The following is a 57,671-nucleotide window of genomic DNA, read 5'->3' on the forward strand; positions in this document are numbered from 1 at the left end:
GTCAGTGGAGGCGCATTATAGGGAGTTATTTCAGGCTGACAAGGGGAAATTTAAAATAATCTTCCGAGTGCGTATTTTTTATTCTTTGCGTTTATTTTAACAACGCTTTGTTGGTTAATTGGGCTATTTCTCGCGCGAATCTCGCAACCTGTTCCCAATCGGTATACACCACTTCTTTATTCGTATCCGTTTCACCGCCTGACATCTTCATTATCAGTTGGATCATAACGCGGTCATACCAGCGATAGCGTGGATACAGCAAAGCACCCGCAATGACTGCGCTGTGGTCTGGTCGCCACGGCGAACTCATCAGGAACTTACGCGCATAGCTGTTGGTTTGCGGCGTACGTTTCTCCGGTTTACGGGCAACCAGGTTTACGGAGTAGAACGCGCTCGGCATCGAATTCAGCCGTGTGGCATGCTTTTTCACAAACTCCTGAAAAGCAGCATGGTAATGACCGTAGCGAATCGAGGCGCCAATTACCACGCTGTCATAATTTTGCCAGTCCGGCTCCGCGGTACGATGCAAATTAACAACATCTGCCCAAACGCCCAGCTCTTTGAGTTCAGAAGCCAGATACTCAGCGATTTCACGCGTTTGTCCGTCCCGGGAAGAAAAAAGAATCAGTGTTTTCACGTGTTACTCCATTATTCACGCCAGAAGGTAGGGGTAAAGAGCACCAGCAGAGTAAAGACCTCCAGACGACCAAACAGCATATTGGCAATCAGGATCCACTTCGCCACAGGGTTCATACTGGCAAAGTTGTCGGCGACAACCCCCAGTCCAGGCCCCAGGTTATTCAACGTTGCCACAACAGAGGCAAACGCGGAGAAGTCATCAACACCGGTCGCAATAATCGCCAGCATACTGATAATAAAGACCAGCGCATAGGCAGAGAAGAATCCCCATACGGCTTCAAGAATTCGCTCCGGCAACGCACGGTTACCCAGTTTGATACTGTAAACCGCATTCGGATGGACCAGTCGTTTCAATTCGCGGTTACCCTGCTTAAACAGCAGCAGGATACGAATCACCTTCAAGCCACCGCCCGTCGACCCGGCACAACCGCCGATAAAAGCAGAACACAGCAACAGCACTGGCAGGAACAGGGGCCAGCGGGCAATACTGTCCGTGGTAAATCCGGCGGTCGTCGCCATCGATACCACCTGGAAAAAGGCCTGGTTGATCGTTGTGAGCGCCGAGCCATAGGTATTGTGTATCCATAGCACTAGCGTACAGACTGCCACCAGCGTCAACTGCACGCCGATAAACATGCGGAATTCCGGATCCCGCCAGTAGACCTTCAGACTACGCCCACTTAATAAAGAGAAGTGCAGACCATAGTTACAACCGGAGATCAGCAAGAAGATAGCAATGATGGTGTTAATCGTGGGACTGTCGAAATACCCCACGCTGGCATCGTGTGTGGAAAAACCACCGATGGCGATTGTGGCAAAACTGTGCCCAATGGCGTCAAACGCGGGCATCCCGGCAAACCATAGCGCCAGCGCGCACGCCACCGTCAGTAATACATAGATTAGCCACAGCGTTTTCGCCGTTTCGGCAATACGCGGGCGCATTTTATTATCTTTCAGCGGCCCCGGCATTTCTGCACGATAGAGCTGCATCCCACCAACACCAAGAATAGGCAGGATAGCCACCGCCAGCACGATGATCCCCATCCCACCGAACCATTGCAGCATCTGGCGATAAAAGAGAATCGCGTGTGGCAATGAATCCAGCCCCACCAGCGTCGTCGCACCTGTAGTGGTTAATCCGGAAAAGGATTCAAAAAAAGCGTCGGTTATCGTCAGGTTAGGGCTTTCAGCAAAGATGAACGGTAGCGCACCCACACTGCCCAGAACGGTCCAGAACAAAACGACAATCAGAAATCCTTCACGCGATTTCAGCTCACCCTTCTCTTTACGGTTTGGCCACCACAGCATGGAGCCGATCGCCAGAGCAACGAAGAAAGTTTGGGTGAATGCACGCCCAGCCCCATCGCGGTAGATGAGCGCTACCAGTCCGGGGATAATCATTGTCCCCGAGAATAAGATGACCAGTAGTCCAACGATTCGGGTGATGGCGCGAAAATGCATCTCTGCCGCTTCCTTAGTTCTTTAAAATGAGGTGGGGATTATTCTTCAATCGCTAACAATTGCAATGAACCACGACTAAAATCCGCCAGTTTTGCCGAAAACTCATCCACTTTGGCAAAAGGAAGCGCCACCCTGAGCCGAACAAAAGCCTGGTAATCACTGGCAACGACTTTACCGTCAAACTGCCCCAGCAAGGCTTCAATGCCTGCCAGCTGACCGTACTCACACTGCAAAGTATATTCGGTTAATGGCGTCTTGCGCTGTGTCGTTAACTGGCGCAACGCCTGATTCACACCGCCACCGTAGGCTTTTACCAACCCTCCAGTACCGAGAAGGATACCGCCGTAGTAGCGCACGACTACAGCGGTAATCTCACCGACGCCGCTCCCCATCAGCTGCGCGAGCATCGGTTTACCTGCCGTACCCGCCGGTTCGCCATCGTCTGAAAATCCCAGCTGCTGCGAGTCATTGGGCGCACCCGCCACCCACGCCACACAATGGTGTCGGGCGTCCGGGTGTTCCGCTTTGACTGACTCAACAAACGCTTTTGCCGCTTCTACGCCGTCCGTATGGGCGAGCAGCGTAATGAAGCGGCTTTTTTTGATCTCTTCGACGACGCTAACCGGCGCCGCAGGGATTAACCAACTGTCCATTACGCCAGTTTCAAATCCCGCGTCATGTTTTCGATATTGTTTTCGTGGACCACCACGTTGTCTTCAATACGAATACCGCCGAACGGTTTCAGTGCTTCAATTTTCTGCCAGTTGAAGTGCTTGCTGAACTGTCCTTCACGCCATGGTGCCAACAGAGATTCAATGAAGTAAATGCCCGGTTCGATGGTCAGAACCATGCCTGGTTGCAGTACGCGGGTGCAACGCAGGTAAGGATACTTCGACGGCGCGGCCAGATGAGTACCGCTGTCGTCCTGCATAAAGCCAGCGACATCATGTACCTGCAGACCCAGCGGGTGACCGATACCGTGCGGCATAAACGGCCCGGTAAGATCGTTTTCCACCATCGCCTCTTCACTCATATCGGTGATGATTTGATGCTTACGCAGCAGCTTCGCGATGCGCTGATGGAACTGAATGTGATAATCCACGTAGCTGGTGCCTGCTTTCATGGTGGCAATCAGCGCCAGCTCTTCGTCGTTAACGTCTTTCACCAGATGCGCATAGTCATTGTCGCTTTTCGCCGACCAGGTACGCGTCAGATCTGCCGCATAACCGTTGTATTCCGCACCAGCATCGAGCAGGAAGCTGCGGATTTCAGACGGTGCCTGATGATCCAGCTTGGTGTAATGAAGAACCGAAGCATGCTCGTTAAGCGCCACGATGTTGCTATATGGCACGTCTGTGTCGCGGTGACCGGTGGCAGTCAGGTAAGCGAGGTTGATGTCAAACTCGCTCATTCCGGAACGGAACGCTTCTTCTGCGGCACGGTGTCCATTTACCGCCATTTTCTGCGCTTCGCGCATACAGGCCAGTTCGTAATCCGTTTTATAGGCGCGGTAATAATGCAGGTAGTCGATCACCCCTTTCGGGTTGATGTTGCTGGCCGCGATGTCCAGTTGCAGCGCACGTTCCGGAACCGGGCCGATGTAACCGATATTGCCGCGAGCAGCAGGCAGTTGGCTACCGATACCATCCGCTTTTGGCAGCGCGATGATCTCAATTTCTTCCGTCCAGAAGGAGGTCGGCAGCGGCTCAACGTTGTGCCAGTAATCGACCGGCAGGTAGAACCACAGTTTCGGCTTGTTCACGCCATCCACCAGCAACCAGCAGTTAGGAACCTGCGTTACAGGCACCCAGGCTTTAAATTGTGGATTGACCTTAAACGGATATGGATGATCGTCGAGAAAGACGTTAACAAGTTCGCCAGAGTGAATAAGTAACGCATCCAGTTTGAAGCGTTCCAGCGCGTCGCGCGTCCGTTCCTGTAAGGTAACGATATGATTTTTATAGAGTGCGGCCAGCGATTCCATTTTCTATCCTTCTGTTTTTTGACCTCAAGTCTCCGCATCTTAGCACATCGCTTTGTGAGTGCGTGATTTCTGCCGAGCGTGATCGAATCGTCATTTCTTTAATCATTTGTTTGCATTTTATTAACATAAAACACACACTTCGATTCATCTGGTATGACCAGATCACCTTGCGGATTCAGGAGACTGACATGCTTTACAAAGGCGACACCCTGTACCTCGACTGGCTGGAAGATGGCATCGCCGAACTGGTGTTCGATGCCCCTGGTTCGGTCAATAAACTCGACACGGCCACCGTTGCCAGCCTGGGCCATGCGCTTGATGTGCTGGAAAAACAACCGAATTTAAAAGGACTGCTGCTGCGTTCTAACAAAGCAGCCTTTATTGTTGGTGCCGATATCACCGAATTCCTTTCACTGTTCCTCGTGCCTGAAGAACAACTGAGCCAGTGGCTGCATTTTGCCAACAGCGTCTTTAATCGCCTCGAAGATCTGCCTGTTCCGACCCTTTCAGCGGTAAACGGCTACGCGCTGGGTGGCGGCTGCGAGTGTGTTCTGGCAACCGATTATCGTCTGGCAACGCCGGACCTGCGCATTGGCCTGCCGGAAACCAAGCTGGGCATTATGCCGGGCTTTGGCGGCTCTGTGCGTATGCCACGTATGCTGGGTGCGGACAGCGCGCTGGAAATTATTGCGGCAGGTAAGGATGTTGGTGCCGAGCAGGCGCTAAAAATCGGCCTGGTCGATGGCGTAGTGAAGCAAGACAAACTGCTTGATGGCGCGATAGCGGTATTACGTCAGGCGATTAACGGCGACCTCGACTGGAAGGCCAAACGTCAGCCGAAGCTGGAGCCGTTGAAACTCAGCAAAATTGAAGCGGCTATGAGCTTTACCATCGCTAAAGGCATGGTGGCACAGACGGCAGGGAAGCATTATCCCGCGCCGATTACCGCGGTAAAAACCATTGAAGCAGCGGCCCGTTTTGGCCGTGAAGAAGCGCTGAATCTGGAAAATAAAAGCTTTGTTCCACTGGCGCACACCAGTGAAGCTCGCGCGCTGGTTGGGATCTTCCTTAACGATCAGTTCGTCAAAGCCAAAGCCAAAAAACTCACCAAAAATATTGAAGCACCGAAGCAAGCTGCGGTGCTGGGCGCGGGCATTATGGGCGGCGGCATCGCTTACCAGTCAGCCTGGAAAGGCGTGCCGGTTGTCATGAAAGATATCAATGACAAATCATTAACGCTGGGCATGACCGAAGCGGCCAAGCTGCTGAACAAACAGCTTGAGCGCGGCAAAATTGACGGTCTGAAAATGGCGGGCGTGATTTCCACTATTCATCCAACCCTCGACTATAGCGGTTTTGAGCGTGTGGACGTGGTGGTTGAAGCTGTCGTGGAAAACCCGAAAGTGAAAAAAGCGGTACTGGCAGAAACCGAAGATCAGGTACGCCCGGACACCGTACTGGCTTCAAATACCTCCACCATCCCAATCAACGAGCTGGCCAGCGCGCTCAAGCGCCCGGAAAACTTCTGTGGGATGCACTTCTTTAACCCAGTACACCGCATGCCACTGGTTGAGATCATTCGCGGCGAGAAAAGCTCGGATGAAACCATCGCCAAAGTTGTCGCCTGGGCAAGCCAGATGGGCAAAACCCCAATTGTGGTCAACGACTGCCCTGGTTTCTTCGTGAACCGCGTGCTGTTCCCGTATTTTGCCGGTTTCAGCCAGCTGCTGCGCGATGGGGCGGATTTCCGCAAAATCGACAAAGTCATGGAAAAACAGTTTGGCTGGCCGATGGGCCCGGCTTATCTGCTGGACGTGGTGGGAATTGATACCGCACATCACGCGCAGGCAGTGATGTCCGCAGGCTTCCCTCAGCGTATGCAGAAAGATTATCGCGACGCGATAGACGCCCTGTTTGATGCGAACCGTTTCGGACAGAAAAACGGTCTTGGATTCTGGCGTTATAAAGAAGACAACAAGGGCAAGCCGAAGAAAGAAGAGGATGCCACCGTTGACGATCTACTGGCAGAAGTCAGCCAGCCGAAACGCGACTTCAGTGATGAAGAGATTATTGCTCGCATGATGATCCCAATGGTCAACGAAGTGGTGCGTTGTCTGGAAGAAGGCATTATCGCCAGCCCGGCAGAAGCCGATATGGCGCTGGTTTATGGCCTGGGCTTCCCTCCGTTCCATGGTGGCGCGTTCCGCTGGTTGGATACGCTCGGCAGCGCGAAGTATCTCGATATGGCCCAGCAGTATCAGCACCTCGGAGCACTGTATGAAGTTCCGGCTGGCCTGCGTGATAAGGCGCGCCATAACGAACCGTATTATCCCCAGGTTGAGCCTGCCCGCCCGGTTGGCAGCCTGAAAACGGCTTAAGGAGTCACAATGGAACAGGTTGTAATTGTTGATGCGATCCGTACCCCGATGGGCCGTTCGAAAGGGGGCGCGTTTCGTAACGTGCGGGCAGAAGATCTCTCCGCACACTTAATGCGTAGCCTGCTGGCGCGAAATCCTGCGCTGGAGCCATCCGCGCTTGATGATATTTACTGGGGCTGTGTGCAGCAAACGCTGGAGCAGGGTTTCAACATCGCCCGTAACGCCGCGCTGCTGGCGGAAGTTCCGCACTCCGTTCCAGCCGTCACGGTCAACCGCCTGTGCGGTTCGTCCATGCAGGCGCTGCACGATGCGGCACGCATGATCATGACCGGCGATGCTCAGGCGTGCCTGATTGGCGGCGTGGAGCATATGGGCCATGTGCCAATGAGTCACGGCGTTGATTTCCACCCGGGCATGAGCCGCAACGTGGCAAAAGCCGCGGGAATGATGGGTCTGACCGCGGAAATGCTCTCTCGTATGCACGGCATCAGCCGTGAAATGCAGGACGCCTTCGCCGCGCGTTCACATGCTCGCGCCTGGGCTGCAACACAGTCTGGCGCATTTAAAAACGAAATCATCCCGACCGGCGGCCATGATGCCGACGGCGTACTGAAGCAGTTTAACTACGATGAGGTTATCCGTCCTGAGACAACCGTTGAAGCGCTCTCCACCCTGCGCCCGGCGTTCGATCCGGTTAGCGGAACGGTTACTGCCGGTACCTCCTCCGCGCTCTCCGACGGCGCAGCGGCGATGCTGGTCATGAGCGAAAGCCGCGCCCGTGAGCTGGGTCTGACGCCGCGTGCCCGTATTCGTTCGATGGCTGTTGTTGGTTGCGACCCTTCAATTATGGGTTATGGTCCGGTTCCGGCCTCAAAACTGGCGCTGAAAAAAGCGGGACTCTCCACCAGCGATATCGGTTTGTTTGAGATGAACGAAGCCTTTGCCGCTCAGATCCTGCCGTGCATTAAAGATCTGGGGCTGATGGAGCAGATCGATGAGAAGATCAACCTCAACGGCGGGGCGATCGCTTTGGGCCATCCGTTGGGTTGCTCTGGGGCGCGTATCAGCACCACCCTGCTCAATCTGATGGAACGCAAAGACGTACAGTTTGGCCTGGCGACGATGTGTATCGGGTTAGGCCAGGGCATCGCGACGGTATTTGAGCGAGTTTAATCAAAGCATGTGACTTATTGTAGGCCGGGCAAGCGAAGCGCCCCCGGCGACTATGCCGGATGGCGACGCTGATACGTCTTATCCGGCCTACAACACAAATGCCATTGTATAACAATTTAGTTGCCGTTCTTCCCGCCTGTCAGGGGCGGGTTTTTTATTTCTCTGAACTACCACGTACCACTAACTGCACCGGCAACAGCAGATTCTCTTCCTGATTTTCTTCCAGCAATAAACGCAGCGCTTCACGCCCCAATTGTTGTTTATCAACCGCAATGGTGGTGAGTGGTGGATGTGACCAGGCCGCAGCATCGATATCATCAAACCCAACCAGCGCAAGATCTTCCGGGATACGTATACCCTGCTGCACACACACCCGTTGAACAACCAGCGCTGCCGCATCGTTATAGGCAAAAATAGCGTCGGGCGGCTCTGGCAGACTGAGCAATTCATTCACCGCCTCCACCAAAGATTGCTCGGTATCCAGCAGCGGCGGCGCAATGGCTTCATACTCTGGCGGCATCAGCAAACGGGCCTCATACAATGCCTGACGGTAACCCTTCTCGCGCTGACGGATGCTGTAGTGCGCAAGCGTGCTGGCAAGAAAAGCAATACGGCTGCGACCTTGTGCAATCAAATGTTGTGTAGCCAGATAACCGCCCTGGGTGTTGTCCGGATTCACGCAAGGCAGGCCCGGCGCCCAGAGATCCACCAGCACCAACGGCAGTTTCATCTGTTGCAGCAAGCCAAGTAATTCAGGCTCAAAAAATCCGGCACAGATCAGCGCATCAGGCTGGTGCAGCAGCACCTGCTCACTCACTGCATCGCCTGGACCAATGGAGAGAAAGCTCAGCGCAATACCATGGTCACGACAGTTATCTTCTATGCCCAGCAGCAGTTGAGAGTAAAACGGCAATGCCCGGCTGATATTGTGCTGGCGGTGAAGTAAAAACAGGACGCGTTTGATCTTGTCAGTGCGCAGACGGGAAAAATCATAACCCTGCTGCTGCGCCACAGAAATAATGCGCAGCCGGGTGTCTTCACGCAGCCCCGGCTGCCCTTTTAGGGCGCGGGAAACTGCACCAACTGAAACACCACAAGCTTCGGCAATATCTCTGATACGTACAGGTTTCGTCATTTCACTCTCATTGATTCTACTATGGCTTGTTGCGCCCCCAGCCAGGCCGCACCGCGTACGCCGCTGCTGTCGCCGTGGCGGGCCCGAACGATCGGTGTGCGGCACTGCTTACCAAATACGTACTGCGCCACTCGCGCCTGTAAACCAGAATACAGTAAATCGATATTAGATACCCCGCCCCCCAACACAATGACATCGGGATCGAGCGTATTCACCACGCTTGCCAACGCACGCGCCAGTTGATCGCAATAGCGTTCCCATAACAAACAGGCATCTGCATCACCCGATTCTACCTGTTGCATAATTTGTGGCACACCCACATGCTGCGCGGTGTGATTCATATACTGACGTTCCAGACCGCTACCGGAAATAAAACTTTCAATACAGTTCAACTGTCCGCAATAGCATGTCACTCCAGTCCCGTCCTGAGATTCGTGGTAGCGCGGCAATGCATTATGCCCCCACTCTCCTGCGCAGGCGTTAGGTCCAGAGATCAAGCGGTAATCGATGCATAGTCCACCGCCGCAACCGGTACCGAGGATCACGCCAAATACCACGCTATGCCCGTGTCCGCTACCGTCCATCGCTTCCGACAGCGTAAAGCAGTTAGCATCGTTGGTGACGGGCACAGCCATCCCTAACGCTTGCTCAAGATCTTGCGCAAAGGCCTGCTGATTCAGCACCAGAATGTTGGAGTTTTTGATTAACCTTTCGCTATCCACCGCACCGGGCACCCCAACGCCAACCGAGAAAGGCTGATTAACGGCCAGTCTGGCCTTAGCAATCATCTCCGTCACGGCCTGGAAAAAATCACCGTAACTCTGCTTTGGTGTCGCGCATCGCTCGCGGTAAACAATTTCACCCGCGTTATCAATCACCACCGCTTCGATTTTAGTCCCGCCAATATCCAGTCCGAGTCTCATGGTCTTCCTCGTTTGCGCCTCGCAATTTGATTGTGTCTAGTTTGCCAATTTTGTTTACTAAACAAAAAGAGACCTGTCACAAAAGCTAAGTTTTGTGATTAATAGATAGGAAAAACATGTTTACTAAAAAACGTGGTGAAAAAGAGAAACAACGAGACCGGGCTTGCACCCTGTTAGAAGAAGTAAGGTTGGTGATGAATGCGCCGGAAGGACTCCGGCGCACAGCGCTTAAATGAACGCGAAAGCGTCGCCAAACAGGCGATCTTCACGCGCACTGCGCTCATTACAGAAGAGATCGCGCGCGATTTTGGCCATTTCAAAACGCCCGGCAATGTAGATATCATGCTCCGCCAGGGTACCGTAATCCTGCAATACTGCCGTTAACACGGTTCCCGTACGACCACGCCAGCCGTCTTCAGGCTGTTCCACCACTGGCTCAACGCGCAGATTCGGGTGGTTCACAGACAGCGCTTCCAGCTCGGAGAGATCGTAGAGATGCTTCTCCTCGCGACCGCCCCAGTAAATGGTGATATCGCGGTTTGGGTTGCGCGCGAGCGCGGTAAGCAGAATAGAACGCACGTAAGAGAACCCTGTACCACCGGCAATCAGGATCAGCGGGCGCTCGTCTTCGTCACGCAGCCAGGCTTCGCCATGCGGAATGTCGACCTTGATTTCCCGGTCTTTCAGAATACGGTCCATCACGGCCATGGCGTAAAGATTTAGCTCAGAGGCGCCAACGTGCAGCTCAATGAATCCTTGCTCGTCCGGCGTTGATGCCATGGAGAACGGACGCTTATCCCTTTCATCCATCACGACCATTAAATACTGGCCAGCACGAAAGGAAAACGCCGCGTCTGGCACTAAACGAACGCGATATACGGTGTCAGTGATAGCTTCTACCGAGGTCACTTTACAGCTTAAGGTTGTCATGCGCTCTCTCTGTCGGATCAATAGGCAAAACGATCGCGCCTCAGGCGCTTTTGCCGTCATTAAAGATGGCCAGTTCATCCCAAATTGCGTCAATGCGCGCAGTCACTTCAGGATCTTTTTTAATCGGACGTCCCCATTCACGTTGGGTTTCGCCCGGCCATTTATTTGTGGCATCCAGCCCCATTTTTGAACCAAGGCCGGAAACCGGCGAGGCAAAGTCCAGGTAATCAATTGGCGTATTCTCTACCAGTACCGTATCCCGGGCCGGGTCCATACGGGTAGTAATTGCCCAAATCACATCATTCCAGTCGCGTGCGTTGACGTCATCATCGCAAACAATAACAAATTTGGTGTACATAAACTGACGCAAAAACGACCAAACGCCCATCATGACGCGTTTGGCATGACCAGCGTACTGTTTTTTCATCGTCACGACGGCCAGGCGATAAGAACAGCCTTCCGGAGGTAGATAAAAATCGACGATTTCCGGGAACTGCTTTTGCAGAATAGGCACGAAGACTTCGTTCAGCGCCACGCCGAGCACCGCGGGTTCATCTGGCGGGCGTCCGGTATAGGTAGAGTGATAAATTGCATCTTCACGCTGGGTAATGTGCGTGACGGTAAAGACCGGGAAGCTATCTACTTCGTTGTAGTAGCCGGTATGATCGCCATACGGCCCTTCCGGAGCCAGCTCGCCCGGTTCAATGTACCCTTCCAGCACGATTTCTGCGCTGGCAGGCACTTCCAGATCGTTGGAAATACATTTAACCACTTCGGTCTTGGTTCCGCGCAACAGCCCGGCAAATGCGTACTCGGATAATGTATCAGGGACCGGCGTCACGGCCCCCAGAATGGTCGCAGGATCTGCTCCTAACGCCACAGAAACCGGGAAGCGTTCGCCCGGATGCGCTGCGCACCACTCCTGGTAATCAAGCGCGCCGCCGCGATGGGACAGCCAGCGCATAATGAGCTTGTTTTTGCCAATCAGCTGCTGACGATAGATGCCCAGATTCTGCCGCTCTTTATGCGGACCACGCGTCACGGTGAGCCCCCAGGTAATCAGCGGCGCGGCATCTTCCGGCCAGCAGGTCATAATCGGAATGCGGTTTAAATCAACGTCATCGCCCGAGTAGATTTTTTGCTGACAAGGTGCACCGCGCAACCGCTTAGTCGGCATGTTCAACACCTGCTTAAACTGCGGCAGCTTATCAAACAGATCGCGGAATCCTTTCGGTGGCTCTGGCTCTTTCAAAAACGCCAACAGTTTACCGACTTCTCGTAGCGCCGAGACATCTTCTTGTCCCATCCCCATCGCAACACGCTTTGGTGTGCCAAACAGGTTACACAGCACCGGCATTGAATAGCCTTTCGGATTCTCAAACAGTAACGCAGGCCCACCGGCACGCAGAGTGCGATCGGCAATTTCAGTAATTTCCAGATGGGGATCCACCTCAAGCGAAATGCGTTTGAGCTCGCCCTGCTGTTCAAGCAGCGTCAGGAAGTCGCGTAAATCGTGATATTTCATGGCGTCCATTGTGGCCTCTTCGTAAGCGCTTCATTATACGGCGTTCATCATTGTGATGCTGTATTTTTGTTAAATTAGCGTGAACTCTGGCGATACATATAAGCCCCGGGCGTATATACCCATTGGGTTTCAGCCTGCGTTGAGGTGGGTATAATTAACTTAACGCATGGCTTTTGCTATGCTTGCGCTCAGAACAAGCGGATAAGAGTTATTATGCAATCCTGGTATTTACTGTACTGCAAACGTGGGCAACTTCAGAGAGCCCTGGAACACCTGGAAAGACAGGCGGTGAACTGCCTGACGCCTATGATCACCCTGGAAAAAATAGTGCGCGGTAAACGTACCACAGTCAGTGAACCACTATTCCCTAATTACATGTTTGTCGAGTTCGACCCGGAAGTGATCCACACCACCACTATCAATGCCACGCGTGGTGTCAGCCATTTCGTCCGTTTTGGCGCGACGCCTGCGACCGTCCCTTCTCCCGTTATTCACCAGCTTTCTATCTACAAGCCTGAAGGTATTGTGGACCCGCAAACTCCTCAGCCAGGGGACAGCGTGATTATTACTGAAGGGGCATTTGAGGGGCTAAAAGCGATCTTCACCGAACCGGATGGCGAAGCGCGTTCCATGCTACTGCTTAACCTGTTGAATAAAGAAGTTAAGCAGAGCGTGAAAAATACCGGTTTTCGAAAAATTTAAGCCGTTTAGAAGGTCACTTCGAACAACGTTCGGACGTTAGCATCAATGGTTGCTGACAGCCATTGAGGATCTTCTCCGCGCCAGTGGGCAATACGCTCAAGAATATGTGGCAGGTGCGCCGGTTCATTGCGCCGTGACGTCGGTTTAGGCGTTAAGTCGCGAGGAAGTAGGTAAGGCGCATCGGTTTCGATCAGTAGTCTTTCTACCGGAATAAACGGCAGCAGTTCCCGCAGTTCCATCCCACGGCGCTCATCACAGACCCAGCCGGTAATACCAATATAAAGCCCTCGGTCCACACAATCCTGCATCTCCTGCCGCGTTCCGGTAAAACAGTGCAGCACCGCGCCCGGGAGACTATCCAGCCACGGCTCCAGCAACGTCAGAAAACGCTCATGGGCATCCCGACAATGCATGAAAACCGGCATCTGCAGTTCAGCGGCAATGCGCAGTTGTGCCTCAAAAGCACGTTCCTGCTCCTGTGGCGTGGAGAAATTGCGATTGAAATCCAGACCGCACTCGCCAATAGCGACCACCTCAGACTGGTTTGCCAGCGCGATAATCTCGTCTTCCGTTGAGGATTGCCATTGGCTACTGTCATGCGGGTGCACGCCAGCCGTGGACCAGCAATGCGGATAATGTTGCGCCAACTTCAGCGCCTGCTGGCTTTCGTGCAGGTTTGTTCCGGTCAGAAGCATACCGTTTACGCCCGCAGCAAAGGCGCGCGCCACAACATCATCCCTGTCTTTCGCAAATTGTGAACTGGTTAAATTAACGCCAATATCAAACATGCTACCTCCCATATGACAACCGCCCTGACGGGCGGTTGAATTTACTCTTCTGTTTTCTCGGTGGCTTCGGCTTCTTTTGCTTCTTCAGCCTCGTTGTCCTCATCTCGCGTACGTCGCTTACCGACATAGAAACGAGAGAAGAAAACGCCCACTTCAAACAGGCAGTACATCGGTATCGCCAACAACGTTTGCGAGAAGACATCTGGCGGGGTCAGTAACATCCCGACGACGAATGCTCCCACCACAACGTAAGGTCGTTTCTTACGTAAATCTTCAGGTGTCGTAATGCCCATCCAGCATAGCAGCACAATGGCGACAGGGACCTCAAAAGAGACACCGAAAGCCATAAATAGCGCCATGACGAAGCTGAGATAGCTGGCAATGTCCGTCGATACCTGCACGCCTTGCGGAGCCGTGTTAGCCAGAAAACCAAACGCCAACGGGAAGACGACAAAATAGGCGAATGCCATGCCGATGTAGAACAACAACGAGCTGGAGACCAGCAGCGGCACAACCAGGCGACGTTCATGTTTGTACAAAGCAGGCGCAATAAATGCCCATACCTGGTAGAGGATCACTGGCGCTGACAGGATCAGCGACACCATGAAGGTTAACTTTATAGGGGTAAAGAACGGTGAGGCCACATCGGTGGCGATCATCGTTGCACCCTGCGGCATCTGTTTAATCAGCGGTGCCGCAACCATATGGTAAATGTCGTTGGCAAAGTAAACCAACGCCAGAAAGATCACGATAACCGCAATAATGCAGTTCAGGAGTCGCTTACGCAGCTCGATAAGATGCGTAATGAGCGGTTGGGTATCTTCTACAGCCATGTTTACGGTTTATCACTCGACGAGGGGGAGGATTCGACAACAGGTGCGGCAGCTTTCTTTTCTGCATCCATCAACGTGGCGGAAGTGTTTTCCGTCTGCTCTGGCGTTTTAGCACCCGTGGATTCCGGTCTTTGCTCCGGCGAACTGGCCTGGTTTTCAGCGGCGGCAGGGGTTACCCCTTCTCGCTGCGCTTCACCTTCTTTCACCACCGGATTATGGATAGTGTGCGCTTCATCGCTCGCTTTCTCAGGATCGTGCACGCTGTAAGAACGCTTCATCGATTCCGCCGCTTCACGCAGCTCATCCATTGACGCTTTCAGCTCCGGGGTCAGATTTGTCAGGCTCGCTTTCTCTACTTTCTTCAGGCTGTCCTGAAACTCCTGAAGCTTAAGCTCCTGGGTCAGTTCATTCTGAACAGTAGTTGCAAGGGAACGCAAAGCGCGAACCCAGCCAGCAACCGTTTTTACCGCTACAGGTAATCGTTGCGGCCCCAGAACAATGAGGCCGATCACGAACACCAATAACAGTTCGCTAAAACCGATATCAAACACGGATTATACCTGCTCTTTATCTTGGCTTTTGGCGTCTTCCTTTTTCACTTCACCCTGCTTATCGGTGATGGATTTAGCAGTAAAATCAGCGTCCTGGCTGGTTTTATCTTGCTTAGGCTCATCATCACCCATCGCTTTTTTGAAGCCTTTGATCGACGCGCCAAGATCGGAACCGATGGAGCCGAGTTTCTTGGTGCCAAATAGCAGTACAACGATGACGGCAATGATCAACAACTGCCAAATACTGATACCACCCATACATGTTCCTCTGTCATAGATGATGAATTAATAAGGCCGTAGTATACGTTACACGACCTGCCTTGGGCGATGAAAAATTCAGCGCATTTTGCGCCAGCCGATCAACCAGGCTATGACGCCTCCCGCCATTAACCAGCCCGGCATAAGCCCCCACTCAGGGCGGCTTACCAGCAGGAATGTTCCACTTAGCAACAATGTTGCGCCAATGCCCAATAAATAACGGGATTGTCCCTGGCGTACATGATTCGCGTGAAGCTCGCGGGCAATCTTATCAACACTGTGCTGTAAATATTTGCCCTGGCGCAAACTGTCATACACCAGTTCAGGTATTTCTGGCATTTTTTCGACCCAGAACGGTGCTTTTTCTTTAAATGCCCTAACGAGCGCCGGAATACCGACCTGATCTTTAATCCAGGATTCGAGGAATGGCTTAGCCGTTTTCCACAAATCTAACTGAGGGTAGAGTTGTCGTCCGACACCTTCAACGTACAGTAGCGTCTTCTGGAGCAATACCAGTTGAGGCTGAACTTCCATATTGAAGCGGCGCGCAGTGTTGAACAGATTCAACAGCACGTGACCAAAGGAAATCTCCGCCAGCGGCTTTTCAAAAATCGGCTCGCACACGGTACGAATGGCAAATTCAAACTCTTCTACGTTGGTATCCGGCGGAACCCAACCAGAATCCACGTGCAGTTCAGCAACTTTGCGGTAATCGCGGTTAAAGAACGCAATGAAGTTTTCAGCCAGGTAGCGCTTATCTTCTTTGTTTAAAGAGCCCACAATCCCACAATCAATACCAATGTATTTCGGGTTTTCAGGGTGCTCATAACTGACAAAAATGTTCCCGGGGTGCATATCCGCATGGAAAAAGCTGTCGCGGAATACCTGAGTAAAGAAGACCTGAACACCACGCTCGGCCAACAGTTTCATATTGGTGCCGTTCTTCTCAAGCGTGGTGACATCTGAAACCGGGATACCGTAAATGCGCTCCATCACCATCATGTTCTGACTGCAATAGTCGGAATACACTTCCGGGATGTACAGCATCGGACTATCTTCAAAATTACGTCGTAGCTGAATGGCGTTCGCCGATTCGCGCAGCAGATTCAGTTCATCGATCAACGTTTTTTCATATTCACGGACGACTTCTGTTGGTCGCAGGCGACGTCCATCTGGCAGCAGACGAGGAACCCAACGAGCCAGGCGGTAGATCAGTTTTAAATCCGCTTTGATGACCGGGAGTATGTCCGGGCGAATAACTTTGATCACCACCTCTTTGCCATTCGATTTCAATCGCGCAGTGTGGACCTGAGCAACAGACGCAGATGCCAATGGCGTGATTTCAAAATCATCAAACCATTCCTCAACGGGCAGCCCGCCCATGGCCTCTTCGATTTGTTTTTTCGCTCTAAGCCCATCGAACGGGGCAACCCGATCCTGCAATAACGCAAGCTGATCGGCGATGTGCGGAGGGAAAAGGTCACGACGGGTAGAGAGCATTTGCCCAAACTTGATCCACACCGGGCCGAGTTCCTGTAAAGCCAGTCTCAGCCTTTCTCCCAGCGGTTTGTCTTTATGTCGGTTGGGCATCCAGAACAACGAGTAACGCCACAACCGAAGCGGCAGCGTGATTCGCATTTTGGGGATGAGTTCATCAAGACCGTAGCTTAAAAAAGTGCGAATGATGAAATAAAGGCGCCGTACTTCACCTGGCGTCATTTGGCCTCCAGTTTTTCCAGCCGTTTGGCCAGAGATTCAACCGCGCGCTCAACGGCTGCCGTTTCTTCAGCAAACCATGCAACCTCTAGTGGACCAGGAGCCATGCGCCACTCTTCAGTGATCGCTTCGGCGACATAGCGCTGCTGGCGCTGAAAGTTATGGCACAGGAACTTCGCTCCACCACGCAAGACTTTGCTGACCCCTTCCGCGACGATATCGCCGGTATAGGGTGCTAACAGTTCTGCAGGATCCAACTCCGCCAGATCGGCCAGCGCAACAAAGTTCTGTACTACCTGGATATCGCCCTGGACTTCCAGCTCACCGCTGCGGATAAGCGTGGTGAGTTGCTGTCGATCACGCAATTTCGGTAACACACTGGCATATGTGATTACAGTGCAATCGGCTTCGCCTTCCCATGCCCCCAGCACATCGACCTGGCGCTCGCTAAATACCAGGACTAACGGTGTTGAAAATCCTTTGAGATCAACACGCAGCACCTTACCCTGTAAACGCGTTCGGGCTGACTTCAGCGCAGGAGAACGGTACAGAAAGGTGTTGAGCAGATTTTCAACGCCTGCGGTTACTAAGGGTTTTAAAGGCATCCCCACTCTCCTGTCAGAACTTGTAACCACGATGCAGCGCAACGACACCTGCTGTCAGGTTGTAGTAATCAACGCTTTCGAACCCGGCCTCTTGCATCATTGCTTTTAAGGTGTCCTGATCGGGATGCATACGGATTGACTCCGCCAAATAACGGTAGCTGTCCGCATCGCTTGCTACCATTGAACCTATGCGCGGCAGAACATGGAAAGAGTATGCGTCGTAGGCTTTGCTCAACGGTTCGATGATGGGTTTGGAGAATTCTAGCACCAGTAGACGTCCGCCTGGCTTCAATACGCGGTACATGGAGCGTAATGCTTTGTCTTTATCCGTTACGTTGCGCAGACCGAAAGAGATGGTGATGCAGTCAAACGTGTTGTCAGGGAAAGGTAATGCTTCCGCATTCGCCTGAACGTACTCAACGTTACCTACCACGCCAATATTACGCAGCTTTTCGCGACCCATTTTGAGCATTGAGTCATTGATATCCGCCAGCACAACTTTGCCGGTTTCACCAACCATGCGAGAGAATTTCGCCGTCAGATCGCCGGTACCGCCTGCTAAATCGAGAACGGTTTGCCCGCGACGCACGCCACTGCAATCAATGGTGAAGCGCTTCCACAAACGATGAATGCCAAATGACATTAAGTCATTCATAACGTCATATTTAGACGCCACAGAATGAAAAACGTGGGCCACCATGTCAGCTTTCTGCTCTTTAGCGACGGTCTGAAAGCCAAAGTGCGTCGTTTCTTGTGAATTATCCACCATCTCAGTGCCTGCTCATCCAAAAAATGTTCGAGAAGTGTAACAGATTGGGCCAATTTGCCCTACCCTTCTGCCGGGTTCAACTACCCCAAATGGACTAGTTTGATTGCTGATTTACCGCTTCATCCTCGGGGTAAGGCGCATCTTGTTGCGTCTCAGGGACCGAGCGCAAGCGGTATTCCTCATCCTGTGTAGTCGCTTGTTCAGCCAGCTCAGGATTAATCTCGCGCTTAATTTCCACGCCTAAACTACGAAAAGCTTCTGCCTGCGACAGGACATTTCCACGACCGGAAGAGAGTTTTTTCATCGCCTGTCGGTAGTTGTCCTGGGCCTTGTCCAGGCTTTGACCTATTGCCGACATATCATCCACAAACAACCGCATCTTGTCATAAAGTTTGCTGGCCCGATCGGCAATTTGTTGCGCATTACGACTCTGATGCTCGTAGCGCCACAGGTTGGCGATCGTGCGCAATGCCACCAACAGCGTGGTAGGGCTCACCAGCATAATGTTATTTCTAAGCGCTTCGGTAATCAGTTCGGGCTGTCTGTCGAGCGCCAGCAAAAAAGCGGGCTCAACGGGGATAAACATCAACACATAGTCAAGCGTACGCAGCCCAGGAAGCTGCTGATAATCTTTGCGCCCCAGTAGTCGAATATGGTTGCGCACCGAGGCGATGTGCTCCTGCAATGCACTTTCGCGGGTGTATTCATCTTCTGCGTTAAAATAGCGCTCATAGGCGACCAGCGTCATTTTCGCATCGATCACCACATCTTTACCCTGCGGTAGCCGAACGATGACATCAGGCTGCATTCGCGAACGGGCGTCGTTTTCGATGCTGACCTGGGTTTCATATTCATAACCCTCACGCAGACCAGAGGCTTCGAGTACCCGCGTGAGTACGACCTCTCCCCAATTACCCTGCGTTTTGTTATCGCCTTTTAATGCCCGCGTCAGGTTTACCGCTTCCTGTGCCATCTGCGCATTCAGTTGTTGGAGATTACGAATTTCGTGTGCCAGGGTATGGCGTTCTTGTGCCTCTTTACCAAAGCTATCCTGAACCTGGCGACGAAAACCGTCCAGTTGTTCACGAAGCGGCGCAAGCAGGCTGTTCAGACTTTGGCGATTTTGCTCATCAACACGGCGGTTGCTGTGCTCAAAAATACGATTCGCCAGATTTTCAAACTGTTCGCTCAGACGCTGTTCGCTGTTGATCATCTGGCGGATTTTATCTTCCGCATGCTGTTGCGTTGCTTCCAGCCGGGTAGTGACTTCACGGAGATCGGCTTCCAGAGAGGTGTTGATACTGTGCAGACTGCGTAATTCGTTATTGAGTAGTTCGCACTCATCACGCCAGTGAGCTTCCTGCGAGAGCTGCTGGCGAGCGGCGCTTAGCGCAATATCCAGTTCACGTCGCTCTTCGATGAGGTCGGCACGGATTTGATCGGCGCGTGCTTTTGTCGCCAGCCACCCTACCAGTAGCCCTGCGGCTAACGCCAACACGGCACTCATCATAATTGAAATATCCACAACGCCCCCTTACAGCAACGACTTGCCCGCACAAAATAGAATTGTGCTGTATAAACGTCCAGTTTAAAAGGAATTTCCTGCGAGGCACTACGCAAAATAAAAAGGCCGAACGCGTCGGCCTTTTTGAATAGAAGGGAGAATTACAGTAAACGACGCGCGGCTTCTACCACGATTTTCACCGCGTGGCTTTCCGTTTGTTTCATCGTTTCCGCATTAGGGATCTCTTGCTGAGTACGGTTCACGATAACACCTGCGACCATACCGGCACGCAGACCCTGGCTTGCGCACATGGTCAGCAGCGTAGCAGATTCCATTTCGTAGTTCATGACGCCCATAGACTGCCACTCTTCCATTGAGCCTTTGAAACGGCTCACGACGCGACCAGAGAAGGTGTCATAACGCTCCTGGCCTGGGTAGAAGGTGTCAGAAGACGCAGTAACACCCACGTGAGTGGTGGCGCCGATAGATTTCGCCGCTTCCACCAGCGCGGTGGTGCACTCGAAGTCCGCAACGGCCGGGAATTCCATTGGTGCGAAGTGTAGGCTTGCACCGTCCAGACGAACAGATGCAGTGGTAACCAGTACATCACCCACGTTGATATGCGGCTGGATAGCGCCAGTCGTACCGATACGCAGGAAGGTACGAATGCCCAGCTGTGCCAATTCTTCTACGGCAATAGAGGTGGACGGGCCGCCGATACCGGTAGAGCAAACGATCACGGCTTTACCATCCAGCTCAGCACGCCAGGTGGTGAACTCGCGATGAGATGCCAGCTTAACCGGCTTATCCATCAGCGCGGCGATCTTTTCCACACGCTCCGGGTCGCCAGGGACGATAGCAAGCGTAGCCCCTTGTAAATCGTTCTTAGTGAGGCCGAGATGAAAAACATCAGACTTAGACATAAAAACTCCTCTGTGAATCGGTTTTGTCAGAAGAAGCAAAAACACACTTTACCGAAGGCATAAACATATTTTCGTGACAGTCATCACTATGATGTAAATCAATTGCATTCGATTACCATTAAATGGTGATCTTTATCACATAAATGATGCGATATAAGTAAGCCCTGCACAAAAGATAGACCGTTTAAGGCAATGTGGTTCGTTGCATGTGTCTATAGTTAACAATGCGCTTTTTTGCTGAATATTTAAGGGTACGGAGAATACCATGACAACACGACAATCTGGCTTTGCACCTACTGTATCTCCACCGACGTCTACCACGGTTCACACCCCGGATAATGCAATTATCGCCGGTGTAACGTCCATACCTTCACAAGGCGATGATATGCCAGCGTATCACGCACGACCAAAACAGACTGATGGCCTGCTGCCCGTAGTCATTGTCGTGCAGGAGATTTTTGGTATTCATGAGCACATTCGTGACGTTTGCCGTCGTCTGGCTCTGGAAGGGTATCTGGCTATCGCACCAGAACTCTATTTTCGCGAAGGCGATCCCAATGACTTTGCCGATATCCCTACGCTGCTTAGTGGCCTTGTCGCCAAAGTGCCTGACTCTCAGGTACTGGCCGATCTGGACCACGTCGCTAGCTGGGCCTCCCGCAACGGAGGAGATGCGCACCAGTTGATGATCACCGGATTTTGCTGGGGTGGACGCATCACCTGGCTGTATGCCGCACATAATCCGCAGTTAAAAGCGGCCGTGGCGTGGTATGGCAAACTGGTGGGTGACAAAACCCTCAACTCGCCAAAACATCCCGTTGATATCGCAACCGATCTTAACGCCCCCGTTTTGGGGCTTTATGGCGGCCAGGACACCAGCATTCCGCAAGATACCGTTGAAACAATGCGCCAGGCGCTACGCGCCGCCAATGCTAAAGCGGAAATCGTGGTCTATCCCGATGCCGGACATGCGTTCAACGCCGATTATCGCCCGAGCTATCACGAAGAGTCCGCGAAAGACGGTTGGCAGAGAATGCTGGAGTGGTTCGTGCAATACGGTGGGAAGAAATAAACGTTAATTGCCCGGTGGCAGCGACGCCTGACCGGGCCTACAACTATTGCGATTTCCTGTAACCCGGGTAAGCACCAGCGCTTCCCGGGCACCGAATTACGCCTGACGCAGATTCTGCGCCGCTTTGACCATGTTCGCCAGCGCGGCACGGGTTTCCGGCCAGCCGCGGGTTTTCAGGCCGCAGTCCGGGTTCACCCACAGACGTTCTGCTGGAATGCGCTGCTCAGCTTTCTTCAACAGGGCTTCAATCCACTCCACGCTCGGAACGTTCGGCGAGTGAATATCATATACGCCCGGCCCGATTTCATTCGGATAGTCGAACTCTTCAAACGATTCCAGCAACTCCATATCAGAGCGCGAGGTTTCAATGGTGATCACGTCCGCATCCAGCGCCGCAATGGAGTCCATGATGTCGTTGAACTCGCAATAACACATGTGGGTGTGGATCTGGGTTTCATCCTTCGCTACCGCCGCGTTAATGCGGAAGGCCTCCACTCCCCACTCCAGATACGCCGCCCAGTCGCTGCGACGCAGTGGTAAACCTTCGCGCAGTGCCGGTTCATCAATCTGGATGATGCCGATACCCGCCGCTTCCAGATCCGCCACTTCATCACGCAGCGCCAGCGCGATCTGCTTCGCGATGGTTTCACGCGTCACGTCTTCACGCGGGAATGACCAGCAGAGAATGGTCACCGGACCGGTCAGCATGCCTTTTACCGGTTTGTCGGTCAGCGACTGGGCATATTTCGCCCACTCCACGGTGATCGCTTCCGGGCGGCTGACGTCGCCAATCACCACCGGCGGCTTCACGCAGCGAGAGCCGTAGCTCTGCACCCAACCGTTCTGGGTAAAGACGAAGCCGTCCAGGTGTTCGCCAAAGTATTCGACCATGTCATTACGCTCGGCTTCACCGTGTACCAGCACGTCGAGACCAAGACGTTCCTGTTCAACAATCGCCTGTTTAATATGTTCCGCAATTCCAGTGCGATAGTTACCAGCATCCAGGTTGCCCTTTTTGAAGTCCAGGCGCAGGCCGCGAATTTCTGTGGTTTGCGGGAATGAACCGATAGTCGTAGTCGGCCATGCCGGCAGATTAAAGCGGGCACGTTGCGCCTCGGCACGAACCGGGTAAGCGTTAGCGCGCTGGCTGTCCTGGGCGGTGATTGCCGCCAGACGTTTTTCCACTGTGGCGTTGTGTACGCGGGTAGAGTGACGACGAGCCTGAATCGGTGCGCTCCACTCGACAATTGCTGCCGTATCACCGCTATTCAACGCATCGCGCAGCAGCGCCAGCTCGCCGCACTTTTGCAACGCGAAGGCAAACCAGCTCTTCACTTCTGCATCAAGGCGGGTTTCCACACTGAGATCGATTGGGCTATGCAGCAGGGAGCAGGAAGAAGCCACCCACAGGTTACGTTTCCCGACGATATCTTTGATTTGTGCGTATTTTTCGCTGAGATCGGCACGCCAGACGTTGCGGCCGTTCACCAGCCCCGCTGACAGCAGCCAGTCGGCTGGCAGACGCGTGTGCAGCTCGGCTGCATCATCTTTGCCGTGCACGAAGTCAACGTGCAGCCCCTGTACCGGCAGGGCGGTAATGGTATCCAGGTTTGGCGTTACGCCTTCGAAGTAAGTGGTCAGTAGCAGCTTCACCTGACCCGTCAGCGCGTCATAAGCTGGTTTGAAGGCGTCCAGCCACGCTTGCGGTAATTCCAGCACCAGAGCGGGTTCGTCAATCTGCACCCACTCAATACCGCGTTTCGCCAGCTCGGCCAGCACCTGCTGGTAAACCGGCAGAATGTCGTTCAACAGGCTCAGGCGGTCAAACTGTTCGCCTTTCACTTTACCCAACCACAGGTAGGTTACCGGCCCCAGCAGCACAGGCTTCACCTTGTGACCGAGCGCCAGCGCTTCGTCCACTTCATCCAGCAGTTGGGTCCAGGTCAGTTTAAACTGCTGACCTTTAGTGAACTCTGGCACCATGTAGTGATAGTTGGTGTTAAACCATTTGGTCATTTCTGCCGCCGCCGCGGGTTCACCCGTTGGTGCGCGGCCACGGCCAATGCGGAATAAGGTATCGATATCGACCGAGCCGTCTTTATTTTGATGGCGAGCCGGAACGTTGCCGAGCAGTAGGCTGGTAGTCAGCACGTGATCGTACCAGGCAAAATCACCCACCGGCAGCAGGTCAACGCCCGCATGCTTCTGCTGATCCCAGTGGCGGGCACGCAGCTCGCGGCCAACGGTCAGCAAATCTTCACGGGAAGAATTTCCCGCCCAGTAGCTTTCTTGCGCTTTCTTCAACTCGCGACGCAGGCCAACGCGAGGGAAACCGAGGGTGTGATTCAATATTGTCATTTTTCTTCCTCTAATTATATGTAAATCCTATGGATTTTGAATTTAGGGAAGGCGGCAAGTTTACTCATCCCCAGGAGCTTACTGAAGTAAGTGACTGGGGTGGGGAAACGAAGCCAACGCACCATAAATTTAAAAGACGAAGGATTTTAGCCGTCCAGATGTTTACACATCCATAATTGGCGGTTACTGTATATTCCTCAAGCGCAATTTGTTCATGCCGAAGTGAAGGACTTTCATGATCGAGATTAAACACCTGAAAACGCTCCAGGCGTTGCGGAATAGTGGTTCTCTGGCAGCCGCAGCGGCGACGTTGCATCAGACCCAATCCGCCCTTTCTCACCAGTTCAGCGATCTGGAGCAGCGCCTTGGCTTTCGACTTTTTATCCGTAAAAGCCAGCCTCTGCGCTTTACGCCGCAGGGAGAAATCCTGCTGCAGTTAGCCAATCAGGTGTTGCCGCAAATTGGTCGTGCGCTGCAGGCCTGCAACGAACCGCAGCAAACCCGGCTGCGAATCGCGATTGAATGTCACAGTTGTATTCAATGGCTGACGCCCGCGCTGGAGAATTTTCGAGCCAACTGGCCGCAGGTGGAGATGGACTTTAAATCCGGCGTGACGTTCGATCCGCAACCAGCGCTACAGCAGGATGAGCTGGATCTGGTGTTAACCTCCGACATCCTGCCGCGCAGCGGATTGCACTACTCACCGATGTTTGATTTTGAAGTCCGCCTGGTACTGGCGCCTGACCATCCGTTGGCCAGCAAAACTCAAATCACACCGGAAGATTTGGCCAGCGAGACGCTGCTGATTTACCCGGTACAGCGGAGTCGACTGGATGTATGGCGGCATTTTCTGCAGCCTGCAGGCGTTAGTCCGTCGCTGAAAAGCGTGGATAATACCTTGCTGCTGATTCAGATGGTTGCAGCCAGAATGGGTATCGCGGCATTACCGCACTGGGTGGTGGAGAGTTTTGAACGCCAGGGCCTGGTAGTGACCAAAACCCTGGGTGATGGATTGTGGAGCCGACTGTACGCCGCCGTGCGTGATGGCGAGCAGCGACAGCCGGTCACAGAAGCGTTTATTCGCTCAGCGCGGAATCACGCCTGCGATCACCTACCGTTTGTACGGAGTGCGGAACGACCCACTTTCGATGTACCCACAGTGAAGCCACTATCACAGCCGCACCAATGATGAAGCTTGGCCAGTGAGGTTGTTGATGCCAGATAGCCAGGTTAACCAGCAGTCCGGCAGGGACATGCATATTGTTCATGATGCCCAGCGTGCCCGCATCCACCTGGGTCGCGCCGTAGTTCCACATAAAGTAACCAATGCCGGACGCCGCCACGCCAAGAAAGACCAGAATTCCCCACTGTAGCGTGGTTGCAGGCATTTTCTGCGCATTGCCCAGCATGAACCAGGCCACGACAGCCACCATAAAGGCGCCCATATAAAACCAGGCAAAGGCGTTGTGCTGCGGCATTGGCCGCGTCTCCATCAGACGTTTATAGCCCACCATACCAATGGCAAAGCTGATATTGGACAACTGCACCAGCAGCAGACCGGTCCAGAAGTGGCTGGTCACCTGATCGTAACGAATGATCCCCGCGCCAATCACCGCCAGTAACGCACTAAAGGCGTAACTCCAGCGCAGACGACGTCCGCTCATCAGATCATAAATCAGCGTAATGTAGAGCGGCGTCAGCACGGTAAAGAGCAGCAGTTCTGAAACCGTCAGGTACAGATAGGCGTGAAAACTCAGCATGTACATAATGCCAAGCTGCATGGCCCCCACCAGCATATACAGCCCGATCGTTTTTACGTTGTGCCCACGAGTACGTAGAAACGGCAGGAACACCAACGCCGCCAGCCCAACGCGCACCAGCACCGCAAAATAGCTATCGACATGACCGGCAAGGTACTCGCCAAACAGGCTAAAGGAAAAGGCCCACAGAATTGTGGTAATGATGAGTAACGCCACAATGGATGTCTCTTAACAAAAGGTACACCCATTGTAGCGGAGTTTTTAGTTGACAACTGGTCAGCTAACGAACAGAAGGTTACTGCAAAAACAGTTCACGCAGATAGTGTGGCACGGCATCGTCGGCATTAAGACCAATGACTTCCAGTTCCGGGTGCAGATCCTTCAGGCGCTGGTGGGCGTTGCCCATGATGCAGCCTTTACCTGCCATGGAGAGCATTTCCGCATCGTTCATCCCATCGCCAAAGGCGATGCAGTCTTTCAGGCTGTAGCCCATCGCTTTTGCTACCGCTTCCAGCGCATGACCTTTCGATACTCCGCCAGCCATGACTTCCAGACAGGTAAGCGTAGAGAAGCTGACGTTGACGCGATCGCCCCAGCGGGCGTTGATCGCCTGCTCCAGCGGCAGTAGCCTTTCGTGAGAGTCGGTGGTGAAGAACACTTTGCTGACGCCCTCAGGCTCCAGTAATGCAGGTTCAAACAGTGAATAGTTAAACACCGCTTCTTTGAAGAAACGCATTTCGTCCGGACGATGGCGATTCATAAACCACTCATCATCACGATATACGTTGGTCACGATGTCCGGGTTTGCATTCACTACGCCAAACAGGTCGCTGGCAATATCGCGATCCAGGTTATGGGAAAACACCAGATTCCCGTCAGAATCATGCACGCGCGCGCCGTTGGACGTGATCATGTAGGTTTTAATGCCGAGGTTATCGCGAATTTGCCCCACATCAACATGATGACGGCCAGTCGCAAACACGAAGTTAACGCCGCGAGCGGTCAATAACTTCAGCGTCTCTTTGGCATAAGGGGACAGAGTATGGTCGGGAGAAAGCAGCGTACCATCTAAATCAGACGCAACAACCTGATACATAAGAAAATTCAACCTCTAGGCAAAGCGGGTTCCGCTGGATGAGTTATGCTTGTCGAAAAATTCGACAATAGCGTTAAGCGCGACTGAGCGCATGGCGTCCTTTTCAAAAAGGATCTCATGGTACGCGCCTTTGATGACAAGCGGCTGCCCCCCTTCTACAGGATGGCCTGCTGCGGCGCGGAGTTCACAAAAACGATCGTGCATGCGGTTATCTACCACACGCTCTTCTTCAGCCTGAATCAGCAGCGTCGGCGTCGCATCATCCCCGGCGCCAGCCAAAACCTGTTCGCCAGCCAGAATCCCTTCACGTACCCAGTGATAGGTGGGACCGCCAACGCGCAACCGCGGCTCATCAGCATAAAAGCGCAGATTGCGCCGATAGCGCTGTCGACTATGGGTTAACGCATTCATACCGAACGGCAGCGCCCGCCAGCGCCCGGTTCCCATCGCATAGCCTTCGCGGATCCGCGGATGCCCTTCGGCCCAGTCCAGTATATGGCGCACCATCCAGTCGGGAAAGCGCATCACAATACCAAACATCGGTGCGCAAAGCGCGATGGCATCACACTGATTCGGGTGGCGTTGCAGGAATAACGTGGCAATCGCCCCGCCCATTGAATGCGCCAGGATATAGCGTTTTCTCCACGGGCCGGGTAGCACTTCCTGCTGCCAGAAGGCGGTTAGATCGTCGACATAATCATTAAAGTTATCGACATGACCGCGGTGCGGATCCGAAAGCATACGCCCGGAACGCCCCTGGCCACGGTGATCGATAATGAGAACGTCAAAACCAGAATGAAACAGGTCATACGCCAGTTCAGCGTATTTCACGTAGCTTTCAATGCGTCCAGGACAGACGACGATGACGCGATCGTTTTTTTCTGCATGAAAACGAACAAAATGTACGGGAATATCATCCACGCCCGTAAATTCCGCTTCTTCCCGCTGACGCCAGAAATCTGTCAGTGGCCCCATGGAAAAAGCAGCAAACGCGTTTTCTCTTGTTTCCCAGTCTTTTTGCTGCTGAAACATCGGGTATCCAGCCTCGCTGACCAAGTAAAATCGTTTTTTTCGCCGTCACTGACACAACCTAACGGCAGTAGCGTATTGTGGCATAAAAATAGACAATCCGGGAGTTTCTCATGACCTTTGAATGGTGGTTCGCCTACCTGCTGACCTCTATTATTTTGAGCTTGTCCCCAGGCTCTGGCGCTATCAATACCATGACCACCGCCATCAGCCACGGATATCGCGGTGCCAGCGCGTCGATTGCGGGTTTGCAGACCGGCTTGGGTATTCATATCGTTCTGGTTGGCGTAGGACTGGGAACGCTATTTTCACGTTCGGTGATCGCATTTGAGGTGCTGAAGTGGGCGGGAGCGGCCTATCTGATTTGGCTGGGTATTCAGCAATGGCGCGCGGCGGGTGCTATCGATCTGAATACCATGGCGAATACGCAATCGCGCAGCCGGCTGTTCAAACGCGCGGTCTTTGTTAATCTGACCAATCCCAAGAGCATAGTTTTTCTTGCCGCTCTGTTCCCGCAGTTCATCCTGCCGCAGGAACCGCAGTTGATGCAGTACGTGGTGCTTGGCGTCACGACCATCGTGGTCGATATCATTGTGATGATCGGTTACGCGACGTTGGCCACGCGCATTGCTGGCTGGATTAAAGGGCCAAAGCAAATGAAGGCGCTCAACAAAGTGTTTGGTTCGCTGTTTATGCTGATAGGCGCCCTGCTGGCATCGGCAAGGCATGCCTAGCAAATGGAACGTCGCTCGCAATGAAATGCTATCTGTAAGAGCCTCTGAACATGGCTTTTCGTACTTCGCCGAAAAGGGAGAAAAGCCTTTTATCCTGTACTGTTAGACGTTGATTGCTAATGCCAGAATGCTGCCATATTCACCACTCACGGATGATTAACGATGGCGGAAGTAACAACACCACATGACGCAGTATTTAAAACCTTCCTCTCCCGCGTGGAAACCGCGCGGGACTTTATCGAACTTCATCTTCCTCCCTCGTTAATCAAAATATGCAAACTGGAAACGCTCCGTCTGGAATCAGGCAGTTTTGTGGAGGACGATCTGCGCCCCTATTTCAGCGATATTCTCTACTCACTGGAAACCACCAGCGGACATGGCTATGTACATGTGCTCATTGAGCATCAAAGCTCACCGGATAAGCACATGTCATTTCGCCTGATGCGCTACGCTATCGCAGCGATGCAGCGTCATCTTGAGGCTGGAAACGACACTCTGCCGCTGGTTATTCCAGTGCTCTTTTACCATGGCAAGCAAAGCCCATGGCAAGGCTCAATGAACTGGCTGGATCACTTTGAGGATTCTGGAACCGCCCTTCAACTTTACAGCACACCATTTCCGTTGGTGGATGTGACGGTTATTCCAGATGATGAGAGCATGCAGCATCGCAGTATGGCAGCGCTGACATTAGTACAAAAACACATTCGCCAGCGCGACATGGCGCAGTTGCTGGATAAACTTACCCGCCTGTTTATGCTGGAGAAGATGAGCGGACAACAAATAACCGTGCTGGTAAACTACATGGTGCAAGCAGGGAATACACAAGATGTTCAGACATTATTGTATAAGCTGGCACAGCGGGTGCCGCAGCATGGAGAAAAACTGATGACAATGGCGGATCAACTAAAGCAGATAGGCCGTGAAGAAGGGAGGCGCATTGCCCTTACTGATGTAGCAAAAGCGATGCTCAAGCGAGGTCTTGATACCGACGCGATTATGGAAATGACCGGCCTTTCGAAGGATGAGCTACAGAAGCTTGCGCAATAAGCCGCATACCGCCTGGGACTCCCAGGCGGGCAACAAACTTAGCGCGAAATAATCAGATGGATACCGAAGCCTGCGAACAGCGCGCCGGCAAAACCATCAATCCACTTCGCCAGACGCTGATAGCCACGACGCATTTTCGGGAGCGCAAACAGGCTGGCGACCACGGTAAACCACGCCAGTGTTTCCACGATAATCAGAGCAAAGATCCCCCAACGCGCGCCCGTTCCCACGTTGTCGCCAACGAACAATGAGAAGACGGAGCCAAAATAGATAATGGCTTTAGGGTTCGCCAGGTTGGTCAGCAGACCTTTCAAAAAGCTGCGTCCGCTCTGCGCCAGCTCCACCTGCGGAGTGGGCGCGGCAACATCCTGTTTTTTAAACGCGCCGCGCAGCATCTGATAACCCATCCAGCACAGATACAGCCCCCCGCCTACCATAATAATGGTATGCAGCCAGGCCATTTTTTCGATAATCAGATGCAGGCCGAGCAGTGCCACGCCAGCCCAGACCATGACGCCGCAGGTAATGCCCAGCACACCCATCATAGCTTCTTTGCGCGAACGGCTAACCGCAGTTTGAGAAACAAAAAAGAAATCGGGACCGGGGCTCATCAGCGCAACGATATGCACCAACGCAACGGTGAAAAATAGCGTTAACATAAAAATGACTCGCGGGGGAATAGTTCAGTGAGTCACCATCCTGGCACTTTTTTGCCCGGCTGACTACTCTTCGTCGTCACCATCAACGTGTGCGCGAATAAGCGCCATAAACTCTTTACCGAAACGCTCCAGTTTACGCATCCCCACACCGTTGACGCTTAGCATTTCACTCGGTGAAACCGGCATCTGCTCCGCCATTTCAATCAGCGTGGCGTCGTTGAACACCACGTACGGCGGAATGTTCTCTTCGTCGGCAATGGCTTTACGCAGCTTACGCAATTTGGCGAACAGTTTGCGGTCGTAGTTACCACCGAAGGATTTCTGCATCGCACGCGGTTTCAGCGCCACAATACGTGGTACAGCAAGCTGTAACGCAACGTCACCGCGCAACACCGGACGCGCGGCTTCTGTTAGCTGTAACGCGGAGTGATAAGCAATATTCTGCGTCACCAGACCCAGGTGAATAAGCTGGCGAATAACGCTCACCCAGTGTTCGTGGCTTTGCTCGCGACCAATGCCATAGACCGGCAGTTTGTCATGAGCCAGTTCGCGAATACGCTGGTTATTCGCTCCGCGCAGCACTTCCACGACGTACCCCATGCCGAAGCGTTGGTTAACACGGTAAATCGTCGACAGCGCTTTGCGCGCATCCATAAGTCCGTCGTACTGTTTTGGCGGGTCGAGGCAGATGTCGCAGTTACCACACGGCTCCTGACGCCCTTCGCCAAAATAGTTCAGCAGCACCAGACGACGACAGGTCTGCGCCTCGGCAAACGCCCCCATCGCATTGAGCTTATGCCGTTCGATATCCAGCAGTTGCCCAGCGGGTTTCTCTTCGAGGCAACGGCGTAGCCATGCCATATCAGCCGGATCGTAAAACAGCATGGCTTCCGCAGGCAGGCCATCACGCCCGGCGCGGCCGGTTTCCTGGTAATAGGATTCGATATTGCGCGGAATATCGAAATGCACCACGAAGCGTACGTTAGGTTTGTTGATCCCCATACCGAACGCCACGGTCGCCACTACGATTTGCAGGTCATCACGCTGGAATTTCTCCTGCACCTCGGCGCGTACGGCGTTTTCCAGCCCGGCATGATAAGCCCCGGCGCTGATGCCACGGCTTTGCAGACGCGCGGCGGTGTCTTCGACTTTGGCGCGACTGTTACAATAGATAATGCCAGACTTACCGCGCTGCTCTTGCACGTAGCGCATCAGCTGATCGAGCGGCTTAAACTTCTCCATCAGCATGTAGCGAATGTTCGGGCGGTCAAAGCTGCTGATCTGAATTAACGGATCGTTCAGTCCCAGCAGACGCACAATGTCCAGCCGGGTTGTCTCATCCGCGGTCGCGGTCAGCGCCACAAACGGCAGCGTCGGGAAACGCTGACGTAACTGGCCCAGCGCAGCGTACTCGGGGCGGAAATCATGCCCCCACTGCGAAATACAGTGCGCTTCATCAACCGCCAGCAGCACCGGATTCCAGTGCGCCAGATGCTCAAGGAAGTTATCCAGCATCAGGCGTTCGGGCGCAATATACAGTAAGCGAATCTGCCCGCTGCGACAGCCCGCCATCACCTCAAGCTGTTGTTCACGACTTTGAGTAGAATTCAGGCACGCCGCCGCCACGCCGTTGGCTAGCAGTTGATCGACCTGATCTTTCATCAGGGAAATCAGCGGGGAAACAACAACGGTGAGTCCGTTTAGCAATAATGCGGGAATTTGATAGCACAGGGATTTACCGCCGCCGGTCGGCATAACGACCAGGCAGTCGCGACCAGAGAGCACGGTATCAATGATTTCTTCCTGACCGGGGCGAAACTGTTGGTAGCCAAAGGTTTCCTGCAAAACCTGTTTAGCGCCCATTTCCAGATTCAACACTTCCGCCTGCGCCACATTAACCCCATTCGCCCGAAATAAAAACAGGCGCTATTTTCAGCGCCTGAGAGAGAAACTGCAATGATTAAAATACTCTCAATACTTATCAGAAGATATCGTTGAGCATCACGCCCACACCAACACGCGTCTGATTGAAGTTGTAGTCAATCAGCGATTCGCCGTAACCACTGTAGACCTGAGTGTATAGACGCACATGCTTCGTGATGGGGTAACTGGCCCCCAGCTCTGCGCCGCCGTAGCCGGTATTCCAGTTGTACTGGCCTTTCACGCTGATAACCGCGTCACCCAGGTGATATCCCATTTTCAGCTGATAGTAGCCCATGTATTTAGTGATATCAGGGTTATCGTCGGTGCTACCAATCACGTACCACGGCTTAACTTCCACCAGCCAGTTACCATTTTCAGCCATCAGACGGGTATAAAGACGGTTCCAGCTACGTGACGTGGGATCGGAACGGCCGTTGGAGTCATGGTTATAACCCATTTCGACATCACGAAGCGTCCAACCGGCAAAGCGATAGTCGGTGGCGAAACCGAGGAACAACTGCGGTTCGTAGTTGGTTTCGCGAAACGGTGAAGACTCTTCACTGTTCGAAAGCTGCCACCAGGACTTCTGGGTATAGGAACCGCCAAGTACCGAGTTTGGGCCTAATATCCCGCGCCAGAGCGGAAACGCCAGGCTTAGCTGAAACTTAACCTCATCTTTGCGCGCATTTTCGGACCAGCTATAACTGCTGATCGCCTCTTTGTTCATGTCGCTGGTATTGGTGTAAATAAGATAGTTGGTATCATAAGGATAAAGCGTGAAAGGGTTGTCATGTTCCTGCAGCATATTGGCGATAATACTGCCACGAACCGCCGGTGCATCATGAATCTCTTTCACTGTCGCTTCCTGCGCATACGCGGTCAACGGCAGCATAATTGCTGGTAGTAACCATCCCAGAATCGCCCGCATCGGTAATGTTCTCCTGAACCAAAATATTGATGAATTGTATAATTATCTGGCAAGTATTCTACATACTTAGCTAGTTCCTCGTTAGTTATCCCGTCCTAAAGTAGAAAACAACAAATAATAAGCATAATATCAACATTTCATTAACCACCGAGATGTAGGGATCGTATGTCTGCCGTACTTACTGCTGAGGAAGCGCTGAAGTTAGTGGGTGAAATGTTTGTCTATCATATGCCGTTTAACCGGGCGCTGGGACTGGAGCTCGAACGCTATGAGAAAGAATTTGCTCAATTAGCCTTTAATAACCAACCGATGATGGTCGGCAACTGGGCGCAAAGCATTCTGCATGGCGGCGTGATCGCCTCGGCGCTGGACGTCGCCGCCGGGCTGGTATGCGTTGGGAGTACGCTGACCCGCCATGAGACGATCAGCGAGGACGAACTGCGTCAGCGGATGTCACGCATGGGAACAATCGATTTGCGCGTTGATTATCTGCGCCCCGGAAGAGGGAATCGCTTTACCGCCACCAGCAGCCTGCTGCGGGCGGGTAATAAAGTCGCTGTTGCGCGCGTGGAATTGCATAACGAAGAACAGCTTTATATTGCCAGCGCAACCGCCACTTATATGGTGGGGTAAGTGCCTAAAAAAAGGTAAACTGCTGTTACATTTCTGCAATGAGTTTTCCCGATGGATGCTAAACAAACGCGGCAGGGCGTGCTACTCGCTCTTGCTGCTTATTTTATTTGGGGTATCGCTCCCGCCTACTTCAAGCTGATTTACTATGTTCCGGCGGATGAGATCCTGACGCACCGCGTCATCTGGTCATTTTTCTTTATGGTGGTACTGATGAGCATCAGCCGCCAGTGGTCAGGCGTCAAAACGCTGCTACAAACGCCAAAGAAGATCTTCCTGCTGGCGCTCTCTGCAGTGCTCATCGGCGGAAACTGGCTGCTGTTCATTTGGGCGGTCAATAATCACCATATGCTGGAAGCCAGCCTCGGCTATTTTATTAACCCACTGGTGAATATTGTGCTGGGAATGCTATTCCTCGGTGAGCGCTTTCGTCGCATGCAGTGGCTGGCGGTACTGTTAGCCGCCTGCGGCGTGCTGGTACAGCTGTGGACCTTCGGATCGCTGCCAATAATCGCGCTGGGACTGGCGTTCAGCTTTGCGTTCTATGGGCTGGTGCGCAAGAAGATTGCCGTCGAAGCACAAACCGGCATGCTGATCGAAACCCTGTGGCTTTTACCTGTCGCCGCCATCTATCTGTTTGGCATTGCGGACAGCTCAACCAGCCATATGGGGCAAAACCCCATCTCGCTCAACCTGCTGCTGATTGCCGCGGGTGTCGTGACCACTATTCCGCTGCTGTGCTTTACCGGCGCGGCAACCCGCCTGCGTCTGTCAACGCTGGGATTCTTCCAGTATATCGGGCCTACGCTGATGTTCCTGCTGGCCGTCACCTTCTATGGTGAAGTTCCGGGAACGGATAAAATGGTCACGTTTGCGTTTATCTGGGTGGCGCTGGCGATTTTCGTGATGGATGCGATTTATACGCAACGACGGGTTCGTCGGAGCTAGGGGAGTGCCGGATGGCGCTTCGCTTATCCGGCCTACAAAAGCACATCGCCGTAGGCCGGATAAGTACAGTTATTACAGCCAGTTCTTGCGCTTAAAGTACAGATACGGCGCCAGACCCGCGAGCATCATAAAGACAATCGCGCCCGGGTAACCGAAGCTCCAGTGCAATTCCGGCATAAACTCAAAGTTCATCCCGTAGCTGGAAGCCACCAGCGTCGGCGGCAGGAATACCACAGAAACCACCGAGAAGATCTTGATGATGCGGTTCTGCTCGATGTTGATAAAACCCATCGCCGCCTGCATCAGGAAGTTAACCTTCTGGAACAGCGATTCATTATGAGGCAGCAGTGACTCGATATCGCGCAGGATCTCACGCGCCTGCTCCAGCTGACTGCCCGGCAAACGCGCTTTACGCACCAGGAAGTTCAGCGCGCGCTGGGTATCCATCAGACACAGACGTACCTTCCAGCCGATATCTTCCAGTTCCGCCAACGTCGACAGCGCTTCGTCATACTCATCGCCCTGACGCCCTTCCATGATCACACGGCTGAGTTTTTCCAGGTCGCTGTAGATGTTTTCGATCTCATCTGCCAGCTGTTCAATTTTGGTTTCGAACAGGTCGAGCAACAGCTCGTAGGCGTTGCCATCCACCATCGCCTGGTTACGCGCACGCATGCGGTACAGGCGGAAGGCCGGCAGTTCGCGCTCGCGCAGAGTAAACAGGCGGCCTTCGCGAATGGTAAATGCGACGGTTGAGTTACCCGCGTGATCGTCGGCGTCTTCGTAAAAGAAGAAGGAGTGGATGTGCAGACCGTCTTCGTCTTCAAAAAAACGTGCGGATGCTTCGATGTCTTCCAGTTCAGGGCGCGTAGCCAGATTCTGGCCCAAGTCCTTTTGCACACGGTTTCGTTCTTCGTCATCCGGCTCGACTAAATCGACCCAAACCGAACTGGCCAAGTGCTCGATCTCGTCTGCCTCAAGGCGAGTTAAACGATTGTTTTCCAGTTGAAATGCGCTCAGCATGACCGGGACTCCCAATGCAAAAAATTATCGGACAGTTCGGAGGGCACACAGAAACAAATTGGGTTTCAGACCATTAAACAGCCTGACTCAGCGCGACGGGAAAAAACAGAAGGTCGCTGACAACCGCGAAGGCTATCAGCAAAAAGGGATAGCCTTAGGAGTTGATCCTGGATGACAGGATAATGAGCCAGTATCTACTGGGTGTGTCCAAGGCGAATGTCCTCTTAGCGTAATCGTGCGCGCATGTTACGCCAGCAAAATTTTGACGTCAACACGCAACGGATGGCGAAAAAGTAATAATTTCCCCTTATACAGAAAGGTTAGCAGAGGGGAATTATTTATCTATGATTTCAGAATATTAACCGACAGATAGCCGGATGGCGGCTTCGCCTTATCCGGCCTACAAATCAAAATATTACGTTCCGCGTAGGCCTGATAAGCGCAGCGACATCAGGCGATCATACCGTTTCCAGTCTGGCGTAGGCGGCAACCAGCCATTTGATCCCCTGCCCCTGGAACGCGACCTGCAAACGACTGTGTTCGCCGCTTCCTTCCAGGTTGACGATGGTGCCCTCGCCAAATTTAGCGTGGCGCACGCGCTGGCCGAGCTTATAGCCGGTATCATTTTCCGCCATTGGCGTACCCATCCGCTGATAGCTCACCGGTCGGCTGACAGTGGCGCGCAGGCGAACCTCTTCAACGCACGCTTCCGGCAGTTCGCCGATAAAGCGCGACGGACGATGGTAAACCTCTTTGCCGTACAGACGACGCGTTTCGGCGTAGGTCAGCGTCAGCTTTTGCATTGCACGGGTCACGCCTACGTAAGCCAGGCGGCGCTCTTCTTCGAGGCGACCACCTTCGTCCAGCGACATCTGGCTGGGGAACATACCTTCTTCCATCCCGACGATAAACACCTGCGGGAACTCCAGACCTTTCGCCGAGTGCAGCGTCATCAGCTGTACCGCATCCTGCCAGGTATCCGCCTGCCCTTCGCCCGCTTCCAGCGCGGCGTGAGACAGGAACGCCTGCAGCGGCATTAAGTCTTCGTCTTCTTCGTTGTAGCTGAACTGGCGCGTTGCCGTCACCAGTTCGTCTAAGTTTTCGATACGCGTCTGGCCTTTCTCGCCTTTTTCCTGCTCGTACATCATGCGCAGGCCGGAGTCTTTAATCACCCGGTCAGTCTGCACGTGCAGCGGCATATCGGCGGTCTCCTGCGCCAGTGCGTCAATCAGCTCCATAAAGCGCTGTAAGGCGCTGGCGGCGCGACCCGCGAGGGCTTTTTCCTGCAACAGCTCACGACAGGCCTGCCACAACGTTAGCTGGCGGTCACGGGAGGTCTGACGCACCACATCTAAAGTACGATCGCCAATCCCGCGGGTGGGCGTATTCACCACACGTTCAAATGCGGCGTCGTCATTGCGGTTGGCGATCAGGCGCAGGTAAGAGAGCGCATCTTTGATTTCCTGGCGTTCGAAGAAACGCATCCCGCCATAAATCCGATACGGCATGCTGGCCTGTAACAACGCCTCTTCCAGTACGCGCGACTGGGCGTTGCTGCGATACAGAATGGCGCATTGCTCCAGCGCACCACCGTTGTCCTGCCAGGTTTTGATGCGATTGACCACGAAGCGCGCTTCATCGAGTTCGTTGAACGCGCAATACAGCGAGATCGGTTCGCCGTCGACGCCATCGGTCCACAGCTTTTTACCCAGACGCCCGTTGTTGTTTTCAATCAGGGCGTTGGCCGCGCTGAGGATATTGTTAGTCGAGCGGTAGTTCTGCTCCAGGCGAATAGTTTCTGCGCCGGGGAAATCCGTGAGAAAGCGCTGGATGTTCTCCACCTGCGCTCCGCGCCAGCCGTAGATTGACTGATCGTCATCGCCGACGATCATTACCTTGCCGGTATCGCCCGCCAGCAGGCGGATCCACGCGTACTGAATGTTGTTGGTATCCTGAAATTCGTCCACTAGGATATTGGTAAAACGTTCGCGGTAGTGCTGCAGGATATGCGGTTTGTTGAGCCACAGCTCGTGGGCGCGCAGCAGCAGCTCGGCGAAATCCACCAGCCCCGCGCGGTCACACGCTTCCTGGTAAGCCTGATACACTTTCTGCCAGGTTTGCTCAACCGGGTTGCCGTAGCTTTGCAGATGATGCGGACGCAGCCCTTCGTCTTTCTGGCTGTTGATGAACCACATCGCCTGACGCGGTGGCCACTGCTTCTCATCAAGGTTCATCGCTTTGATCAGACGCTTGAGCAAACGCAGTTGGTCTTCACTGTCGAGGATCTGAAAATCCTGCGGCAGGTTCGCATCCATATGGTGCGCGCGCAGCAGACGGTGCGCCAGACCGTGGAATGTCCCCACCCACATACCGCCCTGGCTGGTTCCCATGATCTGGCCGATACGGTGGCGCATTTCCGCCGCCGCTTTGTTGGTAAAGGTCACCGCCATAATGGAGTACGGCGAGTTATTCTCAACCGTCAGTAACCAGGCGATACGGTGCACCAGCACGCGCGTTTTACCACTCCCCGCGCCTGCCAGAACCAGCATGTTGCTGCGTGGCGCGGCCACCGCTTCACGCTGTTTATCATTAAGGCTGTCGAGCAGGTAAGAAACGTCCATTGGCACCGCCGCGTAAAAGTAGGTAAGGCGGATTAGCGTAGCGCCATCCGCCAAAAAGCTGGGTATATATACAGAGTTCTGCTGGTGATTATATCAGCGAGGTCAGAGATGCCAACTGTGAAATTTCGATATGCGGAAGCAAACGACTGTCTGCGGTTTGCATCAGGTCGGCATTTTCTGGTTTGATCCAGCAGGCCTGCATACCACAACGGATGGCGCCCGCGACGTCCGTCGTCAGGTCATCACCCACGTGCAGAATCTCACCCACAGGCATTTTCAGTTTTTCCGCCGCCAAGGTGTACATGTCGCTAAAGGGTTTTGATCGCCCGTCGGGACCGGCGCGCAGCACAAACTCAAAGTAATCACCCAGCCCAAACAGTTCCGGCTGCGCGTTACCGTTGGTGATCGCCACCAGCGGCCATTTGCGGGCCAGCGCCTTCAGCGTGTCATGCGTCGGCTGCGGGACTTCAATGCGGCTACGCCATTTGGCAAAATTCATCATCGCCGCATTCGCCCCCATTCTGGCTTCTGCCGCTGACAACCCCGCCTCCAGCATAGCGCGCTCTACGGCGCGGTGACGCCATTGGGTAACGTCGTGATAGATTTCCGGCTCGGCGTCGCGAACGGCCTGACGTAAGCGCTGTAGGTCGCTATTTTGCAGCGAATTCAACGCTGGGTGGTAATTCTGTACAAACGCGAGCGCTTCCTGCTCGGTGCGTTTGATAACGGGACGGTTATCGTAAAGGGTGTCATCAAGGTCAAAGGTGAGCGCAGAAATGCGCCCCAAAGGCCGGTAAAAACGCATTATTTCCCCCGTTTGGCGCGCGGATGCGCCGCATCGTACACTGAAGCCAGGTGTTGAAAATCAAGATGGGTATAGATTTGGGTCGTGGAGAGATTGGCATGCCCCAATAACTCCTGCACTCCGCGCAGATCGCCGCTCGACTCAAGCATATGCGTCGCAAAGGAGTGACGCAATTTGTGGGGATGTACGTGGCTGTTCAGCCCCTGCTTGATACCCCATTCAGCAAATCGTTTCTGCACGTTACGCGCCGAGATACGTTTGCCCAGTTTGGACAGAAATAGCGCATCGTCATCGCTGCCAAATAGCCCGCGTAGATCCAGCCAGTGCTCAATCCAAGCCACCGCGTTGCGGCCAATCGGCAGACGACGCTCTTTACTGCCCTTACCCATCACCCACACTTCGCCGGTGTCGAGGTCGAGATGTTTAATATCCAGCCCAACCAACTCAGATAAACGCAGACCCGCGCCGTACATCACTTCCAGCATTGCTCTATCGCGCACAGCAAGGGGATCGTTGAGATCGATATCCAGCAGACGATTAACATCGTCGACATCGATATTTTTAGGGAGATGACGCGGTGCTTTCGGCGCGGAAACGCTTTTTGCCGGATTAGCTTTCAGCTCGCCCTGATTAACCAGCCAATCGAAGAAACTGCGTAACGCGGAGAGACGCAGTGCCAGACTCGCCGGCCCCAGTCCTTTACGACGGCTGCGAACAGCAAAACTACGTACCATCGCAGCATCACATTGTTGCCAGCTTTGCAGACCGGTCTCTCCGGCTAACGCAATGATGGCATCAAGCTGACGCTGATAATTAAGCAATGTGACCGGGCTAAGCTGACGCTCAACGCCCAGATAGCGCAAAAAGCGCGCCACATCCTGAGAAAGGGGTGAATCGGTCATACGCGTTCAATCCAGCGCTCCAGCAGTTCCGGCAACATCAGCGAGATTTCCTGCAGCAATTGCGTGCCTTGCCCCTGCTGGTAATGATTAACGTCACGGCTGCTAAACAGCATCACGCCCAGAGAGCCATCTTGCCCGAGCATCGACATCGCCACCGAGCCTATGGCTTTCGCCTCCGGCATCATGACCAGCAATTCCGGACCATTGAGCGGCCCAAGATAGTGCTGTGACTGACCCAGACGCTGGATACGCAGCGGTTCAAAAGCCTGACGGCTTAATGCCAGATGGGTGAATTTTGATGGCGCGCCAAGTCGCCAGCGATCCGGGAACAGACGAACCGTCGCTCCGGCCAGCCCTAACTCACGCGCCCAGCGATGAAATCGCATCAGCATGTCGTCAAGACTGCTGGCCGACACCAGCCGCCCTTGCAGATTTAACAGACGATAGAACAGGCTTTCATTGGCGTTGGCTTGTTCCATCAACAACGCCATGTTCTCTTCCAGCACGTTAATATGATTACGTGCCCGCGCCATATGCCATTCCACTAAAGAGACCGTGCCCCGCACTGGGTGCGGAACTCGCATCGCTTCAACGGCCTGGGCATTACGGATAAAAAACTCGGGATTACGTTGCAGGTAATCGACGACCGCCCGGTCGTCCAGCTCCATGAGCGTTTCCTGTAGTTCTTCCCCTGGTTGCTTCATAAGTGAATAAATCCGTCGTAGACATGTGCCGCCGGGCCAGTCATATACAGCGGATGACCCGGACCTTTCCAGGCGATATCAAGTCGACCGCCCGGTAATTCCACCCTCACATCTTCTGCCAGCAGACCCTGCTGGATACCGACCGCAACGGCAGCGCACGCACCGCTGCCGCAGGCCTGCGTTTCACCCGCGCCGCGCTCATAGACGCGCAGTCGGATATGTTCGCGTTTTACCACCTGCATAAATCCGATATTAGCGCGTTCAGGGAAGCGTTCGTGGCTTTCCAGAACCGGTCCCAGTGTTTCTACCGTGGCCGTATCAACATCATCAACCTGAATCACGCAGTGCGGGTTCCCCATTGAAACCACGCCGCACAATACTGTCTGTTCGGCCGCGCGCATAATATAGGTCTTCTCTGCTTTGTTAGCGCGAAAAGGAACCTGCGAGGGTTCAAAATTGGGTTCGCCCATATTCACCCGCACCAGCTCGTCGTCGGTTACGGTTAATACCATACGACCATTCGCGGTACTGACGCGAATATCACGTTTATTAGTCAGCCCTTTCAGGCGAACAAAACGGGCAAAACAGCGGGCGCCATTGCCACACTGTGACACTTCACTGCCGTCGGCATTAAAAATACGGTAGTGGAAATCCAGCTCCGGATCATACGGAGGCTCAACCACCAGCAGCTGATCAAATCCAACGCCGAGATGTCTGTCGGCCAGGCGGCGGATCAGCTCTGGTGAGAAAAAGACATTCTGCGTTACCGCGTCGACGACCATAAAATCGTTGCCAAGGCCATGCATTTTAGAGAATTGCATCATTCACTCCGTTCACGCGGGTACAGAAATGTAAAATCTATTCCTGCCGTTAGTAATTCACCTGAGAAGGCCCATCACTAATCCCACGATCGTTTTTCTCAGGCGTGGTGGATTGCGATTGCGGCTGAACGCTCTTGGTCGGAGGCGGCGCGGTTTTATCAGCTGGCGGGAAATAGAGCGGGCCTTTTAACCCACAGCCCGTCAGGCTGAACAGAGTAAAAATGACAGCGAGTGGCTTTAACACGTTTTTCATTATGGATTGCCTGTAAAGTTCATGCTTTCTGTTTTCTATCATCGCAGGAGAAGGCGTAAAAGCAAGAGTTTGGCTAAAAACTGCATCGCGATTTATTCCACGTTATACTGCGGGCATCACGAAAAATAGGATAAGAAAATGAACGACAGTGAATTTCATCGCCTTGCTGACACCCTGTGGATGACCATTGAAGAACGTCTGGATGACTGGGATGGCGACAGCGATATCGATTGTGAGATCAACGGCGGCGTGCTGACCATCAGCTTCGAAAACGGCAGCAAAATTATCATTAACCGTCAGGAGCCGCTGCACCAGGTGTGGCTGGCGACCAAACAGGGCGGCTACCACTTTGACCTGAAAGGCGACGAGTGGATCTGCGACCGGAGCGGCGAAACGTTCTGGGATCTGTTGGAACAGGCGGCAACGCAGCAGGCGGGTGAAGAGGTGAGCTTCCGTTGATTTATTTGCCGGATGCGCTTTGCTTATCCGGCCTACTGTAGGCCCGGTAAACATAGCGCCACCGGGCAAGTTAACTCACGAGAAATACTGCTGTAACAGCGGCGTGTCGTTGTCCTGACTGGCTGGCGGGACAGCGCTAATCGGCTGGGTGCGGAACGGAATCACCTGCGCGCGCCCGTCGGTTTTCACAATCTGATAGAACTGCGGCAGGTTAAAGTTGATGAAGCTGGAGCCGTAGGTAAAACGATCGTGCGACGATGAGTAGAAACGGCTGACGTCTCGTACCAACTCCTCTTTGCTACCTTCGCAGTGGTGATACACCTCGGCCCGATTGCTTTCGTCCAGAATGTAGATATTAAAGCCCTGCTCATCACCCGTTTCTTCGAAAAAGAACTGAATAATCCCTTCACTGGCAAAACCGTCGACCACCGACGGCAGTTTCACATGGTTGGTCTCAACCTGGACGGAAAGCCCGTGCAGTTTGTTATGTGAAATCGCGCCATAGAATTCAATTGCGTTTTCCAGCTTCTGTACCGAAACGTTCAGGCGCTCGAAGAACAATCCCCACGTCTGGCCGGAAACACGCAGCGCTTTGAAACGTCCGGTTTCCTGACGGGTGCTGGAGAGGCGTAGTTCGATGCACTCAGACACCAGTTGCTGGACGCGGGTGCGAATTAAACCGCGCAGATGCTGGCTATAGCAGAAGACCTCGACGCTATCTGGCGGCGCGGCATCCTGGTGCATTTTGCCCAGAATCGTTTTTAACGCTTCAATCATCGCCTGCTCGCCGTTGAAGTGCAGCGTACGCACTTCATTCCACGAGTTGCGGTATAGCAGGTCGACGCTTCCTACCAGGCAATTTTGCTCTTCGCCAAAGCTGAAGACGTCCAGCTTACGGAAATCAAAATGTACCACCTGATTGCGAAACGCTGCCGTTGGGTCATATTCGAGGTTAACGATGATCGCCAGATGGCGAATTTCGCATGGGCTATAGAGCGCTTTCGGCGTTGGCGCAGGCAGTCGCAGCGGGAAGTGGTGCGACACGTCGGCGACCATTTCCTGCAGCTTCGGCAAATCAACAATGCCGTTGCCCTTAATAAACAAATGCGTACGCGAGGTCAGCAGGCCATTGAACCAGGCCCACGCCACCAGCTTGTTGAGATAGCGGTTATATTCCAGCGGCTGATGGCTGATGATCGAGTCCATGTTAGGCGCGCGGTTGTAGAGATACCAACCTGAACGGTTGGCACGACCCGGCGGTACATGGATAAAGGTCAGATTCGGTTCCGAGAGATCCGGAGATATCTGTGGGTTCACCAGCGTGACTTTACCCGGCAACGCTTCAAACGCGGCATACAGCTTACGGGTCAGCACGCCGATATCCTGCGGGCTGGCGCTGACGCTGAGGTTATTGCGCCGCGCAAAGCGGATCAGGTTACGATAGCTCTGCATCATCGCATCGAGCAGTTCGTTATGTGCTTCGCGTACCTGGTCAATCTTCCAGTTAGCGCGGTTATCCAGCATGGTCAGACGGGCGTCATCCCAGCCCCACTCTTTCACTAACTGACTTAATACTTCACGACGCCAGCCCACGCAGGCGCGCTCACGGCTCAGTTTCTCACACACTTTTAAGTAGAAACATCGACGCACTAAATCCAGGCGCGTCGGATCTTCGATCGCCGTGAGGTACTCGGTAACGCGCTCCAGCATCATGCAGTAAGGATCGAGACCAAAAGAGACGATCTCGCCGTCATGCAGGCGCTGTTTAATATCTTTCGCCAACAGGCGTGGATTTGGGTATTCCCAGGAATAGGCTTCCAGCAGCAGCGTTTTCAGCACCGCTTTGTACGGGGAGTCGATACTCTTGTACAACTGCCAGAGGCTGGCACCAAAGTACTCTTCGGCGGAAAGCGAACTGAGCCCGCCGAGATCCAGCCATTCGTTTGGCGTTAACACCCCCTGTGCGTAGAGCGTCATGACGTAATCGTCGTAATGCTCTTCTTCGTCGCCCGGCACCATATTCCACAGAATACGTTTACCCGCGAGGCGCACAGCGGTGCGATAGAATTCATCAAGCAACAGGATATGCTGCGTCGAGCCACAGTCTTCACCACCAAGACTGCCGCTTTCATTGTGACGGAAACGGTTTTCATCAATCAGGAAGAAACTGACTTCTACGCCCAGCGAAGCGGCCCAGCTTTCCAGCAGGCTACATTTTCGCTGCAGCAGCTGGCGCTCTTCGCTATCCAGCCAGGATTGATGGCAGACCCAGATATCAAGGTCAGAGGAACAGCTTTGCCCTACCGAAGAGGTGCTACCCATTGAGTAAACGCCGGTGATCGGCAGTTCGCCCTTGGGAGGATCCTGCGGCGACATGCCGCGGTACAGTTCCAGTTCGTTCAGGTAGTGGCGTTGGGTTTCATCAGGCGTGTAAAAGCATATGCCTTTGGGAACGTTACCATCGAGGTAACCCGGCATTAGCGGATGGTGGTAGTGCAATAATGTCGGCAGCAGACTGTATACCTGCTGGAAGGCAGGTCCCATGGCAGCAAGCGCGCGATCCACACGCAGTTGATTTATGGCATCCAGTCTCTGTTTCAGAGTCTCAATATAGAGGTACAAGACGTATCGCCTGATGTTGCTATCCGTCATGTTGTCGATTGCCGCGGCGCAAGCGCTCACAATAATCGCCATCAATTCGGATAAACCGTATGTCAAAAATAACCGTTACCTGTTTTTCGCCCATATTTTTTTATGCTGTTCAGCCGAAAAAATGGTCTAAAACGTGATCAATTTAACACCTTGCTCATTGACCGTAAAGAAAGATGCGCTACATACAAGTGTAGCACCGTTCGTTACGTGTAAATTCCTTCATACGGTCGGGAGGTTTCTCGTCATTATTCACTGCCAGTGATGATGCAGCGCCTTTTCCTCTCACTTACGTTTGAGCGTAACGCTGACATCCCTTTGATAAGGATGTTAGGATGGTCAATGATTGATAATGACGGTAACAAGCATGTTAGACAATGTTTTGAGAATTGCCACACGCCAAAGCCCCCTTGCGCTCTGGCAGGCACATTATGTCAAAGACGCCTTAATGGCAAACCACCCCGGTCTGATCGTGGAACTGGTTCCTATGGTAACCCGTGGCGATGTGATCCTTGATACCCCGCTGGCGAAGGTTGGGGGGAAAGGGTTGTTTGTTAAAGAACTGGAAGTCGCGCTGCTGGAAAAACGCGCCGATATCGCTGTGCATTCCATGAAGGATGTGCCGGTTGAATTCCCTGACGGTCTTGGACTGGTCACCATTTGTGAGCGAGAGGATCCGCGTGATGCTTTCGTCTCAAATAAGTACAACACGCTGGATGAACTCCCCGCAGGCAGCATCGTCGGGACATCCAGTTTGCGCCGCCAGTGCCAGTTGGCGAAGCGTCGCCCGGATCTCGTCATCCGTTCGCTGCGCGGCAACGTAGGCACGCGCCTCAGCAAACTGGATAACGGCGATTATGACGCCATTATTCTGGCAGTCGCCGGATTAAAACGTTTAGGTCTTGAGTCGCGAGTCCGCACCGCTCTGCCGCCGGAAGTCTCCCTGCCCGCTGTCGGGCAAGGCGCAGTAGGCATAGAATGTCGACTGGATGATATGCGCACTCAGGCGCTGTTAGCGCCGCTCAACCATGAAGAGACCGCGCTACGCGTCAAAGCAGAACGCGCCATGAACACCCGCCTGGAAGGGGGATGTCAGGTACCTATTGGTAGCTATGCCGAAATCATCGACGGTGAGATTTGGCTACGTGCGCTGGTCGGCGCGCCAGACGGTTCACAGATGGTATGCGGAGAACGTCGCGGCGCTACACAAGATGCCGAACAGATGGGCATCTCTCTGGCAGAAGAACTGCTGGAGAACGGTGCGCGCGCAATTCTGGCGGAAGTTTATAACGGAGAAGCCCCCGCATGAGTATTCTGGTCACCCGCCCGTCTCCCGCAGGGGAAGAGTTAGTGAGCCGACTGCGCACACTGGGGCAGGTGGCCTGGAGTTTTCCGCTCATCGAGTTTTCACCTGGTCGGGAACTGGCAACGGTTGCTTCCCGACTGTCGGCGCTGACGGAGAACGATCTGGTCTTCGCTCTCTCGCAGCACGCCGTCACCTTTGCAGATGCCGAGCTTCAGCAGCAAGAGAAAAGCTGGCCATCCCTTCCGCGTTATTTTGCCATTGGTCGTACAACGGCGCTGGCGCTGCATACTGTTAGCGGCTTCAATATTCACTACCCTCTGGATCGGGAAATTAGCGAAGTCTTGCTACAATTACCTGAATTACAAAATATTGCGGGAAAACGCGCGCTTATATTACGCGGCAACGGTGGCCGGGAGCTGATAGGTGAAACCCTGACGGCACGTGGAGCCGATGTCGATTTTTGTGAATGTTATCAACGCAGTGCAAAACATTACGATGGTGCGGAAGAAGCTATGCGCTGGCAATCCCGTGGCGTAACCACGGTGGTTGTCACCAGCGGAGAGATGCTACAACAGCTCTGGTCGCTCATTCCGCAGTGGTATCGTGAGCACTGGTTACTACGCTGTCGGCTGTTGGTCGTCAGTGAGCGTCTGGCGCACCTCGCCCGGGAACTGGGCTGGCAAGATATTAAGGTCGCTGATAACGCCGACAACGATGCGCTACTACGCGCATTACAATAACTCTCATAATGGGATGCCATAATGACGGAACAAGAAAAATCCTCCGCCGTGGTTGAAGAGACCAGGGAGGCCGTGGAAACCACGTCACAGCCAGTCAATACTGAAAAAAAGAGTAAGAACAGCACGGCGCTGATTCTGAGCGCTGTGGCGATTGCTATTGCGCTGGCTGCAGGCGTTGGGCTGTACGGCTGGGGGAAACAACAGGCAACAACACAAACGGCAACCAGCGATGCGCTGGCGAACCAGCTGACGGCGCTGCAAAAAGCGCAGGAAAGCCAAAAAGCTGAGCTGGAAGGCATTATTAAACAGCAGGCAACACAGCTGGATGAAGCCACTCGCCAGCAGGCCGCGCTGGTCAAACAGCTTGATGAGGTCCAGCAAAAAGTCGCCACCATCTCCGGCAGCGATGCTGGCACATGGCTGCTGGCGCAGGCTGATTTTCTGGTGAAACTGGCCGGTCGTAAATTATGGAGCGATCAGGACGTCACCACCGCCGCGGCGCTGTTGAAAAGCGCCGACGCCAGTCTGGCAGATATGAACGACCCGAGCTTAATTACCGCGCGACGTGCGATTACTGACGACATCGCGAGCCTCTCCGCGGTGACTCAGGTCGACTATGACGGCATTATCCTGAAAGTGAATCAGCTCTCTAATCAGATTGATAACCTGCGTCTGGCCGACAACGACACCGACGATTCACCAATGGACTCCGACAGCAGCGAGCTTTCCAGCTCGATTAGCGAATGGCGCGTCAATCTGCAAAAAAGCTGGCAGAACTTTATGGACAGCTTCATCACTATTCGTCGTCGTGATGAAACCGCCGTCCCGCTGCTGGCACCGAACCAGGACGTTTACTTACGTGAGAACATCCGTTCTCGTCTGTTAGTGGCCGCACAGGCCGTGCCGCGTCATCAGGAAGAGACATACCGCCAGGCGCTGGAAAATGTCTCCACATGGGTGCGTGCTTACTACGACACCGACGATGCAGCGACCAAAGCGTTCCTTGAAGAAGTAGACCAACTGAGCCAGCAAAGCATCAGTATGGATGTTCCGGAAACGCTGCAGAGCCAGGCTATTCTCGACAAGTTAATGCAGACCCGCGTACGTAATTTACTGGCGCAGCCTGCCACAGCACCGGTAGCAGCAGCGCCAGCGCCTTCGACAGACGCTCCGGCAACCGCGCCGCAAGGAGAATAATGATGCTAAAAGTATTGTTGCTCTTTGTGCTGTTGATCGCCGGGATCGTCGTCGGTCCGATGATAGCTGGTCATCAGGGTTACGTGCTGATCCAGACGGATAACTACAATATCGAAACCAGCGTGACGGGCCTGGTGATCATCCTGATCGTCGCCATGGTCGTCCTGTTTGCGATTGAATGGCTGTTGCGCCGAATTTTCCGCACCGGCGCACATACCCGTGGGTGGTTTGTGGGTCGTAAGCGCCGTCGCGCCCGTAAGCAGACCGAACAGGCCCTACTCAAACTGGCAGAAGGTGACTATCAGCAGGTTGAGAAGCTGATGTCGAAAAATGCCGATCATGCAGAACAGCCGGTAGTGAATTACCTGCTGGCGGCAGAAGCGGCTCAGCAGCGCGGTGACGAAGCGCGCGCCAACCAACACCTTGAGCGTGCTGCCGAACTGGCCGGAAATGATACGATCCCGGTAGAAATCGCTCGCGTTCGCCTGCAACTGGCGCGTAATGAAAATCACGCCGCACGCCACAGCGTAGACAAACTGCTGGAAGTGACGCCGCGCCATCCGGAAGTGCTGCGTCTGGCTGAGCAGGCCTACATACGCACCGGCGCATGGAGTTCCTTGCTGGATATCATCCCATCCATGGCAAAAGCGCATGTGGGTGATGACGAGCACCGCGCCATGCTGGAACAACAGGCATGGGTTGGCTTGATGGATCAAGTCCGCGCCGATCAGGGCAGCGAGGGGCTGCGTGCATGGTGGAAAAACCAGAGCCGTAAAACCCGTCATCAGGTTGCCCTGCAAGTGGCGATGGCTGAACATCTGATTGAGTGTGACGATCACGATACGGCGCAGCAGGTCATCATTGATGGTTTGAAACGTCAGTACGATGACCGCCTGGTGCTGCCGATCCCGCGTCTGAAAACCAATAATCCGGAACAGATAGAAAAAGTGCTGCGCCAGCAGATTAAAGCCGTGGGCGATCGCCCGTTGCTGTGGAGTACGCTGGGTCAGTCGTTAATGAAGCATGGGGAATGGCAGGAAGCTACGCTCGCCTTCCGTGCCGCTCTTAAACAGCGCCCGGACGCCTATGACTACGCCTGGCTTGCTGACGCGCTGGACAGACTGCACCAGCCGGAAGAAGCCGCCACCATGCGCCGTGATGGCCTGATGTTGACGCTGCAGAACAACAATCCCCCGCAGTAACTCCTGAATGCCCGGTGGCGCTTTCGCTTACCGGGCCTACATATTTTTCAATCGTATAAGCAAAATCCTTCGAGAAGTCGCTCGAAGGATTTTGTTTATGCATAAAAAAACGCCCGCTCGGTAAGGAGCAGGCGTTAAACAGGTCTGTATGACAACATAAATGGGTGCTTCACTCAACGTTATGTCCATGGTGTTTGATGAGGCCTGAGCGACATCTGTCTGTGGACGATAAGCACCGTAAACGGCTCTGCATCATTCCTGAGTTTATGAGGCCAGATGGCGAACATAAGAGATGGAATGAGCATCTACCCGCATATTATTGCACAACGCATGCCACGATTGCACTGCAAAAACCAGGTATTCGGACTTTTTAAGACTTCAGGAAATTCGCAGATGCGAAGGCTAAGAAGGGAAATCAGAAAACAAAAAACCCCGCCGAAGCGGGGTTCAAAATTGGTCGGCGAGAGAGGATTCGAACCTCCGACCCACTGGTCCCAAACCAGTTGCGCTACCAAGCTGCGCTACTCGCCGTTTTACTGCTTTTTGAATTTTTAGTTCAATTCTTTAAGTCGTGGTGCGAGGGGGGGGACTCGAACCCCCACATCCTAAGGACACTAACACCTGAAGCTAGCGCGTCTACCAATTCCGCCACCTTCGCATTTCACAACTTTAAATTAATGGGGTGGCTAATGGGATTCGAACCCACGACAACTGGAATCACAATCCAGGGCTCTACCAACTGAGCTATAGCCACCACTGCAAATCTTTTACGCGGTATTAAAACCACCGCAGCTCTGGCACCCTACTAAATGGTGCGCCCGACAGGATTCGAACCTGAGACCTCTGCCTCCGGAGGGCAGCGCTCTATCCAGCTGAGCTACGGGCGCTTAGCGCCGTTGCGGGGCTGGATATTACGGAGGTCTCGGTCTTCTGTCTAGTGCTTTTTTAAAATAAATCATCGTTTGGTCATGGTTTGTGCGTTTTGTCGCTTATTCCCGCAATTTATGGGCTGTGCCATGACGATTCAGACCAAAAACCTTATAAATGAGCGTCACGGCCAGTAAGAAACCCATGCCAACAAAAAGCGACATTCGGGTATCTTCATTAAAGTACATGCCAATTAATACGCAAATCAGGAACGCCATCGTCAAATAATTCGCCCACGGGAACAGAATGGAGCGGAATGGATGACTGGCAATCGCCGCTTTATGCGCCTGACGAAAACGCAGCTGGCTTATCAGGATCACAAACCACGGCACCATCCCCGGCAACACGCTGGCGCTATAGACATAAACAAACACGCGCTGCGGGTTAGGAATAATGTAGTTCAGGCATGAGCCAATCAGCAGGATCGCGATAGAAATAGCCACTCCGGCAACCGGCACGCCATGGCGTGATACTTTTCCAACAACGGCAGGAAGCTGGCGATTCTTTGCCAGCGCGTAGAGCATACGCCCACAGCTGTACATGCCGCTGTTACAGCCAGACAGCGCCGCCGTCAGCACCACAAAGTTAATAATCCCTGCCGCAGCAGTAATACCAATCTTGGCAAAGGTGAGAACAAACGGGCTACCGTTGCTGCCAATCTCATTCCACGGGAAAATAGTGACGATGACAAAAATCGCACCAACGTAGAAAATCAGAATGCGCCACAGCACTTTACCCACCGCGCTACGCAGCGTGACCTGTGGATTCTTCGCTTCTCCTGCAGTGATGCCGATCAGCTCCACGCCCTGGTAAGACGCCACAACAATACACAATGCCGTCAGGAAGCCCTTCCAGCCCCCAGCAAAGAAGCCGCCGTGCTCGGTCAGGTTGCCAAAACCAATCGCCTGGCCGCCATTGCCAAAGCCGAAGAAAATCACCCCAACCCCAATGACGATCATCACAATGATGGTGGTCACTTTGATCATGGCAAACCAGAACTCAATTTCACCATACAGGCGAACCGCAGCGAGGTTTGCCAACGCAACCAGTCCGACCGCGATCAGTGCGGGTATCCATTGCGCCATTTCCGGGAACCAGAACTGCACATACACCCCGATGGCGGTAATCTCTGAGATCCCCACAGCCATCCACATAAACCAGTATGACCAGGCGGTGAGATAGCCAAAGAAGGGGCTCATATAACGGTGAGCGTAAACAGCGAATGAACCTGCAACCGGCTCGAGGAATAACATCTCCCCCATAGAACGCATAATGAAAAACACGAACAGCCCGGCGACGATATACGCCAGCAGAACCGAAGGTCCCGCCCATTTCAGGGTACTGGCGGCCCCCATAAATAGCCCAACGCCAATAGTGCCCCCAAGGGCAATTAATTCGATGTGACGAGCCTCCAGCCCACGCTGTAGCTCAGGTTTGTTCTCAGCCATAAATCCTCTTGATGTGTTTGCATGCTGTCCGGTATTACCGGTTCTCGTTATGGGTACATCTTGTTATGCCATAACAGGCCATGCGGCACCGACCGCTTTACGGTTGGCGCCAAAAACACCACGGCACTGCAATGATTGTTGCGAATGGTTTCCTAAAATCGCTTAAATGGCAATTAAAGCATTCAAAAAATGAATAGATTGTGCGAGAAAGCAGCGATTATGTTGTGAATAAGTAGCGTAATTAGCAGATCACGCTACTTATCAGAGGAGAGAGAGCGTCAGAGGTTGCCGGTATAGTGCCAGCGGAGATAGCGTAATAAGCGAAGTTGTCGAGTAATACGGCTCGGCTGCGACAATAAGCGATACAGCCACTCCAGCCCCAGATTTTGCCAGATTTTAGGCGCACGCTTAACGTGACCGGTAAAGACGTCGTAGGTGCCCCCTACGCCCATATACAGCGCGTCAGGGTGAGTCTTGCGGCAATCACGCATAAAGATCTCTTGTTTTGGCGAGCCCATCGCCACCGTCACAATTTGCGCACCGCTGGCGTGAATACGCTCAAACAACGCCTGACGCTGCTCTGGGGTAAAATAACCGTCCTGACTACCCACAATGTTCACGCGCCACTGCGCACGTAGTTTTGCTTCTGTTTGTGCCAGAACTTCAGGCTTGCCGCCAACCAGGAAAACTGGCGTTCCGTTTTGCCCAGCTCGCGCCATCAGCGCTTCCCAAAGGTCAGCTCCGGCCACGCGTGAAACCTGCGCCTGTGGGAATTTTTTGCGCACCGAACGCACCACGCTAATCCCATCCGCATACTTGAACTCCGCGGCGTTGATCAGCTCCCTCACTTCAGGGTTATCTTCTGCAGTCAGCATCTTCTCAGCGTTGATAGCCACCAGCGTTCCTGACCTGAGGTGTCCTTCGGCAAACAGGTAATTCAGCGCATGTTGCATATCGCGCCAGCCAATCAGTTGTAATCCGCGCAGCGAATACAGCGGCGCAGTTGTGTTATCTGTCATTACGATCCTTCAATCTGTGTCCGGGGCAGCGATTTGATTCGTTTATGAATGAGTCCCGCGCTATCAAACAGCCAGAACAACAATTTTGCCACCAGTAGGCAAACGCCGAAAATCACGAGGAAAAAGACCACTCGTGAGACAAACGAATCCAGCCCTTCACGTGCCAACACGATCATATTGAAAATGGCGCCAAAACAGAAACTGTGCAAAATCGCCGCCTTATAGCGATTGGTTTCTCGGTTACCTAGCTCATACAGCCAGTCGAACCACTTGATGATGAGCCCAACAACAATCGCGCCTAATGGTATAAACAGCGCCCCGCCCATCACCACCAGTGAACCAATTAACGTCGGCGAAATCGCCAGTCCTGAGTGGTTGTTCAACACTTCCCAGGTAAAGTAGTTCGCTGAGTTGAGTACAATACTCGGCCGCCCAGGCCACAGCCAGGAGGGAATAAAGACGTAGAAGTCACGGACAATCGGCGCCAGCCCCTGGAACTCAATATTGTGGTAATTCTGCAGCAACAGCGCCAGGTTCTCCCACGGTGAGAAGGTGTCGCGCGTAAGGTACAGGAACGTATAGAACGCCTCATCGCCGCTAACGCTCATTCCGTAGCGCTTCAACGCCAGCCAGAACATCCCGACAATGCCCAACACGCCTGCAGCGGCCAACATCCACAGCGAAATCCAGCCGCGAATAATGCCGATAAACAAGAAGATGGCAAACGCGATAATGATATTGGCCCGCGTCCCACCCACAATCATATAGGTCAGCAAACCAAACGCGACGGTACTCACGAGGAAGAACACCCACGCTTTGCTGTCCTGACGCAAGAAATAAACCACCAGCATTGCCGGAATGAAGAAGTAGAAGAAACGCTTCAGAGCGACGCCAGAGACTTCACTGGAAAAAATCTGGCTATAGGATTGCAGTCTGAACAGCAGGAATCCGTTGTGCATAAAGAAGATGCCCACGCTCACCAGCGCAATCGCCATCAGGATAACCCAGGTCAAATGGGCTTCAACACGATTGATGGTAAACAGCGGCCTGCGCGGCTTATCATCTACTCGTTTGCGCAAGCGCGTTTTATACGTCACGTAGTAGACGGCATAGAAACAGGCGGCTGACAGCAAGGCCTGCAGCAGGATCTCCGGCGGAGCCACTGCCACATCAAAGCGGAACACCAGGATGCTGGTTAACGGGAATCCGAAGAAGAACGTCAGCAAGAACAACAATGAGAAGAAAACATTGAAGTTAAAACGCACGCGGCGGAACTCAAACCAGGTCAGCGTGGCGATAAACAAGGTGGAGAGCAGCCAGACCACCAGAAGACCGCTGAATTGCATCAGGCTCATACGGTTTCTCCTGAAGCAATGCGCAGCGCATTGTGCCACGGCTGCAGATAATTCGGGCTAAAGAAGGTAATAGTATTTTTATCTACCGATGCCAACTGGCGCTGCGCTTCACGTACGACGCCTTCATTGAGATCATCAGTGGTAAATAACACCGGAAGATTTTGTTCCACCATATCCTGCCAGAAGGGATTTTCACGGTTGAGCACGCATGGGATACCCGCCTGGATCAGCAAACACAGGGTACCGATTCCCTGTTGACGGGCAAAAATAAAGTAACCCAAATCACACTGCCGCAATAATGTTAGATAGGCATCAAATTCCAGCTTTTCACTCAAAATTTGCAGATTATCTGCGCTAAATAACGCCAGGCCAGCCTGGCGAACCTCGTCGATATAGGCCGCATTATTGGCGGGATAACCCATCGGCACAATCACATTCACCGTGTCACCAAACTGCTGATGGACGGCACGAAGCGCGGCAACATGCTCATTGCTGCGATCGCCAGAGTTGCCAACCAGCACCGTCATCTTGCCGCTGCGCTGGCAATCATTGCTCATGTTATTGAGTGAAGGATCCATTCGCGTTGGGAAATAGAGCAACTCACCCCGCACACGGGGATGTTGCTCGGCGAAATAACGTAAATCGCCCCATGTGGCAAACACGCAGCCCACACGATTCTGCGCCATGCGGCGAATCGGGTAAAACAGGCGGAATTTCAGTCCACTGGAGACTTCGTATAAATCAGCGCCCCAGATATGCCAGTAAAACTGCGCCGGTTTAATCCCACCACTCAGCAGCGCCAGCCACAGGCTGGTGTTGAACTGACCGTGGAAGAAGAAACGCTGTTGGCGATCCGCTTTTGCTTTCGCGATCACAGCGTCAGCAAGCGCCTTTTTCCCGCTGTAGAAGCTTAGCGATAACGCCGGGCAGCTCTCACTGAGTCCCGCATCCTGACCGGCAACCATAAACGTGCGCGCATGCTCGCTCGTCGCGGCCAGCGAGTCGTTGAAAAACCGCAACACGGTTTGGTTATGGTGAGGGATATCCGATCCCAGAACGTGAATCAGTACAGTCATGCCCGCCTACGCCAGAGTAAAAACACGCCACAACAAAGAGAAAAATAGACGATGTACGTTGCCATATAAGCCTGTGCCGCTCCCAGCGCACCGTGTGCAGGGATCAGCCAGTGAGCAAACACCGTCAATAACATGAACTGGCTAATTTCAGCCAAAATATAAAACCGCAGCGATGCTTTCGCGATCACCAGATACCCAAAGACATACGCCCCAACTTTCAGTACATCGCCGACCAGTTGCCAGGCAAACAGATCGCGCATGGCGGTGAATTTTGCGGAGAAAAGCAGCCAGATCGCAAAATCACGCAGCAACCAAACAGTAAAGCTCGCTGCGGCAACCGCCGGTAACACGAACTTCAGCGACTTAACCACCTCGCGCGTAATGTCGCGCTTTTCGGTCAGTCGAGACAACGTCGGAAGCAAGTAAACGCTGAATGAGGCGGTAATGAATTGCAGATAAGCATCAGAGATACTGCTTACTCCCTGCCAAATCCCCACATCATCCCAACTGTACTGCGCCGCCAGCAGGTTTCGCATCATCACGTATGCCACAGGCAGCGTTACGGAGGTAATCAGCGCCATCAGGGTAAACTTGCTTAGCTGTCCAGCCAGGCCGTTATCCCACGAGGGTTTCAGGTAATGCAGGGGAATTGCCCCACGCTTAATCAGCATAATAGCGGCGGGGATAACGACCAACGCGGGCACTAACGCCAGACCCAGCAAAGCGCCTTCATACCCTCCCAGGCGATAACATCCATAATAAGCCACCACGCCTACCAGGCTACCCACAATCAACGACAGAGCGTTACCCGCCGCATCGCGAAAGCCCTTCATCAACGCCAGCAGCAGGTTCGCCCAGGCAATCCCCATCTGCACCAGCGCAACCAGTCTTACCAGCCCCTGATAATGAGTATGGCCAAACAATCCCTGACTGATTGGCGCGGCCGCCAGCAGAAAAATCACCGCCATCAGCGTAGAGAATCCCAGCACCATCGCGGAAGATGTACCGACTACCTTACGGAGCCGGGTCGGATCGTCATGGTGCTGCGCAACATATTTCGTGACGCCGTTGAAAATGCCGGCCCCCGCCAGGACACCAAGCACGGTGACCATCTGGCGGAAGTTACCCGCCTGCCCCACGCCTGCCGGGCCAAACGACACCGCCAGCAGCTTCACGACCAGCAAACCTGCACCAATTTTTACCAGCGTACTGGCTGCCGTCCATAAGGACGCTTTAGCAAGCGACATATCAGGCGAAGTAGTTGAGTAAGGTCGAAATGACCGTTCGCTGGTTTACTGGCGACAGGTTGTAAAACAGCGGCAAGCGCAGCAGACGCTCGCTCTCTTTAGTGGTGAAACGATCAACACCGGCAAATACGCCGAATTTATCGCCAGCCGGACAATCATGTAGCGGGATATAGTGGAACACCGCCATAATTTCAGCTTCTTTCAAGAAGTTAATCAACGCCGTGCGATCGTCGATATCGCGCAGCTTGATATAAAACATATGGGCATTCTGCACGCAGTTTTCCGGGACAGAAGGCAGATCAATGCGTCCGGCACGCGCCAGCGGTTCGAGAGCATCATAGTAGTTCTGCCACAGCGCCAGACGCTGCTGGTTAATACGGTCAGCCGCTTCCAGTTGTGCCCACAGATAGGCAGCCTGCAGATCGGACATCAGATAGCTGGAGCCAATATCACGCCAGGTATACTTATCCACCTGACCGCGGAAAAACTGGCTGCGGTTAGTTCCTTTTTCACGGATGATCTCTGCACGTTCGACTAATTTTTTATCATTAATCAGCGTCGCACCACCTTCACCGCCTGCGGTATAGTTTTTGGTCTCATGGAAGCTAAAGCAACCGATGTGACCAATCGTCCCCAGCGCCCGACCTTTGTAAGTCGACATGACGCCCTGGGCCGCATCTTCCACGACAAACAGGTTATGTTTGGTCGCCAGCGCCATGATGGTATCCATTTCACAGGCTACGCCCGCGTAATGCACCGGAACGATAGCGCGGGTCTTGTCGGTGATCGCCGCTTCAATCTGCGTTTCGTCAATGTTCATGGTATCCGGCCGGATATCAACAAAGACAATTTTCGCGCCTCGCAGCACGAAAGCATTGGCCGTGGAGACAAACGTATAGCTCGGCATAATGACTTCATCGCCAGGCTGGATATCCA

At 53.4% G+C, this 57,671-nt stretch carries 53 protein-coding genes and 4 tRNA genes (1 of these 57 cut by a window edge); 14 read left to right on the plus strand and 43 right to left on the minus strand.

The features are described from left to right. Positions 1–91 precede the first annotated feature (91 nt). From hemG to pepQ, 4 genes are read right to left on the minus strand one after another with little or no spacing between them, the layout of a single operon-like run. The gene (hemG, locus tag OGX86_RS22265; protein ID WP_032945724.1) at positions 92–637 is read right to left on the minus strand and encodes a menaquinone-dependent protoporphyrinogen IX dehydrogenase; all 546 of its coding nucleotides are present in this window, start codon (positions 635–637) and stop codon (positions 92–94) included. 11 nt (positions 638–648) lie between these two features. After that, positions 649–2,100, minus strand: coding sequence for a Trk system potassium transporter TrkH (gene trkH, locus OGX86_RS22270; RefSeq protein WP_003017848.1), 1,452 nt, complete (start codon positions 2,098–2,100; stop codon positions 649–651). A gap of 38 nt (positions 2,101–2,138) precedes the next feature. Then, positions 2,139–2,753 (minus strand): IMPACT family protein, encoded by a 615-nt coding sequence (locus OGX86_RS22275; protein ID WP_003017851.1) that lies wholly within the window; start codon positions 2,751–2,753, stop codon positions 2,139–2,141. After that, entirely contained in the window at positions 2,753–4,084 is a 1,332-nt protein-coding gene (gene pepQ / locus OGX86_RS22280; RefSeq protein ID WP_032950648.1) for a Xaa-Pro dipeptidase, read from the minus strand. Before pepQ ends, OGX86_RS22275 begins: the two co-directional genes overlap by 1 nt. Before the next feature lie 188 nt (positions 4,085–4,272). Here pepQ and fadB point away from each other — a divergent pair, with 188 nt between their 5' ends. Together fadB and fadA are read left to right on the plus strand one after the other, a co-directional pair. Further along, positions 4,273–6,462, plus strand: a complete 2,190-nt coding sequence (fadB, locus tag OGX86_RS22285) for a fatty acid oxidation complex subunit alpha FadB (protein WP_128317231.1) — start codon at positions 4,273–4,275, stop codon at positions 6,460–6,462. Between the two features lie 9 nt (positions 6,463–6,471). Continuing rightward, entirely contained in the window at positions 6,472–7,635 is a 1,164-nt protein-coding gene (gene fadA / locus OGX86_RS22290; protein WP_003828895.1) for an acetyl-CoA C-acyltransferase FadA, read from the plus strand. A gap of 154 nt (positions 7,636–7,789) precedes the next feature. Here the strand turns inward: fadA and OGX86_RS22295 are convergent, their stop codons facing one another. From OGX86_RS22295 to ubiD, 4 genes are all read right to left on the minus strand, one after another. Further along, the gene (locus OGX86_RS22295) at positions 7,790–8,770 is read right to left on the minus strand and encodes a LacI family DNA-binding transcriptional regulator (protein WP_286640695.1); all 981 of its coding nucleotides are present in this window, start codon (positions 8,768–8,770) and stop codon (positions 7,790–7,792) included. Then, positions 8,767–9,693 carry an ROK family protein gene (locus tag OGX86_RS22300; protein ID WP_286640697.1) on the minus strand — a complete coding sequence of 309 codons (927 nt, stop codon included), beginning with the start codon at positions 9,691–9,693 and terminating at the stop codon, positions 8,767–8,769. The genes OGX86_RS22295 and OGX86_RS22300 overlap by 4 nt, the downstream gene beginning before the upstream one ends. A gap of 228 nt (positions 9,694–9,921) precedes the next feature. Beyond that, positions 9,922–10,623: an NAD(P)H-flavin reductase gene (gene fre / locus OGX86_RS22305; protein WP_003828903.1), complete on the minus strand. Its 702-nt coding sequence runs from the start codon at positions 10,621–10,623 to the stop codon at positions 9,922–9,924. Between the two features lie 40 nt (positions 10,624–10,663). Then, positions 10,664–12,157 carry a 4-hydroxy-3-polyprenylbenzoate decarboxylase gene (ubiD, locus tag OGX86_RS22310; RefSeq protein WP_003828905.1) on the minus strand — a complete coding sequence of 498 codons (1,494 nt, stop codon included), beginning with the start codon at positions 12,155–12,157 and terminating at the stop codon, positions 10,664–10,666. Between the two features lie 204 nt (positions 12,158–12,361). On the opposite strand from ubiD, the gene rfaH reads away from it, so the two are divergent. After that, complete coding sequence (gene rfaH, locus OGX86_RS22315) at positions 12,362–12,850, plus strand: transcription/translation regulatory transformer protein RfaH (RefSeq protein WP_286640699.1); 489 nt, start codon at positions 12,362–12,364, stop codon at positions 12,848–12,850. A 5-nt stretch (positions 12,851–12,855) separates the two neighbouring features. On the opposite strand, the gene tatD is transcribed toward rfaH, so the two are convergent. The 9 genes from tatD to udp all read right to left on the minus strand — a co-directional run bounded on the left by tatD (position 12,856) and on the right by udp (position 20,797). After that, positions 12,856–13,638, minus strand: coding sequence for a 3'-5' ssDNA/RNA exonuclease TatD (gene tatD, locus OGX86_RS22320; RefSeq protein WP_032945714.1), 783 nt, complete (start codon positions 13,636–13,638; stop codon positions 12,856–12,858). A gap of 41 nt (positions 13,639–13,679) precedes the next feature. Beyond that, complete coding sequence (gene tatC, locus OGX86_RS22325) at positions 13,680–14,471, minus strand: Sec-independent protein translocase subunit TatC (RefSeq protein ID WP_003828911.1); 792 nt, start codon at positions 14,469–14,471, stop codon at positions 13,680–13,682. Between the two features lie 2 nt (positions 14,472–14,473). After that, positions 14,474–15,022 carry a Sec-independent protein translocase protein TatB gene (gene tatB, locus OGX86_RS22330; protein WP_286640701.1) on the minus strand — a complete coding sequence of 183 codons (549 nt, stop codon included), beginning with the start codon at positions 15,020–15,022 and terminating at the stop codon, positions 14,474–14,476. A 3-nt stretch (positions 15,023–15,025) separates the two neighbouring features. After that, on the minus strand, positions 15,026–15,280 hold the full coding sequence (gene tatA, locus OGX86_RS22335) for a Sec-independent protein translocase subunit TatA (RefSeq protein ID WP_003017888.1): 255 nt from the start codon (positions 15,278–15,280) through the stop codon (positions 15,026–15,028). A gap of 78 nt (positions 15,281–15,358) precedes the next feature. Then, positions 15,359–16,999, minus strand: coding sequence for a ubiquinone biosynthesis regulatory protein kinase UbiB (gene ubiB / locus OGX86_RS22340; protein ID WP_003828916.1), 1,641 nt, complete (start codon positions 16,997–16,999; stop codon positions 15,359–15,361). Continuing rightward, positions 16,996–17,601, minus strand: coding sequence for a ubiquinone biosynthesis protein UbiJ (gene ubiJ, locus OGX86_RS22345; protein ID WP_003828918.1), 606 nt, complete (start codon positions 17,599–17,601; stop codon positions 16,996–16,998). The genes ubiB and ubiJ overlap by 4 nt, the downstream gene beginning before the upstream one ends. A gap of 13 nt (positions 17,602–17,614) precedes the next feature. Further along, positions 17,615–18,370, minus strand: coding sequence for a bifunctional demethylmenaquinone methyltransferase/2-methoxy-6-polyprenyl-1,4-benzoquinol methylase UbiE (gene ubiE / locus OGX86_RS22350; RefSeq protein WP_286640704.1), 756 nt, complete (start codon positions 18,368–18,370; stop codon positions 17,615–17,617). 94 nt (positions 18,371–18,464) lie between these two features. Continuing rightward, positions 18,465–19,895 (minus strand): DNA recombination protein RmuC, encoded by a 1,431-nt coding sequence (rmuC, locus tag OGX86_RS22355; RefSeq protein ID WP_174770875.1) that lies wholly within the window; start codon positions 19,893–19,895, stop codon positions 18,465–18,467. Between the two features lie 140 nt (positions 19,896–20,035). Further along, the gene (gene udp / locus OGX86_RS22360) at positions 20,036–20,797 is read right to left on the minus strand and encodes a uridine phosphorylase (RefSeq protein WP_003828923.1); all 762 of its coding nucleotides are present in this window, start codon (positions 20,795–20,797) and stop codon (positions 20,036–20,038) included. 265 nt (positions 20,798–21,062) lie between these two features. On the opposite strand from udp, the gene OGX86_RS22365 reads away from it, so the two are divergent. Further along, the gene (locus OGX86_RS22365; protein WP_286640706.1) at positions 21,063–21,869 is read left to right on the plus strand and encodes a dienelactone hydrolase family protein; all 807 of its coding nucleotides are present in this window, start codon (positions 21,063–21,065) and stop codon (positions 21,867–21,869) included. A gap of 96 nt (positions 21,870–21,965) precedes the next feature. Here the strand turns inward: OGX86_RS22365 and metE are convergent, their stop codons facing one another. Beyond that, positions 21,966–24,227, minus strand: a complete 2,262-nt coding sequence (gene metE / locus OGX86_RS22370; protein WP_286640708.1) for a 5-methyltetrahydropteroyltriglutamate--homocysteine S-methyltransferase — start codon at positions 24,225–24,227, stop codon at positions 21,966–21,968. A 235-nt stretch (positions 24,228–24,462) separates the two neighbouring features. On the opposite strand from metE, the gene metR reads away from it, so the two are divergent. Then, entirely contained in the window at positions 24,463–25,416 is a 954-nt protein-coding gene (gene metR / locus OGX86_RS22375) for an HTH-type transcriptional regulator MetR (protein WP_003017908.1), read from the plus strand. Here metR and OGX86_RS22380 read toward each other — a convergent pair. From OGX86_RS22380 to pldB, 3 genes are all read right to left on the minus strand, one after another. Next, on the minus strand, positions 25,304–26,203 hold the full coding sequence (locus tag OGX86_RS22380; protein WP_136392466.1) for a carboxylate/amino acid/amine transporter: 900 nt from the start codon (positions 26,201–26,203) through the stop codon (positions 25,304–25,306). The genes metR and OGX86_RS22380 overlap by 113 nt on opposite strands. Before the next feature lie 79 nt (positions 26,204–26,282). Next, a complete protein-coding gene (gene yigL / locus OGX86_RS22385) occupies positions 26,283–27,083 on the minus strand; it encodes a sugar/pyridoxal phosphate phosphatase YigL (protein WP_008787091.1) in 801 nt (266 codons plus the stop codon). A gap of 15 nt (positions 27,084–27,098) precedes the next feature. Continuing rightward, entirely contained in the window at positions 27,099–28,115 is a 1,017-nt protein-coding gene (gene pldB, locus OGX86_RS22390) for a lysophospholipase L2 (protein WP_003017911.1), read from the minus strand. A gap of 110 nt (positions 28,116–28,225) precedes the next feature. On the opposite strand from pldB, the gene rhtB reads away from it, so the two are divergent. Together rhtB and OGX86_RS22400 are read left to right on the plus strand one after the other, a co-directional pair. Beyond that, entirely contained in the window at positions 28,226–28,846 is a 621-nt protein-coding gene (rhtB, locus tag OGX86_RS22395) for a homoserine/homoserine lactone efflux protein (protein ID WP_003828938.1), read from the plus strand. Between the two features lie 162 nt (positions 28,847–29,008). Then, positions 29,009–29,893, plus strand: a complete 885-nt coding sequence (locus tag OGX86_RS22400; protein ID WP_136392469.1) for an Rpn family recombination-promoting nuclease/putative transposase — start codon at positions 29,009–29,011, stop codon at positions 29,891–29,893. A 38-nt stretch (positions 29,894–29,931) separates the two neighbouring features. Here the strand turns inward: OGX86_RS22400 and rhtC are convergent, their stop codons facing one another. The 3 genes from rhtC to pldA all read right to left on the minus strand — a co-directional run bounded on the left by rhtC (position 29,932) and on the right by pldA (position 33,403). After that, the gene (rhtC, locus tag OGX86_RS22405) at positions 29,932–30,552 is read right to left on the minus strand and encodes a threonine export protein RhtC (RefSeq protein WP_003828942.1); all 621 of its coding nucleotides are present in this window, start codon (positions 30,550–30,552) and stop codon (positions 29,932–29,934) included. A gap of 63 nt (positions 30,553–30,615) precedes the next feature. Further along, positions 30,616–32,445, minus strand: coding sequence for an ATP-dependent DNA helicase RecQ (gene recQ, locus OGX86_RS22410; protein ID WP_286640712.1), 1,830 nt, complete (start codon positions 32,443–32,445; stop codon positions 30,616–30,618). An 88-nt stretch (positions 32,446–32,533) separates the two neighbouring features. After that, positions 32,534–33,403 (minus strand): phospholipase A, encoded by an 870-nt coding sequence (pldA, locus tag OGX86_RS22415; RefSeq protein WP_003828947.1) that lies wholly within the window; start codon positions 33,401–33,403, stop codon positions 32,534–32,536. Positions 33,404–33,568: 165 nt separating this feature from the next. Here pldA and yigI point away from each other — a divergent pair, with 165 nt between their 5' ends. Then, positions 33,569–34,036, plus strand: a complete 468-nt coding sequence (gene yigI / locus OGX86_RS22420; RefSeq protein ID WP_003017917.1) for an acyl-CoA thioesterase YigI — start codon at positions 33,569–33,571, stop codon at positions 34,034–34,036. Between the two features lie 51 nt (positions 34,037–34,087). Continuing rightward, the gene (gene rarD, locus OGX86_RS22425) at positions 34,088–34,981 is read left to right on the plus strand and encodes an EamA family transporter RarD (protein WP_048215218.1); all 894 of its coding nucleotides are present in this window, start codon (positions 34,088–34,090) and stop codon (positions 34,979–34,981) included. A 72-nt stretch (positions 34,982–35,053) separates the two neighbouring features. Here the strand turns inward: rarD and corA are convergent, their stop codons facing one another. From corA to lptM, 8 genes are all read right to left on the minus strand, one after another. Next, the gene (corA, locus tag OGX86_RS22430) at positions 35,054–36,004 is read right to left on the minus strand and encodes a magnesium/cobalt transporter CorA (protein ID WP_003017920.1); all 951 of its coding nucleotides are present in this window, start codon (positions 36,002–36,004) and stop codon (positions 35,054–35,056) included. A 154-nt stretch (positions 36,005–36,158) separates the two neighbouring features. Beyond that, positions 36,159–36,215 carry a YsgD/CorL family protein gene (gene ysgD / locus OGX86_RS22435; RefSeq protein WP_212723238.1) on the minus strand — a complete coding sequence of 19 codons (57 nt, stop codon included), beginning with the start codon at positions 36,213–36,215 and terminating at the stop codon, positions 36,159–36,161. 247 nt (positions 36,216–36,462) lie between these two features. After that, complete coding sequence (gene uvrD / locus OGX86_RS22440) at positions 36,463–38,625, minus strand: DNA helicase II (RefSeq protein WP_275398241.1); 2,163 nt, start codon at positions 38,623–38,625, stop codon at positions 36,463–36,465. Between the two features lie 88 nt (positions 38,626–38,713). Continuing rightward, complete coding sequence (gene yigB, locus OGX86_RS22445) at positions 38,714–39,430, minus strand: 5-amino-6-(5-phospho-D-ribitylamino)uracil phosphatase YigB (protein ID WP_212024582.1); 717 nt, start codon at positions 39,428–39,430, stop codon at positions 38,714–38,716. Next, positions 39,430–40,332: a tyrosine recombinase XerC gene (gene xerC / locus OGX86_RS22450; RefSeq protein WP_103015294.1), complete on the minus strand. Its 903-nt coding sequence runs from the start codon at positions 40,330–40,332 to the stop codon at positions 39,430–39,432. The genes yigB and xerC overlap by 1 nt, the downstream gene beginning before the upstream one ends. Then, a complete protein-coding gene (locus tag OGX86_RS22455) occupies positions 40,329–41,036 on the minus strand; it encodes a DUF484 domain-containing protein (RefSeq protein WP_008787084.1) in 708 nt (235 codons plus the stop codon). The genes xerC and OGX86_RS22455 overlap by 4 nt, the downstream gene beginning before the upstream one ends. Further along, positions 41,033–41,857: a diaminopimelate epimerase gene (gene dapF / locus OGX86_RS22460; protein WP_286640742.1), complete on the minus strand. Its 825-nt coding sequence runs from the start codon at positions 41,855–41,857 to the stop codon at positions 41,033–41,035. Before dapF ends, OGX86_RS22455 begins: the two co-directional genes overlap by 4 nt. A 49-nt stretch (positions 41,858–41,906) precedes the next feature. Then, the gene (lptM, locus tag OGX86_RS22465) at positions 41,907–42,110 is read right to left on the minus strand and encodes an LPS translocon maturation chaperone LptM (protein ID WP_003017937.1); all 204 of its coding nucleotides are present in this window, start codon (positions 42,108–42,110) and stop codon (positions 41,907–41,909) included. A gap of 138 nt (positions 42,111–42,248) precedes the next feature. Here lptM and cyaY point away from each other — a divergent pair, with 138 nt between their 5' ends. After that, the gene (cyaY, locus tag OGX86_RS22470; RefSeq protein WP_003828967.1) at positions 42,249–42,569 is read left to right on the plus strand and encodes an iron donor protein CyaY; all 321 of its coding nucleotides are present in this window, start codon (positions 42,249–42,251) and stop codon (positions 42,567–42,569) included. A 75-nt stretch (positions 42,570–42,644) separates the two neighbouring features. On the opposite strand, the gene cyaA is transcribed toward cyaY, so the two are convergent. Next, on the minus strand, positions 42,645–45,191 hold the full coding sequence (gene cyaA, locus OGX86_RS22475; protein WP_032934207.1) for a class I adenylate cyclase: 2,547 nt from the start codon (positions 45,189–45,191) through the stop codon (positions 42,645–42,647). Between the two features lie 394 nt (positions 45,192–45,585). On the opposite strand from cyaA, the gene hemC reads away from it, so the two are divergent. The 4 genes from hemC to hemY are packed head-to-tail and all read left to right on the plus strand — an operon-like array spanning position 45,586 to position 49,663. Then, positions 45,586–46,527 carry a hydroxymethylbilane synthase gene (hemC, locus tag OGX86_RS22480; RefSeq protein WP_003841203.1) on the plus strand — a complete coding sequence of 314 codons (942 nt, stop codon included), beginning with the start codon at positions 45,586–45,588 and terminating at the stop codon, positions 46,525–46,527. Then, positions 46,524–47,264, plus strand: coding sequence for a uroporphyrinogen-III synthase (gene hemD, locus OGX86_RS22485; protein WP_048237114.1), 741 nt, complete (start codon positions 46,524–46,526; stop codon positions 47,262–47,264). The genes hemC and hemD overlap by 4 nt, the downstream gene beginning before the upstream one ends. Before the next feature lie 21 nt (positions 47,265–47,285). Beyond that, positions 47,286–48,461 (plus strand): uroporphyrinogen-III C-methyltransferase, encoded by a 1,176-nt coding sequence (hemX, locus tag OGX86_RS22490; protein ID WP_003828975.1) that lies wholly within the window; start codon positions 47,286–47,288, stop codon positions 48,459–48,461. Positions 48,462–48,463: 2 nt separating this feature from the next. Then, on the plus strand, positions 48,464–49,663 hold the full coding sequence (gene hemY, locus OGX86_RS22495) for a protoheme IX biogenesis protein HemY (protein ID WP_048215221.1): 1,200 nt from the start codon (positions 48,464–48,466) through the stop codon (positions 49,661–49,663). Positions 49,664–50,117: 454 nt separating this feature from the next. Here hemY and OGX86_RS22500 read toward each other — a convergent pair. The 10 genes from OGX86_RS22500 to rffA all read right to left on the minus strand — a co-directional run. Further along, positions 50,118–50,194, minus strand: a tRNA-Pro gene (locus OGX86_RS22500). A gap of 41 nt (positions 50,195–50,235) precedes the next feature. After that, positions 50,236–50,321: transfer RNA gene (locus tag OGX86_RS22505), tRNA-Leu, on the minus strand. Positions 50,322–50,341: 20 nt separating this feature from the next. Then, positions 50,342–50,417 (minus strand) — tRNA-His (locus tag OGX86_RS22510). 56 nt (positions 50,418–50,473) lie between these two features. Further along, positions 50,474–50,550: transfer RNA gene (locus OGX86_RS22515), tRNA-Arg, on the minus strand. 102 nt (positions 50,551–50,652) lie between these two features. Then, entirely contained in the window at positions 50,653–52,038 is a 1,386-nt protein-coding gene (thrP, locus tag OGX86_RS22520) for a bifunctional threonine/serine APC transporter ThrP (RefSeq protein ID WP_003828980.1), read from the minus strand. A gap of 278 nt (positions 52,039–52,316) precedes the next feature. Then, positions 52,317–53,057: a lipopolysaccharide N-acetylmannosaminouronosyltransferase gene (gene wecG / locus OGX86_RS22525; protein WP_003017964.1), complete on the minus strand. Its 741-nt coding sequence runs from the start codon at positions 53,055–53,057 to the stop codon at positions 52,317–52,319. Then, a complete protein-coding gene (gene wzyE, locus OGX86_RS22530; protein WP_020996101.1) occupies positions 53,057–54,412 on the minus strand; it encodes an ECA oligosaccharide polymerase in 1,356 nt (451 codons plus the stop codon). Before wzyE ends, wecG begins: the two co-directional genes overlap by 1 nt. Next, the gene (locus OGX86_RS22535; protein ID WP_286640716.1) at positions 54,409–55,488 is read right to left on the minus strand and encodes a TDP-N-acetylfucosamine:lipid II N-acetylfucosaminyltransferase; all 1,080 of its coding nucleotides are present in this window, start codon (positions 55,486–55,488) and stop codon (positions 54,409–54,411) included. The genes wzyE and OGX86_RS22535 overlap by 4 nt, the downstream gene beginning before the upstream one ends. After that, positions 55,485–56,735: a lipid III flippase WzxE gene (gene wzxE, locus OGX86_RS22540; protein ID WP_003017971.1), complete on the minus strand. Its 1,251-nt coding sequence runs from the start codon at positions 56,733–56,735 to the stop codon at positions 55,485–55,487. Before wzxE ends, OGX86_RS22535 begins: the two co-directional genes overlap by 4 nt. A gap of 1 nt (position 56,736) precedes the next feature. Next, a protein-coding gene (gene rffA, locus OGX86_RS22545) for a dTDP-4-amino-4,6-dideoxygalactose transaminase (protein WP_048227519.1) crosses the window boundary here: on the minus strand, positions 56,737–57,671 show its 3' portion. It continues 196 nt past the right edge of the window; the window shows 935 of its 1,131 coding nt (coding positions 197–1,131); its start codon lies beyond the right edge, outside the window; it ends in the stop codon at positions 56,737–56,739.

This window comes from Citrobacter sp. Cpo040 (assembly GCF_030332915.1).
In the GTDB taxonomy this organism is placed as follows: Bacteria; Pseudomonadota; Gammaproteobacteria; order Enterobacterales; family Enterobacteriaceae; genus Citrobacter; species Citrobacter portucalensis.

Coding starts and splice junctions, on each gene's coding strand:
- tatC (WP_003828911.1), bottom strand. CDS start 14,471: ATGGCTGTAGAAGATACCCAACCGCTCATTACGCATCTTATCGAGCTG.
- ubiD (WP_003828905.1), bottom strand. CDS start 12,157: ATGGACGCCATGAAATATCACGATTTACGCGACTTCCTGACGCTGCTT.
- hemY (WP_048215221.1), top strand. CDS start 48,464: ATGCTAAAAGTATTGTTGCTCTTTGTGCTGTTGATCGCCGGGATCGTC.
- tatD (WP_032945714.1), bottom strand. CDS start 13,638: ATGTTTGATATTGGCGTTAATTTAACCAGTTCACAATTTGCGAAAGAC.
- fadA (WP_003828895.1), top strand. CDS start 6,472: ATGGAACAGGTTGTAATTGTTGATGCGATCCGTACCCCGATGGGCCGT.
- fadB (WP_128317231.1), top strand. CDS start 4,273: ATGCTTTACAAAGGCGACACCCTGTACCTCGACTGGCTGGAAGATGGC.
- dapF (WP_286640742.1), bottom strand. CDS start 41,857: ATGCAATTCTCTAAAATGCATGGCCTTGGCAACGATTTTATGGTCGTC.
- metE (WP_286640708.1), bottom strand. CDS start 24,227: ATGACAATATTGAATCACACCCTCGGTTTCCCTCGCGTTGGCCTGCGT.
- rfaH (WP_286640699.1), top strand. CDS start 12,362: ATGCAATCCTGGTATTTACTGTACTGCAAACGTGGGCAACTTCAGAGA.
- wecG (WP_003017964.1), bottom strand. CDS start 53,057: ATGACAGATAACACAACTGCGCCGCTGTATTCGCTGCGCGGATTACAA.
- yigI (WP_003017917.1), top strand. CDS start 33,569: ATGTCTGCCGTACTTACTGCTGAGGAAGCGCTGAAGTTAGTGGGTGAA.
- OGX86_RS22365 (WP_286640706.1), top strand. CDS start 21,063: ATGACAACACGACAATCTGGCTTTGCACCTACTGTATCTCCACCGACG.
- rarD (WP_048215218.1), top strand. CDS start 34,088: ATGGATGCTAAACAAACGCGGCAGGGCGTGCTACTCGCTCTTGCTGCT.
- OGX86_RS22400 (WP_136392469.1), top strand. CDS start 29,009: ATGGCGGAAGTAACAACACCACATGACGCAGTATTTAAAACCTTCCTC.
- metR (WP_003017908.1), top strand. CDS start 24,463: ATGATCGAGATTAAACACCTGAAAACGCTCCAGGCGTTGCGGAATAGT.
- OGX86_RS22275 (WP_003017851.1), bottom strand. CDS start 2,753: ATGGACAGTTGGTTAATCCCTGCGGCGCCGGTTAGCGTCGTCGAAGAG.
- wzyE (WP_020996101.1), bottom strand. CDS start 54,412: ATGAGCCTGATGCAATTCAGCGGTCTTCTGGTGGTCTGGCTGCTCTCC.
- pepQ (WP_032950648.1), bottom strand. CDS start 4,084: ATGGAATCGCTGGCCGCACTCTATAAAAATCATATCGTTACCTTACAG.
- wzxE (WP_003017971.1), bottom strand. CDS start 56,735: ATGTCGCTTGCTAAAGCGTCCTTATGGACGGCAGCCAGTACGCTGGTA.
- hemX (WP_003828975.1), top strand. CDS start 47,286: ATGACGGAACAAGAAAAATCCTCCGCCGTGGTTGAAGAGACCAGGGAG.
- fre (WP_003828903.1), bottom strand. CDS start 10,623: ATGACAACCTTAAGCTGTAAAGTGACCTCGGTAGAAGCTATCACTGAC.
- xerC (WP_103015294.1), bottom strand. CDS start 40,332: ATGACCGATTCACCCCTTTCTCAGGATGTGGCGCGCTTTTTGCGCTAT.
- cyaY (WP_003828967.1), top strand. CDS start 42,249: ATGAACGACAGTGAATTTCATCGCCTTGCTGACACCCTGTGGATGACC.
- tatA (WP_003017888.1), bottom strand. CDS start 15,280: ATGGGTGGTATCAGTATTTGGCAGTTGTTGATCATTGCCGTCATCGTT.
- yigB (WP_212024582.1), bottom strand. CDS start 39,430: ATGCGTTTTTACCGGCCTTTGGGGCGCATTTCTGCGCTCACCTTTGAC.
- ubiJ (WP_003828918.1), bottom strand. CDS start 17,601: ATGCCTTTAAAACCCTTAGTAACCGCAGGCGTTGAAAATCTGCTCAAC.
- uvrD (WP_275398241.1), bottom strand. CDS start 38,625: ATGGACGTTTCTTACCTGCTCGACAGCCTTAATGATAAACAGCGTGAA.
- trkH (WP_003017848.1), bottom strand. CDS start 2,100: ATGCATTTTCGCGCCATCACCCGAATCGTTGGACTACTGGTCATCTTA.
- OGX86_RS22455 (WP_008787084.1), bottom strand. CDS start 41,036: ATGAAGCAACCAGGGGAAGAACTACAGGAAACGCTCATGGAGCTGGAC.
- udp (WP_003828923.1), bottom strand. CDS start 20,797: ATGTCTAAGTCTGATGTTTTTCATCTCGGCCTCACTAAGAACGATTTA.
- rhtB (WP_003828938.1), top strand. CDS start 28,226: ATGACCTTTGAATGGTGGTTCGCCTACCTGCTGACCTCTATTATTTTG.
- ubiE (WP_286640704.1), bottom strand. CDS start 18,370: ATGGTGGATAATTCACAAGAAACGACGCACTTTGGCTTTCAGACCGTC.
- pldA (WP_003828947.1), bottom strand. CDS start 33,403: ATGCGGGCGATTCTGGGATGGTTACTACCAGCAATTATGCTGCCGTTG.
- OGX86_RS22300 (WP_286640697.1), bottom strand. CDS start 9,693: ATGAGACTCGGACTGGATATTGGCGGGACTAAAATCGAAGCGGTGGTG.
- corA (WP_003017920.1), bottom strand. CDS start 36,004: ATGCTGAGCGCATTTCAACTGGAAAACAATCGTTTAACTCGCCTTGAG.
- rhtC (WP_003828942.1), bottom strand. CDS start 30,552: ATGTTAACGCTATTTTTCACCGTTGCGTTGGTGCATATCGTTGCGCTG.
- hemC (WP_003841203.1), top strand. CDS start 45,586: ATGTTAGACAATGTTTTGAGAATTGCCACACGCCAAAGCCCCCTTGCG.
- hemD (WP_048237114.1), top strand. CDS start 46,524: ATGAGTATTCTGGTCACCCGCCCGTCTCCCGCAGGGGAAGAGTTAGTG.
- pldB (WP_003017911.1), bottom strand. CDS start 28,115: ATGTTTCAGCAGCAAAAAGACTGGGAAACAAGAGAAAACGCGTTTGCT.
- thrP (WP_003828980.1), bottom strand. CDS start 52,038: ATGGCTGAGAACAAACCTGAGCTACAGCGTGGGCTGGAGGCTCGTCAC.
- OGX86_RS22295 (WP_286640695.1), bottom strand. CDS start 8,770: ATGACGAAACCTGTACGTATCAGAGATATTGCCGAAGCTTGTGGTGTT.
- lptM (WP_003017937.1), bottom strand. CDS start 42,110: ATGAAAAACGTGTTAAAGCCACTCGCTGTCATTTTTACTCTGTTCAGC.
- yigL (WP_008787091.1), bottom strand. CDS start 27,083: ATGTATCAGGTTGTTGCGTCTGATTTAGATGGTACGCTGCTTTCTCCC.
- ubiB (WP_003828916.1), bottom strand. CDS start 16,999: ATGACGCCAGGTGAAGTACGGCGCCTTTATTTCATCATTCGCACTTTT.
- OGX86_RS22535 (WP_286640716.1), bottom strand. CDS start 55,488: ATGACTGTACTGATTCACGTTCTGGGATCGGATATCCCTCACCATAAC.